This is a genomic window from Leuconostoc rapi (assembly GCF_016908715.1).
GTDB classification, from domain to species: Bacteria; Bacillota; Bacilli; order Lactobacillales; family Lactobacillaceae; genus Leuconostoc; species Leuconostoc rapi.
The window spans coordinates 1-41,690 of the sequence record NZ_JAFBEK010000012.1; the positions used below are offsets into that span (position 1 = coordinate 1).

The following is a 41,690-nucleotide window of genomic DNA, read 5'->3' on the forward strand; positions in this document are numbered from 1 at the left end:
ATCAATGCGAGACCAATGAAAACACTCAACTGGCAATCACCACGAAAGGTTTTTCAGCAGTTTGCAGTGTTCGGTTAATTCTTGCAATCTACCATAAATAAATCATAATTTCTCCTTTGAAAACAAAAAACTTCAAAAATAGTTAGCTCCCCGACTAACAATTCTTGAAGTTTTCACTCAACCGATTGATATTTAACTTTATTCATTTTAACATCATTACTCTGTTTCAATCAAATTTTCGTGTTGGTCTGTTATGATATGGATATATAATTATAACTGGAGTGTATAAATGTCATGCTAAACGTGATTAAACGAACACTAATTGATAAAACGTTCCTCGTGACGCTCATTTTAGCCATCATTGCCTTATTAGTGGGTCATGTCAAAACAACAGATGTCAACTTTCAAACGGTTTATTCCCTGGCTGCCTTACTAATCACGGTATCAATTTACCAAGAATTAGGTATTTTAAAACATATTGCCCACTATATTGTTTCCAAATGCAGTTCTTCTCGTACAGTTTTCCTAGTACTCATGCTATGCGCCTTTATCGGGTCGATGCTATTAACCAATGACGTCGCAATTTTAACACTCGTTCCTATATTTTTTAACATCAAAAAATATATGCATTTACCAAGTATGACTACCATTAGTTTATTGACAATCTTTGCTAATCTCGGTAGCTCTGTCACGCCTTTTGGTAATCCACAAAATATTTATATGGTTACCTTTTACAAGCTCAGTGTTTCTCAATTTCTAAGTATGTCTCTCCTGATTGGCGCTATCGCTCTTAGTATATTATTCTTCAGCACGTTATTTATACGTTCTGAAAAAATAAATATTAGTTTTGACAATGATCAAACAATTGATCCAAAAAAATTGGTGATATTAATAATTCTAAGCATCATTGTCATACTAGGTGTTTTATCTATCATTCCCATAAATATTGCATTGCTAATCAGCATACTAGCATGTCTGTTTTTAAGCAAGGAATCATTTCTACATATTGATTACGCTGTTATACTGACATTCGTTAATTTTTTTATAGTCGTTGGTGCAATTAGCAGAGTTGCTTTTGTTCAAAATTTAATGACGATCAGCACTCAAAATCCAATCGCAACATTTATATCAGCAAGTATTACAAGCCAATTGATCAGCAATGTTCCGGCAGCGGTATTATTATCTCAATTTACTAATCATGTTTATGCCCTATTTTTAGGTGTCTCAGTCGGTGGTCTTGGCACATTAATCGCTTCATTAGCTAATCTACTTGCCTTAAGACAATATTCAGCATATTCTCGAAATCATACTAATTTTAAATTCTTTATCACTTTCACACTTCTAAATGTTTTATTTCTGATTATTTTTGTAGTCATTGGCGTATTATTAATATATGCGGCATAGATAATGTGAATTAACTGTAAATTCAAAAATAAAATACTGATAAAATGCCTACGTGCCAAGCGTTTCACGTTAAAAAGTCCAGAAAGAAGTTGACATATGACGACTATTGGTTATGTATATGCACTCGAAAACAAATCATTTCCTGGCTATATCAAAATCGGGCAAACAGCTCATTTAAGCCAAAGATTAAAGCAATTTAACGATACCGGCATTCCGGATAGCAAGCCCACTCTGTTGCTATTTGCACTCAAAATAACTAATTTCAAAAGAGCCGAAAGATTATTGCATATTGCGCTCGCAGATAAACGGGATAGCCTTTCAAAAGAATACTTTAAAGCGAGTTATAATCAGGTTAAAAGTGCTTTTGACTTACTCTTATTTAATGATCCCAATGCTGAGTTTGTTAAACCAAATGCCTACAATGCTAAAGTTACCGGAATCGATCAACCAAATGTCATAAGAAAAATAGGGCAACGTCCAAATCGTAATTTTCATTACCTATCGATTCCAATTGGTGCCAAGTTACAGTTTAAAGACGATCCTAAAATAGAAGTTACTGTACTCGACGGTAAAAATCAGGTTCTTTGCCGCTGTGGAAACCTACATACACTCTCACGCGCTGCTATTTGCTGTTACGATTATCGTCACAATCTCTCAGGAGAGCAGTCTGGGCGAGATAGAAATGGCTTTGCTTGGTTCTCTTACCATCACATCTTATTAAAAGATGTCAAGCCCGTAGTCAACGCTGAACTGTAAGCTATTGTGCGTTTACAATATAAATTTTTTACAACAAAAAGGCGCTACATCAAGGTTTTTGAAACCTGATGCAACGCCATGACATGCTGAGTGGAGAAGAAGGGATTCGAACCCTCGCACGCTTTAACACGTCTACACCCTTAGCAAGGGCGCCTCTTCAGCCGCTTGAGTACTTCTCCATAACAGATACTACTATACCAGATATACTGGATTGTAGCAAGCATCTTTATTAATTCATATCATTTTTTAGTACTTCTGCAAATGCGTCATGATAAATATCAAACTTTTTCTCACCAACACCAGAAATAGCTAAAAACTCTTCGGCCGTTTTAGGTCGTAAAATTGCCATATTCATTAAGGTTTTATCCGAGAAAATCAAAAACGGCGCAATGCCCGCTTCACGTGCCAACTCTAAACGCTTAGCTTTCAATGTAGCAAACAATCGATTGTCACTATCAGACAATTTAAGTCCCTTAGCTGCTGATGTGACTTTTTGTTGTGCAATCACGCGTCGATTTAGTCGCTTTTCCACAACGAGCTGACCTTTTAAAACACGTGCGCCCATTTCGGTGACTTTTAAGACAGGAAACTCACCACCCTCAATTCTTAGATAGCCATCAGCCGTTAAGTAGTCAATAAAACTGCTTAGGTCTTTAATCGTTCTGTCTTTCATCAAGCCATATGTGGGTAACTTCATCAAATAGTCATACTTCTTCACAGCGGCATCTTGTGAGCCTTTTAAAACTTTAGCAACCATCGCTTTTCCAAAGCTTTGGTTCATGCGTACAACATTGGCCAACACACGCTGAGAATCGATTGTGACATCAACCATTTCGCGTGAATCTAAACAATTAGAACACTGACCACAATCATGATCAATCATTTCCCCAAAATAACCTAATAAATATCTTGGTAAACACGTTTGTGTGTTAGCAAATGCATTCATTTCACGAATTTTGTTATATTCATTTTGCTTATGCGCTTCTGTCCCTTCTGATTTTTGGACAAAAAATTCTTGTAAATGAATATCTTGTGGTGCATATAATAATATCGCCTCAGATGGTAACCCGTCACGCCCAGCACGACCAATTTCTTGATAATAGGCTTCAATATTTCCCGGTACTGAGTAGTGAATAACAAAGCGTACGTTTGGCTTGTTAATACCCATGCCAAACGCATTGGTTGCAACAATCACTTGTACTTCATCAAACAAAAAAGCCTCTTGCATCGCTTGACGTTCACGCTCTGGTAAACCAGCATGGTAGTGCCCCGCCTTGATGCCTTTTTTATTTAAAAAATCGTACAATTCATCTACTTGCTTGCGCGTAGCAGCATAAATAATGCCACTGTGTTCTTTATTTTCACGTAAATAATCTTGTACATATTGCCTTTTATCAACGTTACGTGCAATTTTTAACGCCAAATTATCACGAGCAAAGCCTGTTAAAATCGTATTTTCATCCGGTACTTCTAACAATTGTTGTAGATTCTGACGAACACGATCTGTAGCGGTTGCTGTCAAACCCAAAACCGCTGGATGACCAGGAATTTCAGCCAATAACGGTAAAATATTAAGGTAACTTGGTCGAAAATCATGGCCCCATTGTGACATGACATGCGCCTCATCAATGGCTATTAATTCGATTGGTAGTTGCTGAATAAAACTAAAAAAACTTGGAATTTCTAGCCTTTCAGGTGATACATAAAGCATTTTATAAACACCTTGACGTAAGTCAGACATGCGTTGTGCTTGGACTTGACCACTCAACGTTGAATTTAAAAAGGTTGCTGCAATTCCCATCGCATCTAAGCCATCAACTTGATCCTTCATCAACGATATTAATGGCGAAATCACCAACGTGATGCCTTGAAACATCAATGCTGGTAATTGATATGTAATCGATTTCCCACCACCAGTGGGCATAATGGCTAATGCATGTTTATGCGCCAATACTTTTTCAATAATATCTAATTGTCCTGTACGAAAATCATCGTACCCAAATACTTCTTTTAAAATTTCACGCGGTTTTTGCATAATTCTATTATAAGCTATTGACCAATTGTTGTGTACTGAAAACAAATTGTAGCGTCAATTTTTAATTTTTTTCATCCCAAAATAAATCATTTAATGTCCAAGTTAATAGCGGGATTGTACTTTGCCATTAGTAGACTTTTTCCCACGACAAACGACATCATACATATAACTAAAAATATTATTCCAGCTGGTCTTAAAATGTGTAGTTGACTTCTCATTCTAGTTTGATACAATAAAAAGAGAAGTCAACTACACATTAAGAAGGTGATTGTTTTGGAAGTTGTTAATCATGTTCAATATTATCGTAAGCAAGCTGGACTAACACAAGAAAATCTAGCTCAGCTAGTAAACGTTTCTCGAAAAACGATTAATTCTCTGGAGCGCGGTAATTATACGCCATCATTGTTATTGGCTTTACAAATATCAAAGGTACTTCATCTAGAAATTAATGATATTTTCAGCATTGAGGAATAAAAAGGAATGTTAAGTCATGAAAAAAATAATTTTTGAACAAGTATCTAATATGATTCTTGCAATACTATTAGCTTGTGCAGCCGCATCAACGATTGCAGGTTCTAACATCAATACAGATTCATCTGATTATCTTGTCGATATTCATTTTGATAAATTATGGTTAGTTTTCATATTGGCTGCTTTTATTTTTACTGTTTTACGCTACGGGTACAGCAAATATCTCGGCAAACATGATGGCTATGACGCCAAAAACGCAGAATTTAGCTACCAAGACGAACGTGAAAAACTTATTTCACAACATGCGACCAAGATAACTTATCAATTCATGACTAATATTCTAGCTGCATCTATAATTGTTCTTGTGTTCTGCAACGCACTGACAAATTCTATTTTCGTACTTCGTCTCATACCAGTCATTTTAATCGCCATATGCCTAATTTTGATGTTTTTTGTTTACTTAGTTGCTTGGATTGTTTATGATCATAAGCTTTAAATATTGGAAATATTATTGCATTGAAAAGCGCTGTTCCTTAAAAAGAGACAACGCTTTTTTGCTATAACAGAGCATATCTATTTAAGTATCATCCTTTTAACAGCCCCACCCGCACCAACTAAACCAACAATCGTACTTAAAAAAACAACCAACAAAAATACAACAATTTGAACATGATCAAAACTAATCAATGACTTAGCATGCAGTCCGATCACGATTTGATTGTACGGATAAAAGTCACCTACCGTGCTATTAATAATTGAGATAATCAAACCAAAAATGATGATACCAAAGTTAACTAATAAACTAGCCGTGAAATTTTTAACTTTCAATGCAATCCAAAGCTGAATCGCAATCACACCCAAACTACCAAACCACCCTAGAATGGCCCAACTCACAAATTGACTCATGCTAACAGATCCTGGTAAATGTAATAAATAACCCATGATCACAAATATTAGGAAACCAACAACCTGATTAATTAAGCTTATAAAAGCAACATACAACCATTTTGCCATGACAAGATGTGTTACTTTCATTGGCGATACGATCATTCTAAATAAATTATTGTTATCTAATTCATTTTTAATATTATTTGCGACAATAATACCCAAAAACATAGGAATAAATATTTGAGAAGCAAATAAGTTACTCTCTCCCCACAATGCTAACCACTGCGTATGACTCTGAATAAAAACTTGTTTATTAGCAGTATATAAAAATGTTCCCAAAAGCAAACCTAGAAATGAACCAACCAGCAGAATCGCCATGCTCATAGATCTTTTATTCTTTAAATGTTCGGTATACATCAAACTCATTACATTTTGCACAATATCATACCTCCAATGTCTTATTTGTATACCATTCTGTGAAAAGAACTACGACTAAACCAACAAAAAACACGATAAACAAATTGATTAATATAGATGGATTGACTACAATTGTTTTTGCTTGCAGCATCAAAGGATTTAATAATGACACATACAACATAGGTATAAAACGCATCGTAGTTTGCGGCAACATACCAGAGGTCATCATTGCAATAAAACTGCCTGCTAGTCCTAATAATATACCCACCACTTGACGCTCAACGATAAATGATACCGACATTTGAAACGCTAGTGTACCGACTAAACCCGTTAACAAACAAACCATGGTTATGATAAAAAGGTGCCCTGTAAAAACAATATGCATATTTTGACTAACGTATTTTACTGTCATCACCTGTATTAGCCAGTACATCAGAACGATTAAGCTACCAAAGCATAATTTCGCTGTATATAGTTGTCGATGATTTTGGTTATTAACACGCAAAACACTTGGCATGTCATTATCAAAATCAATTGCCACAATACGCGATGCTAATATACTGATAAATAATGGCGCAAAGAAACCATTGACCGTCATTAACATTAATAACAAATAATTTTGATCCAAAATAAATGTTTTATGAGGTAAAGATTGTGTTCGAATCATGCTAACATAAAACCAAAACACCTCAACAATCATAATCAAAATCAGTCCAAGCCAAAATGGACGCCGTCTATTTTTAGCCACTTCAATAAAAATATTTTTTATCATTGCGCACCTTCCGTCATCGTTAGAAACATATCTTCTAATGAATTTTTGACAACATGCAACTCGTGGACACCAATATCATGCGTTACCAACAATTGATTTATTTGAATAATCGTCGCACGGTCAATATTGTTTAGTTCAAAACCATCTTCATTTTGTTTATTAATCAAGTATTGATGTTGTTCTAACAAACGAACCGCTGCGCTATTATTGTCCGTCTTAATCACTAATCGACTGGTTTTCTCCAGTTCTGCTAAACTACCTTCATATTTTATCTGCCCATTATTGATAATCGCAACCCGATTAGCTATTTTCTCAATTTCAGACAAAATATGACTAGAAATTAAAACTGTTGTCCCATATTTTTCAGGGAGTAATGCGATTAATTCTCGAATCTCTCTTACCCCTTTAGGGTCTAAACCATTTGTAGGTTCATCTAAAATAATTAATTTCGGGAATTTCAACAAGGCTAATGCTATACCTAGGCGCTGTTTCATACCCAGAGAATAATTTTTAACCAATTTCTTTTTGGGGACATTCTGCAAATCAACAATTGTTAAAACCTTTTCAATGTTATCCTGAGGGACATCTGCTAAACATTGTAAGATCTTCAAATTTTCAATCGCAGTCAAATTAGGATAAAACGATGGGGCTTCAATCAAAGAACCAATATCGGATAAATAGGCGTTTGTTTCTGCTATATTATATTGATCGAATAACTTGATGGTGCCACTATCAAGTTTAATTAACTTTAAAATAGCTTTCATCGTTGTAGACTTCCCAGCGCCATTTTTACCTAATAAACCATAAATATCGCCTTCGTGCACAGTCAAAGACACGTCTTTCAGTATACGATTACCTTGAAAACTTTTGGATAAATTGTTCACCTCTAATATATTATTAGTCATTGGTTTCTCCTATAATAGTTTTTGTAGCTAAATCAACACCACCTATTCTGATAGCATAAACTGTATTTGAGCTATTGTAAAAATGATCGAACAAGCGATATTGACGTCTGAACATCATATTTTCCGTGCTCAAATGCTGTATAGTTGTAATTAATAACAAAATACAAGGATTAAGGCCATATGTTGATATTTTTATTCGAATCAGTCCTTTTATTAGGAACGGCGATTAACTGTGGGTATACGATAACCCAACACCCAGAATCATTTACTTTAAAAAATTTAATTAGTTACTTCACCGTAAGCGCAATCACGATATTTTGTTTCAATCAAAATAACCCGCTCTTTTGGCTGTTAACGCCATTGTTCATAGTCTCGTTAACCCTGCTAATTATTTTGGATGCACGCCCTGCTATTTTAAATTTACTATTAGGTTTTATCGTAACCTCTGGTTTATACTTAATATTTGTCGTTTTTCTCACTAGTTTAAATGAACACCTGCTCAATAATCTGATAACATATATCATTTTTTTTACTGCTCTCAATGTCTGCGCGATAACATTAAGATGGCTACTGTCTAAGAGCACTGTCCAACATGATCAGGAACAATTTTGGCACCAAAATATGAATAAAGCGCTCATATTCATTATTGGCAGCTTAACGATTTTCTGTATTTTCAGTGGTGATCTCAAGAAGTTAATCACCGCTTGGCCACTGACAATCTTACAATCAGTCATCATACTCATTCTTGCCATCGTAATGATGAGTGTTGCTTTTCTTTTTTTGCAACACGAACGTCAAATCCAGTTATTAAAGGAAACAAGCGTTAAACAGCAAGCCCACGATCTACAATCATACTTGAACACACTGAAAGCTAGTCGACATGAATACAATGCTCATCTCAATACGATTCATCAATTGTTGAAGAGTAGTCAGATACGGCAATTAAATGACTACATGGACGACTTAATCAAGGACAACGATTACCTTTCAAATGTCGCTGGACTCAAGTTTCCAGAAATTAGCGCGTTGTTATATCGATATGAATTACTAGCTAAAAAAAAGCAAATAGCTTTCACCATCTACTTTGATAATAATTTATCTAAACTACCAATGTCACTATATGATTTAAATAAATTACTAGGTAACTTAATTACTAACGCATTTGAGGCCAGTGAAGCATATTCAGCCAAAAAGCCACAAGTAGAACTATCTTTTTCGCAATCTCAGCAACATGTTAATATTTTAATTAAAAATTCTGGAAAAATAAAACATGCGATCAAAACAAATATGGTAAAACCAGGTATTAGTTCGAAATCTAAAAACGCAGATCAACATGGGTTCGGTCTGTATATTATCACACAAATTGTTGATAAATATTTTGGCGAGTTAGTCATTACAGAAACAAGTAATAACTATGTTGAGATTGCTATTTCGATACCATTATCATAATTAAGGAGAGAACAATGCCACATAAAATAAATACAATCATTTTAGATGACGAACCCTCAGCAATTGAAAATTTAGAATCAATGTTAGCATTTTATGACTACATCAATGTCGTACAAACGTCGTCTTCATTCAACGATCTTTGGCATTACTTGCAATCACATGCTGATCAAGTAGATTTGTTATTTTTAGACATTCTACTCCATAATGAAAATGGTTTAGACATTGCAAAAATGATTAATGAAATCTACCCCAACATTAAAATTATATTCTCCACCTCTGAAGCCTCTTATGCGCTTGATGCCTATGAAACTTCGCCTATTGACTATATTACCAAACCAATCAACGCTGTCAGATTACAAAAAGCACTAACAAAAATACGACAGACAAATAGACATCATATTCTGAAAAATAACGATGTTAAAATTGGTATTAAAAATAAAAATATGATAGAAATGGTTAATATTGATAGTATCAAATTAATCAAGAAAGAATTACGTCACGTTAAATTACTTTTAACTGATGATTCAAAACTAACAACGACAGAGACAATCAATGCCTTGTTTCTTAAATTAAAACCTTATGGTTTTGTTATGGTGACACGTTCGATCATTATTCCTATCCATGATATTACTGCTATTGATTACAATCCATCAACACAACGTTACAGCATCCAACTGCGTTCACAATTACAATTACCACCTATTTCGCAAGCAAAAATCAAAGATATAAAGTCTGATTTAGCTGCTTTTGATTGGATTATTTAATACCGCTTACTTCGTGTAACATTGACTTGGGTCAAACAATTCTTTTGAAATAGCTTTAAAAACACCCAAAAAGCCAACTCTTTATTTCAAAAGAATTGGCTTTTTATTTGTTACTATAATTTAATGGGTTTTCACTCATGAGATTCATTTGAATCTTTTGTTGTCTTCTTAAAATGCAATTTTTCAGTCACATGAGATGACACTTTGGATGTGGCATCGATCGCATTGTGAATTTGTTCTTGTGTTTTATGTTTTCTATTTAACTTATTTATCTCAAGATCTTTAGCTAGTTTTTGACTCTGAGCCACTGTCTCTTCATCAATATAATAAACTTTTACGAATGTTTTAGGGTCAACAGAAGTATTACCTCTGGGTTGTATTTTAACAACACTGTTGGGTACACGATTAGCATATTTTATGTCTGCTACTACTTTAACCAATGAATGATTAAAACCATATTGTTTCATAGTAGCTGTCGCTTCATCTACATTAAGTAATTTAACATCTGGAATTTTAACATAATTTTTTCTTTTTTCCAACTGATCACTAACAACTTTTGTGCCTTGTTCTAACAAATCCGGGGCTAAAGCTCCGACAGTCATTTTCCCTATTGTACCAAATAGCTTTGCTTTACCCATTTTTGTATTCTCCTAAAATTATAATGACAATAGTTGCGTTGATTACATTATACATTATTATTCAAACTTACAATGGATCAGCATGAAATACCATATAGAACATTTTATCAAAACAGCAAATTTATTTACTGTCTTTTTGGAACATTTAATTTTAAATCATAATACTCATCACTGTACCTGAACTGTTCTGCATCATACTTTCATTTTGAATAGTTCACCAATAAATTAAAATCTGGCAATACTCGTTCAAATAACGAGGTTGTCGCGTAAAAAACATACTTTCCTTGCTTTTCACTTGCCACCAATCCTGCCTCTTTCAAAAGTCTGAGCTGCTTAGAAACATTAGATTGGGTATACGATAGTAGTTGCGCAAGTCCTTGGGTCGTGTTTTTTTCCTCATGCAGGTGAGACACAAGTTCGATTCTTGCAGGGTCACTTAACGCAAAAAAAGCTTTGCTCAGTTGGTCAATATCTAATCTTTTATGCCGATTACTGAGACAATCATAGGTAATAAAAATACCCTTAGAAAACGTTTCCGCAAATAAATGTGGATAGATAAAATAACTTGGTACAAACAGTAAAGCATCGGCGTTTTTTAACTGAATAGTAGCATCAAAAGGCTTTAAAATTATCAGTTTATTGTCCTTAAATTGCATACGTTCAATTTGAAGTTGATTCAAAAAACCTTTAAATCCTACATGATGCATGATTTGACTAGCACTTTCAATTTCTTCTAAAAGTATGTGTTCAATATTTTTTTCATACCAATAATCATCAAAAATTAGCGTTCTATATTGACTTATAAAATTGAAAAAACGTTTATACACAATTTCTGAATCCTTTAAAATATCTGAAATAATATTTTCATTATGACTCAGCTTAAAATCTCCCCATTCTAAGCCTTTAGCTAATTCTGGAATGAAACTATTCTCTCTATTCTTAGTCAACACAGTCAAAAGGTTAACCATTTCATCATCTGTCACTGCATTGAGTTTATCCCTTAATAGTACAATTTCGTTATCTAAGTTAGTGACAAATGTTTCACTGCTCGGTAAAAACAAAGTTGGCGTTCCTAATTCATAGATTAAACGAAAATAGTGTAAATCATTATATAATTCTGATGTCATTTTATGTTGCGTCTCCACAATCCATTTCATATGAAGACCGTGATGCCTAGGATTAAGTAGAATGTGAAGAGAACGAAAAAGTTCGTTGAGCGGAGAAAAAACAAACTGAACTCTTTGCGTCAGCGTTTCTTCTGTCTGGGTAGAAAAATTTTCAAAATTTATTTCAATGGCCATGTAAACACCTTCTTTGATTGAATGATATGGAAATCGTTACTTATATTGTAGCATTACTTTGTGAAAAAGCGCATGATGAAATCAGTAAAAATAAATTTTGGAGGCTGATTTTATGATTCTAGGTATCAAAAATTGCTATAAACAGGTGCAAATTGTATGAAGATAAATAATAAATCAAAAATTGAGAATCTCATCATTATGGTTGCTTGTATTGGTATGTTTCTTTCAACTCTTGATACCGGCATCATGAATATTGCGCTACCATTTCTCACACATCACTTTGAGACGACAAATTCTATCGCAACCATCAGCATTTCAGGCTACACAATGACGCTTGCAGCTGTCATCATGTTTTTTGGTGTACTGAGTGATAAAATTGGGAAACTTAAAGTGTCTCTGTACGGTTTTATTATTTTTGGATTAAGTTCCTTGTTGGCAGGATTTTCAGTAAATATTGACATGTTGATCATTTTTAGGATTTTTCAAGGAATCGGAGCAGCAGGACTACAAGCTACCTCTATTGCTCTGATTACAACTTTTGTAAATAAAGAACGGCTACATACAGCGATTGGTATATTAGGTATCGCAATAGGACTTGGCCCAGTCCTAGGACCAACAATAGGTGGACTTTTTTTGTCTCTTGGCGATTGGCGCTGGATATTTTGGATGAATGTTCCGATTGTTTTGATTTCTTTGTTAACAAATATTTTTTTAGTTAAAAATGTAGAAGAGAATCTAATAGCACAACACAAAATTGATCGTATTGGTGTGATGTTAAGTGCAATAGTTATTATTTGTTTACTTTCTGGTTTATCCTTTGTGCAAAGCAATGGCACTTTAGCTGGATTACTCATACTCACGGCTATTTTTCTCACGTGGATTCTATTTAAAATAGAAAACCATCAAACAAATCCATTATTTAGCCTGAAATTATACAAAAAGAGTCAACACTTAGGGCTGTTTCTACTCGAAACAATGTCTTTCGGCTTTGCATCAGCACTAATTTTTCTTTTTCCACCTTTTCTACTCGAAAAACATTTGGGAGTAAGTGCAGGTTTAGCTGGCCTTTTTGTACTTGGAACACCTGTTGGACTCGTTATTTTCTCGAGAATTAGTAGTAAGTTGAACAAAGAAAATAAAAGTAGAAAATTTGTTAGTATTGGTTTTATTATGATGACACTTTCATTTATTTTATTGTTTGCATGTCATACTCTGCTGACACCAGTCCTAGTAACAATCTTCCTTTTCATTTACGGTATTGGTGGTGGCCTTTTTCAACCCGCAAATATTGGACTCATTTCCAGTTCTGTGCCAACCACAATTCAAGGAGAAATAGGGTCACTTCAAAGAATGGTACAAAACATTGGTATTTCTACTGGTGTTACCATTGGTGGTGTAATCTTATCATTACATAATTCTTTATTGCAAAATATAAATATCGGATGGCTTTTAGGTGCAATAGTTCTTGTCGTAATAATTATAATTGATTGTTTTTCTAGCGATCATAATTGATCTACACTCCGAAATACGAGACGAAATAGAAACACTTTGCCCTTTATTTTCGCGCGGTTTAATTAAAATAAAAATTGATTCAGCCTTAATAGCTGAGTCAATTTTTGTTTATAATTTACTGTTCTTTTTGCTTCAACCCAACACCCGTCATAGCTGACAACACTGACATGACTGGTGACAATAGGGCAAATAATGTAAATGGTGCAAATTCAATCACTGGCACGCCTAATGTTTGTGCAGCAAAGCCACCTGCCACACCCCATGGTACCAAATAATTCATGACTGTTCCTGAATCTTCAATTGTTCGACCGAGCGCTAGTGCTGATAACTTAACTTTTTTAAAGCTTTCTTTAAACAATTGCCCTGGTAAAATTGTTGCTAAATATTGTTCGCCAACTAGGAAGTTAGCGCCAATTCCGGTCAATAATGTTGCCAATATAATTGAACGTTGTGTCTGTAAATGGCCAACAATGGGTGCCATGACACGATTTAAAATACCCAATCCGCTCAACAACCCACCCAAAGCAAGTGCCAGCATAATCATCATAATCGTTTCCATCATGGCAGACATCCCCCCACGATTAAGTAACGACATCAACGTTGCATTAGTACTTGTTGTATGAAAACCGTTCACTAATAAGTCAGCCCAAGCCTTCAAGTTATGCTGTGTTAAAAACATGACACTTGATACTAGAACGTTGATCATCAGAGCAGGAATAGCAGGCAATTTAAACCATGCCGTTGCAACCAACAACACAAGTGGTACAATTGCCCACCATGTCGGTTGTAGCAAAGGTAGCAACGCCGTAATCTTACGCGTAGCATCTGCGTTAGTTTGATGACCTAAACTCATGACAATCGTCACAATAAATGTTAAACTCCAAGCTGGCACAGTCGTCCACATCAGATTTTTGATATGTGCAAATAAATCAGTTTCGGAAATAGCGCTGGCTAAATTCGTTGAATCTGATAATGGCGAATTCTTATCACCAAAAATTGCCCCTGACAAAACAATACCGGCAACTAAAGCTGGATTAATGCCCATTAATGTTCCAACGCCCATTAGTGCGACCCCAACTGTCGATAAGGTCGTAAATGCACTACCGATAAATGTGCCAATAATTGATGTTGTAATGAAAGCCGTTGGCAAGAAAAAAGCCGGTGTTAAGACTTTAAAGCCAACCCAAATCATTGTTGGAATCACACCAATGGCTAACCATAAGGCAATGAGTGCACCAATTAATAAGAATAAAAATAATGGCGTCAATCCTGATTCAACACCTTTAATAAGCGCTGTTTGGCTATCTTTCCAAGAAATGCCCCTAAAGCGCGCAACGACCATAATCATACCAATGACAAGCAAGATCGGCGCAATGGGTGCCAGCCCAAAACCAATGACACCGATTGCCAAAATTATAACTGTCGCGACAACTAGTGCCACTGAAGTTCCTGTGTTTAACTTATTATCCATACCACTTCTCCTGTCAATTTCTATATTGTGACAATAAAAAAGTCCCCGCTGTCACATTGACAGAAGGGACGAATTGACATTTAAAAATCCGTGGTACCACCCAGCTTACGCGCTAAAAAGCGCATCACTTTAGCATTTGATAACATGGTGCTGCCATGCTTAAATCGATAGCTGTATTTCGAATATCAACACCTGTGCAGTTTTCACCAACCACTGCTTCTCTTAACGCCGAATGCCTATTCTACTAAATAATTGCTAATTTCAAGTAACATTAGTTTACTATGAGACTGAATTCTTGTCAACACGATTTATCATTGTTAATGACAAAACACCAGTAATGAGTATCATGACAATAAACACTGAAAAAAATAATGTTTTCATCCAACCATGGTCCATCATAATACCAGAATAAATAGGCCCGATCACGCGTCCTGAACTGATCATCATTGAGACAAAGCCTTGCGCCTGTCCCGCAACTGCCTTGGGGGTGATTTGGGCAACCCATGCCGGTACTTGTGGACTTTGCAACATTTCACCAATCGTTAATAGTTCAAAAACAAGCACAATTTGCCAAAATTCATTAACAAAAATCAAAAAGAAAAAACTCAACGCAAAAATAACGCTGCCTAAAATAACAGACACATGATACGGATGTTTATTGGCCCAATTCGAAACAAATTTTTGCAACACTATAATGGTTATCCCATTAATCATCCATAAATCAGCATAATTGCGCGTTGGCATCCCCAAGGTCTTCATATGCGGTGCCATGACTGTCTCCCAAAGCATATAAGATAAATATGTGATAAATAACAACGCCCCGATAGCTATTAGAATGGGTGTTAATCGGAATTGTTGTTGTGGCCTGCGCGACACATCAGCACTCTGAATGCGTTGGTTATCCGGTGGCAACGTGTTGTCAACAGTATCAATCGGTACATTAAACTTTGTCACAATAATCGTCAGTAATCCTAAATAGATGACAGTCGAAACGATCATCAATAAACTGAAACCATAATCAAATAAATAACCAACAGCCAGTGTCCCTAACACCACCCCAATATTTAAGAAAATGTACATATTATTAAATATGACACGTGTCTTTTGCCCAGGCAGTGTGGTCGCAAAGGAATTAACCAGTGTCTGCTCAACACCCATACCAAAATTTGCTAACCATACCAAGCCAGCAAAAACTGGCCAATCGTTCCAAAATACCAAGCTAGTAACCGCTGTTAAAATAATAATACCTGTTAATACCATTGCTTGGTAAGGTTGCCAATGATCAAACAATTTGCCACCAATATAGGAGCCAAACATACTTAACGCTGCACCAATCATCAAGACAATACCAGCTGTTGTAAAACTTTGGTGTAAAACCCCAGTCATATACAGTGTCATAACAGGCCAAATCATGGAGTTCCCAGTACTAGACAATAGCGTACCTAAAAGTAACCATTTTTCGCTCAATGGCTGTGGTTTATTTATTAAATCACTGTGCATAACTCCTCCAACATACACGACTATTATCGCATGGTTTATACTAAAAAATACAGTCATCCATGTGATGACATCAAAAAAAGAGTTTATCGTTTAATCATTTTTTTAGATTGCCCCACAACGGCTTTTAACAAACGATAAACGGGTCTTCCGAAGACCGCAGAATTCAAAACATACTGATGACGCACCTTCGTTGTTTTTAATCCACCAGCTTTTAATAATTCAGCGACTTCAGACGGTTTTAGTGCCTCATCGATTTGGTAACGCCAATTGTTTGTTTTAAGATCTATATGAATGACATAGTAATTTTTAGATGATGCTTTGATTGGTGCATGGGCAATAAGTGACTGACCAGCATACTGCCCAACATCTAATTGTCGTAATATTTTTTGTTGTTTGGGGGTGAAATTATTTATTAACATGTTTTTTCCTTATTAAACGATTAATATGTTTGTGAAAACGCATACTTTCAACTTAATTTTGCGTTATAATAATAGTGAATTCAATTTTAATATTAAGGGGAACATTATGGTTTCAGAAATCAAAACGTTGGTAACATTTTTCGGCGGTACTGGTGATTTAGCAAAACGTAAGCTTTACCCATCAGTTTTCAACCTTTACAAAAAGGGATACCTACAAGAACACTTTGCCATTGTCGGCACAGCACGTCAAGAGCTCACTGATGACGAGTTTAAGCAATTGGTTCGCGACTCAATCGCTGACTTCACAGAGGACCAAGAACAAGCTGAAACATTCATCTCACATTTTTCATATCGTGCACATGATGTCACAGATGCCGCTTCATATGGTATTTTGAAAGAAGCCATCGAAGAAGCTGCCACAAAGTTTGACATTGACGGCAACCGTATCTTCTATATGTCAGTTGCACCACGCTTCTTTGGTACAATTGCAAAGTATCTCAAGTCTGAAAACTTACTGGCTGATACTGGTTACAACCGTTTAATGATTGAAAAGCCCTTTGGTACATCATACACGACCGCTGAAGAATTGCAAAATGATTTAGAAAACGCATTTAAAGATGATCAATTATTCCGTATTGATCACTATCTTGGCAAAGAAATGGTTCAAAACATCGCCGCTTTGCGTTTCGGGAACCCAATCTTTGACGCCGCTTGGAACAAAGATTACATTAAAAACGTACAAGTGACATTGTCAGAAGTATTAGGCGTTGAAGAGCGTGCCGGTTATTACGATACAGCTGGCGCATTGCTTGATATGATTCAAAACCATACGATGCAAATTGTTGGTTGGTTAGCCATGGAAAAGCCAGAATCATTTAACGATAAAGACATCCGTGCTGCTAAAAACGCTGCTTTCAATGCATTAAAAATTTATGATGAAGCAGAAGTCAACAAGTACTTCGTTCGCGCACAATACGGTGCCGGCGACTCAGCTGACTTCAAGCCATACCTTGAAGAATTGGATGTCCCTGCTGATTCAAAGAATAATACCTTTATTGCTGGTGAATTACAGTTTGATTTGCCACGTTGGGAAGGTGTCCCATTCTATGTCCGTTCAGGTAAGCGTTTAGCTGCTAAGCAAACACGTGTCGATATTGTTTTCAAAGCTGGTACATTTGACTTTGGTACAACACAAGAAGCGCAAGAGTCTGTTTTGTCAATTTTGATCGATCCTAAGGGCGGTATAGAATTCAAGATTAACTCAAAGTCTGTTGAAGATGCTTTCAATACACGCACAATTGATCTTGGTTGGACCATTTCTGATGAAGATAAGCAAAACACACCAGAACCATACGAACGTATGATTCATGACACAATGAATGGCGATGGCTCAAACTTCGCCGACTGGAACGGTGTTGCAATTGCTTGGAAGTTTGTGGATGCGATTTCAGCAGTTTATACTGCTGACAAGGCACCACTTGAAACTTACAAGTCAGGTTCAATGGGGCCTGAAGCATCTGACAAGTTATTAGCCGGTAACGGTGACGCTTGGGTGTTTAAAGGTTAAAATTAATATGTAACTAAAAGCGCTTAGAGAATTTAAATTCTCTAAGCGCTTTTTATGCAACGAACGTGTGATAAAAATTGTTTACCTGGGAGGATATCTAATATATCAAACACTCCGTTGCACGATCATTCTTTTATTGCTAATTATTTACGTGGATTACCTGATGTAACAGGCTTACTTTGTGACACACCTAACTGTGCGTATAAGTCATTTTGTTGCTGTTCAAAATCAGTAGTCCATCCAGTAACACGGCCATTAACCAATTGTACTCTAATATTAGTAAATGTCGGAATCGTATACGCTTGCTCATCAACAACCAACTTTTGGAATTGTTTGATGTTCTTAACCAAGGATGCTTCCGATGATGCATTTTGTGTATCAGATAAGTTCTTAGTTAAATCAGTTGAAACAACGTGACCAAAATTATATGGCGCCGACTTGCTCCATAGCTGATCAAATGTTGGAATAGTGCCTTCTGACCAGCCACCATCAGTGATGTCCCAGTTATTATTGTTCCCATCTAGCACAATTGATTGCCAAGTAGAAGGATCTACCAATTTGTCTTGGTACAATTTAACTTCAATTCCTGACTTTTTCCATGCCTCAATGTAAGCTTTAGCTTCAGCTTCAGAAGTTGTATTACCCGAACGTGCTAAGTAAACCAAACTTAATCGTTTGCCATCTTTAGCATAATAGCCAGCTGAATCTTTTTTATATCCAGATTTTTCAAGTAGACTACCAGCTTTTTTGATATCCCCAGATGCTTTTTTCTGATAACCAACAACGCTTTTATCATAAAACATTTTTTTAGATTGATTTTTTGAAACAAGAGTATCAACAGTTACGCGCAGACCATTACCATATTTTTTAACAACATCACCAACGTTTTGTGCATACCCGACAGCTTTGCGGACATTGACATCTTGCAGTGGTGTCTGACGGTCCTGTATATTTTCACTAGTCTTTGAATTAAGATGTCCTAAATTAAAGTAGAGTTCCCAGTAGCCACTCTTATAATATCCTGTTGCTGCATAGCCTTTAGCATTATCGTATTTTGATAAGACAGGCCTATTGCTCCCGTCCTTCCAAAGAGTAGATGGTGCCTCTGTTACAATATCAAATTTCTGCTTTGATAAATCGTTTTCGAGTTTTGTTTGATCTTGATTAACATAATAAGTTATTGTACTAAGTTTAGGAGTCTTACCCCAATAATCTGAATTTTTCACGTACCTAACTGTTGAATCTGACGATACTGACGCGACTTTGAAGGGTCCAAAAGATAATGGCGTCTTTGTTACCTTTTCAGAAGTGGCTAAATCTTTTGATTTCACATTTTTTAAATCATGGTATGGCAGTGCATAGGCCGGAACACCATCCCCCCAATCAACGGCAGCTGGTAATTTCTTATATGATACCGTTAACTTCTTGCCGTCCTGACCATCATTCAACTTTATACCAGAAATATCTTTTACCTTACCCTCTTGATACTCGCTTAACCCTTTGATTTCTGTATAAGATTGTGTAAAGTTACCAGACGCGACTTTATTTGTTGCAAGTGTCTGCAGTGAAAACAAAACGTCTTGTGCTGTAACATTTTTACCATCCGACCATTTTAAATCATTACGAAGTGTAATTGTTACCGTTTTCGCAGTTTTATCAACCGTCATTTTAGCCGGACCATTGTTGGTTGCTTTACCGTTTTCATCCGTGAAAAAAAGTGTATTTTTTCCTGCAGGATCAAGTTGTTCTTGTGCAGCTGACCACTGTGCGAATTCCGTATAACCAGCAAAAGAGACCGGATCAGATGCATTTCCAGGATAGCTAACACTCAAACTGCCGTTTTTAGTGGCTGATTTTGAGTTTTTATAGTCTCCTTTAAAAGCACCAACATCAACTGCTTTACTCGTTGATGTATTATTTGATGTCGTAGCTAACAACGCCCAGGCAGCACCCGCAACGACTACTAAGCCGCCTACGCCATAACCTATTTTCTTTCCCGTACTCACCATATAAAAATTCTCCTCAATTATAATAAAACCAATAATACAATAAATCTAATTATCAAAAACAAACTATCATAAATATATCATTATATTTTCATTTGTCAACATATAATTTTAATCTATATTTAATTTTTAAATTTATGACACAGATTGTCTCTGATCTATCGCCCGACGAGCAACCTGTCCCAGAACAACAATCCCAAAAGTCAAAATAATCAAAACGATAGTTACTGGCACCCATAACCACCATTGTGTATAAACTGACGATGCAGAGCTACCACTTAGCACTGTTAGCATTGTGCCCAATGAACTTGTCCCATGCTTCAAACCAAATCCTAAATAGGTCAAACTTGTTTCAATACCGATTGATCCTGCCAAAGTTAATGCAAAATCAGAGATGACGGTAGATGAGATATTGGGAAAAATACCTGTAAATATAATTTTATACCAAGGTGTCCCAGAAATTTTAGCTGCTTGAACATAATCTCTATTAACTTCAGATAAAGTTAGCGTACGAATTAAACGTACATTTGGTGGCCAACTCAACACTGATAAAATGAGAATCAAACTCCAAATTGAAAGACCCTTTGCCGTTGAAAAAATAATGGCTAAAATCATGAGTAGCGGCATAACCAACCAAAAATCAATTAATCGCATCGCAATCCAATCAATATAACCACCAAAATAGCCGATAATCATACCAAAAGTGACTGAAATAATTGTAATCAATATTGCAACACCAAAACCGATAACAAGTGAGTTACCCGCCGAAGCAATTAATGTCAATACAAAATCGGCCCCCGAATTTGTTGTGCCAAGAATATGACCACTAGTTAATGGTGGTAAATTAGCACTGAGAATGTTACTCATCGTGCCAATATCATTTGGTACAAAAATTTGCCCGATAACGATGAACAAAAAGAGTACAATTAATAGCACTGATGCCAGTAAAGCCAGATTATCTTTTTCTAATTCACGCCAAAAATTTTTTATAAATTTTGATCCGAAGCGTTGTTTTTTAACTGTCATGTTCATGATCCCCCTACTTCACTCGAACGCGAGGATCAACCCACGCTGAAATAATATCTGACAATAGACCACCTAGTAATGCCAGTACGCCCTGAAATAACATTAACGCAGTAATCACGGTATAATCACGGCCACTTAACGCTTGTACAAACAGTGCACCCAATCCAGGATAACCAAAAACAGTTTCAGCAAAAATTGCACCACCTAAAATACCAGTAATTGAGTAACCAATACCTGAGGCAATTGGTAAAAATGCATTTCGCAAAATATGCTTCCTAAACACATCTTTTATTTGAACGCCTTTAGCACGTGCTGTTCGAACATAGTCTTGTGCTTGTTGGTCTAATAAGTTTGAACGTAAATACTGAAAAATGCTATTTGTACTAAACAACGCAATTGTCAATGCTGGCAAAAACGCGTATTTTAAGTTACTAAAAAAGTTCGTGGAAAAATTTTGAGTATCGTCAATACCTGTACCTGAACTAGGAAATATTGGAATAATATAAACAAACAAAACCATCATAACAAAATAAAACACAAATGAGGGAACAGCTGATGTCATCGTATTCCATACGATTAAAACACGATCAATCACTTTATTTTCGTGACGTGCAGCTAATAATGCCTGTGTAATAGACAAAAAGTAAGTCAACACGGCAGCAATAATTCCCATAGAAAGTGTTGGCCATATACGCTGACTGATAATACGTGTCACCGTCCATCCTTTATTGACCACATATGATGTTCCTAAATCACCGTGTAACACATTTCCAACCCATTTAAAATACTGTTGGTACCATGGTAAGTCCAACCCAGCTGCATGCCGCATTCTTTCAATTGTGGCAGGATCGGAGTTAGGATTTAAACTACCATAAAACGGATCTCCGGGCATTAATTGCGCTAACATAAAAATCAGGATAGAAACTAAAATTAATTGTGGAATCATAATGAGTACACGCCTTAAGACTGTTCGCCACATAATTACGCACCTTCTTTCTTTAGTGCCACAAAATGAGTTTTTGTAATTGATTCTAAATCATATGCGCGATCTATAAGACCATCATGTTCATAATAAGCATCTTTATTTTGTATAAATTCAGCCTCAATTTGTTTACGATATGTTCGTTTTTCTTCACGCTTACTAACATCCAAACTTGGTATCGCCGACAATAACCGCTTGGTATAAATATGCCGAGCATCCTTAAAAATATCATTGGTTGTACCCATTTCGACAAAGCGGCCATTATGCATAATGGCTATGTTATTAGTCATGTACTTAACCACGCCTAGATCATGTGAAATAAATAAAAAACTAATACCATACTCACGTTGAATTTTCTTCATAAAATTTAATACTTGCGCCTGAACTGATAAATCTAAAGCTGATACAGGCTCATCAGCAACAATTAAACGCGGATTTGTTGCTAATGCACGAGCAACACCAATACGTTGCCGTTGTCCGCCTGAAAATTGAAACGGGTATTGTGCTACTGTCTGGGCTGGTAATCCAACAATCTTTAATAACGCCAAAACACGATCAGTAATTTTTGTTTGATCAAATGATCTTGCTCCATCATACCCTGCACCAATAACATTTGGCACGCCAAAACTTTTAAGGGGTTCGGCAATAATTTCGCCAATAGTTTTTCTTGGATTCAAACTAGATTGACTGTCTTGAAATACCATCTGGACATCTTTATTATAATTAATAGCATTTTTTTGTTTAGTCGTTGTTACTTCATGACCTTCGAACAAAATCTTTCCACTAGTTGGCTCTTCCAGTCCAACTAGTGACTTCCCAATTGTCGTCTTACCGGACCCAGATTCGCCTACAAGACCATATGTTTGCCCCGCTTCAATTGTAAAAGATATATTATCCACTGCTTTGATATTATCTGTTACACGATTGAAAAATCCTGTTCTCACTGGATAATAGACTTTTAAATTCTCTATTCGTACTAATTCACTCATTACTCTACCTCTTCTTAACGATCTTCCAAAAATTCAAAGTTTTTCCAAGCATCACCACGCACATAATGTTGATCGCTAATTTTTTGCAACTTTTCATCGATTTGTGCTTCAACTTCAGCTATATCTAACCAGGGCACACGCTTCAAAAATAAATCTTTACTATGATCCATGTCTTTTAAAGCTGGAACAGTACCTGGTATAGCATATAATTCGTCTCCAGAATTCACTTCCGATGGGTCTGCACGCAGTAATGAACGGGTGTATGGGTGTTTTGGTTGGTTGAAAAGATCATCTACGCGAGCTTGTTCCACAATTTGTCCAGCATACATAACGGCAACTGTATCTGCCATTTCAGCAACGACACCCAAATCATGTGTAATCAATAAAATGCCTGCGTTCTTTTTTACTTGAATTTCTTTTATTAGATCTAATATTTGAGCTTGAATTGTCGCATCTAAGGCAGTCGTCGGTTCATCAGCAATAATTAAATCGGGTTCGTTAGCTAATGCAATGGCAATCATAACGCGTTGTCTCATACCACCTGAAAGTTCGTGTGGATATTGCTGAGAAACACGTTGAACGTCAACAATGCCAACATCTGAGATTAATTTTTGTACACGCTGACTCACCTGTTTGGACTGTTTATCATGAATTGTAATAGCCTCAGCTATTTGATCCCCAATTTTCATCAGAGGGTTCAGACTAGATAACGGATCTTGGAAAATCATACCTACAGACACACCACGATATGTATCAAATTGTCTCTCAGTCAAACCAATTAATTCATCCCCGTTCAACTTAATTGAACCAGTTACTCGCGTTTGATCTGCATTATGTAGCCCCATTACACTCATCGCAAATGTTGATTTACCTGAACCAGACTCGCCAACTAAAGCTACTACTTCACCGCGTTTGATTGATATATCTAACTTGTAAATCGCTGTCTGATATTGTCCATCTATTTTAAACTCAACGGATACGTCTTTGGCCTCTAATAATTTTCCATCCATTTTTTAACCTTCTTTTCTTATATTATAAAATTATATCATTTGTTTTTAATAATTCAAATTTTATTCAAACAAAAAATCGACTTCATTAAAATATGAAATCAATTCTTTTTTTACGACTATTATTAATTTTTAAAAACGCTATTCTATTAACCAACACCTGCAGCGTAATAAAGAAGTTTGTCAGAGTAAGTGACATGATTAGCATCAAAAGTTGCTTGGTTCACAGCCCGCATATTATCCGTAACTACCCCATCTGCACCAAAATACATCATGCGTAAAATAGATTTTTTATCATTTGGTGTCCAAGTAAATACTTTTTTACCATCATGATGTGACGCCTGTATAAAATGTTTATTAACAGTACTAAATTCAACCGTATAGAAATCCGCTTTTGATTGTGGTGGTCCAATAATATTAAACGGTAAAATATAGCCTGCTTCGACATTGGGCGCCATTGTTTTAGCGTCCTCAATTAACTCAAAGTTTAACGATTGAATAATGTGATGATTTTCTATTAGATTATCTCGATACTTACGCATAAAATGTTGAACTAATTGTGTATTATTTTTATCCGTTGTCTTAAATTCAATTAAAAGTTTTTGGTGTATCGCATTGGCAGCTTTCAAATAATCATCAAGGGATACAATTGGTGCCACTTGACCATTTTCATGAACATTTAACTGAGTTAATGCCTTTAGATTCATATTTGCTGGTGTCTGATTAACTCCTGTCAGCTGTTTTAAATTGAAATCGTGAAACACTACAAATTGATTATCTTTAGTCAATTGTACATCCATTTCTATATAATCAGGATGGTATTGTGCTGTTTTTTCTAAAGCTGCAATACTGTTTTGTACCCCGTTTTTCTCGGAAACACCCCGATGTGACGCGCTTATTGGTTTAGAAATATCAATAGACTTGAGATATGTTAAATTATAATGCGCGACAATCCCTACGCTTAAGATGCCGAAAATAAGATAAGCACTTAACTGTCCAAAAAATTTTTGATGCTTATTATTAACTAAAACATACGCCTTCTTTTCTTGAACTGGTAGTGCGTTACTATGAGACATGTCATCAACAATAACAAGAAACATTCCCACTGTGGTCAATGCCAAGTTAGTCAAAATAATGATTTGCAGTATCGTCATAATGATTGCCGCACTAACTAACGTATACATTCCGCTATATTGCTCAACTAATTTTTGAATCTCAATTAAAATAGCGAAACTAAGTGATGTAAATAGCGCTGTCCCAAAAGCAATGATTGCCAATTTTTTTAATATATCAAAAAATCTGTTACGTGTTAAATTCAAGCTACTTTTAATTGCCTCACCAGTCGGTAAATTATTAAATATCATGTTGGGCAATACAAATATAAATCGTACACCAATATATGTCAGCAACAGATAAACGACAATGAATGCACCAACTATAATTAGACGATGAGCAAAGATATAATCCATAATAAATGCTGGAATTTTTATTTTTGACAGTAAATCCGACCCATAACTAACCCCACCTAATGGCAATATTAACATTAAATACAACGTGAAAAACAGGCCCATACTGATACTAATTTTTCTAATTTGGGTAAATTTTCTAAATATTAATTGATGTAATGCAACTGGTTGTTTAATATGAATAAAATAAACACTTATGAGTAAAAAAGCAAATTCAAAAAAGGACAAGAGCATTGATGATAGGACAACCCCAAGCAACGCCATAAAAAGTATTGGTTGTTGCCACATCATCTTGCCTAACGTATTTATCGATAAATAATTTATGTGACTGTTTTTTAAAATGAGTTGACTGGCTTTACCCAATGTTGGTAACAGTATGAAAATAAATAAAGCATGTGCCGCAAGGACACTTTTAAAATACCTTTTACTACGCCATAAAAATTTAACAGACTCTAGCATCTTTAATCGTATATACCGCATCAAAACTCTCCTGAATTTGATTATAACGACTACCAAGGCGTTAATCTATCTCTTATTTAACTCATGATAAATGTGACTACGCCAAAGCAATCAAATTTACTGGTAACTCGGCCAATTGTTCTAAGTTATGTGACGTCATAATGACTAATTTTTGACGTTCCTGTACCAAAGAAGCAATCATGTTCAAAATAATTTTTGTATTATCAACATCAACGCCACTGGTGGGTTCATCAAAAATATACAGCTTTCTGTCCAACAAACACTGCCCGTAGGTTAATACCATCTGCCGCTCACCACCAGATAATTTACCCATTTCAACATGCCATATTTTATCCAGTATTTGTGCTTTAATTATTTGAAACGTTGGATTTTGTGTTTCAACCGCGGGATCACCAAGTTGCCGATACATTGTAATTGTTTGAGCAACGCTTAGTGTTGTAAAAAAATGAATATGCTGTAATTGATAGGCAATTTCAGCTTGTTTGGGAACATTGATTTTATCGCCTTTAGCTGCTTTTGGACCGACATCCGCAATAAAATCTAAGAGTGTTGTTTTACCAGCACCGTTAGCACCTGTAATCACATTAATTGCCTGATTAGAAAATTCAACATCAAAATTCTGAGCGAGTACACGATCAACATAACGTAATGAATAATTTTTTATTTGCATGTATTAATCCCCCAACTACGCCCGATCAATAATCGAATGAACTGACAATTTTGACGTGCCAAACCACCCGAAAAAACCATAAATTATTGTGACAAGCACCCATATCAAAATCATACTATGATCAAACGTATGGTTAAAAAATAATGACAACGTCTGAAACGACGTTTCAACCGTATAAGTTATTGGATTAAGTAAGGATAGCGTATGACTAATCGATCCGCTTTCTGGTAAATTAATCAAGGCAAACAACCCAAACAATAAAATAGATACCAGAATGTTAATTGATTCGATTTTAACTTTTAACAAAAACAACAGACTACTAATCAATGCCACAGGTACAGCGACAATTGTTGCCGACAGCATGCCAGCTAGAACCAAACTAATATGCCAATTATGAAAAATAGTCATCACCACTACATTAAAGATAATCAATTCACCATTTAAAACCGCCAGCTGTACTAAAAAATTAGCGATGAGTATTTTCCATTTAGATCCAACAATGAAAAATAACTGCTTATAAAAACCATTTTCTCGTTGTGCAATCATGGCAACAATGACATTGTTTAAGATTGTTACCATAATAATGTATGCCCAAAAATAACTAATGATTAAATTGGTTGATTGGCTGAAAGTGACAGCAGGACGAGTCCAGTACTTGCCGTTTTGATATAAAAAATAAAGCGTTGGTAATAGTAAATTAAACACAAAAACAAACTTATTACTCAGCATATTAATTAAATATACTTTACATAGTGCCTTTATATCATTCATATTTCACAATGTACCCCCAATTAATTAATATATTTATGATAAATAAGTTATTTCTATCATCATAACACAATTATTAATTAATATTATCTATCTTTGCGGTAGAAAGTCAATGACTGCTGTCGTCCCAACGTCAATTTTCGAAGTCACTATAATATTGCATGCCAATTTATCCAACACTAATTTGGTTAAGTACAGTCCCAAACCACTGGATTTTTTGTCTAAACGCCCATTATATCCTGTAAAACCATGTGAAAATAAACGCGGTAAATCTGAAGCTAATATGCCAATCCCACTATCTGTCATGCGTAACTGCTGATCCGTTATTTCAATTCTCACACCACCTGATTCGGTGTATTTCACCGCATTATTAATAAGCTGTTCGACAGCTACCGCTAACCACTTAGCATCCGTTTTGATCTTTGCGTTACCGACAATTGTAACGTTTAAATTTTTATGAATAAATTGTGCGGCATACTTTTTAATCACCTGATTAACTAACTCACGAATATTAACGACCTCAAAACGGAAATCAGTGGTTATATTTTGGACGCGAAGGTACTCAAGCAGAATAGTTAAATAATTTTCTAATTCAAATGTTTGCTTTTTTAGTTCAGGTAACCGCGTTTGCGCAATCAAATCTAAACTAGCTAACGGCACTTTCATTTGGTGTGTCCATACACGCATAATATCCATAAATGCTTGATCTCGCTGCATTTGTTTGGCCAGTTTTGTACGAATTTGCTCGTTTTCTATCTCTAAATCAGCGATATATCTTTGCTCGTGCCGAAATTTTTGATAATCAATCGTTGCATAAACGAGAAGCATTAGCAAGAACAGTAAACTCGCATTAAGTAGTGATATCATTGGTAACTGCCATAAGAAAAAAGTACACAAAAATAGACTCATCCCCACAATAACCGTCAAACATAACCCCAATTGCCGTTTTAAATAGTTACCCCAATACATAGCCAACCCCTCGTACTGTGTGAATTTTATCAAAATTAATGACCGCTACTTTTTTCCTCAACCGTGCCATATTAACATGCAGTGTATTCGCATCAATGAACTCATCATTTTCCCACAGCTTTGCCAACAAGACATCTTTAGGCACAACTGTTGCCCCAGATTCAAATAACGTTTGTAGTATTTTAGTTTCAGTAGCCGTTAAATCAACTTTAGCATTTGTGCTCATCAACTCACTATCGACTAAACGGTATCCTGCAAACATCAATTCTGATGCACTAAAATGATAACTACGACGTAACAATGCGTGCACTTTAGCATTCAAAACAGTTAAATTAAAAGGTTTAGCGACAAAGTCATCAGCGCCCATACTCAGCGCCATCACTTGGTTCATTTCATCATTAGCACTTGAAATGAAAATAATAGGCACTTTACTAATTTGACGTAATGCAGCTGTCCAATAGAAACCATTAAAGTAAGGTAACGTGATGTCCATCAATACTAAATCAGCATGTGACTCGGTTATTTCTTGTGCGACAGCACGAAAATTCAGCGTTGTCGCAACGCTGAATTCTCTGGATAATATATCTTTTAAACTGTCGACAATACTTGTGTCGTCTTCAACAATAAATATTTTTTGCATAACTTCATTATACGTGACGTTGTACAATCTTAACATAACTATGCGACGTGACTTTATAAATCAGATAGTACATCACAACAATTAATAGAATAACACCACCACTAACCGATAACATTAACGTCTCATTATTAATGCCAAAGACATTAATAATTTTAGAAATCATGATATAAGCACCCGCAAAGTGAATAACAGCGACTACAATTGGCATGAAAAATAATAAACGTATCTGACTATTGATTGTTTGGGATACCTCTTTTTCAGATAAACCAACTTCTTGTAAAATTCGGAATGCCTCTTTATCCTGTTCCCCCTCAGCAATTTGTTTATAATAAATAATTAACGCTGCCCCAATGATAAAAGTTAGTCCCAGAGTAAAGCCAATGAAGAGAAAACCACCCGAGTATGCTTGCCCTTCTTTTAGTAGTGCAAATCGATCAGATACGAGCAGTGATACTGGTGCTGTGTTATCGTTCATTGATTTAAAGGCTTTAACAACATTTTGATTATCGTTCTTACTCAAATCAATCACTAGTTTACGCTGTGCAATTGAGTAACCATCTGCGTCAAACGTCATCCGTTGATACAATCGTTTAGTTTGTGTATCATTTGCCGTGACAATCATTGTACTGTTTCCTACAAGACTTTGTGTTGCGTAATTTTTGACGTGCGCTGTTTGACCCTTAATACGCAATAACTGTCCAAACCAGTTAATCGTCTTTGGATTAAATTCGCCAGCATAATTATGAATGAATATGTCATTTGGCGCTAATTTTGGTAATTTATTGCCAAGCTTAATTAACGTATCACGCGAAACAAGCTGGACATTCGTAACACCTGATTGACTATCGCTGGACATGATATGTTTAACCGTCACATGTTTACCATGAGTCAATTTCACCGACGTTGTACCATAATCCACATATTGAATTCCTTTTTTCAAATCAACTTGCGTTTGTTTTTCAGTTAATGACAAAAGACGGTCAAACTGTTCTTCAGTGACATTGCCAATACTAGTCTCACCTGTATTCATGGCAATCAGTTCTGTTGTAAATGGCATATTCGCCATCATATTTTGCTTTAATCCAGCCTGTAACATGACGGTCGTCACTAAAGTCACGATGGCCATTGTGACCAATATTGTAATATTGCCCAGTCCAATCACATTCTGTTTCATGCGATACAACAATGAATTAATTGTAATAAATTTTTCCGGTTGATAATAGCGACGACCGCGTTTTTGTTGCTTTAAATACCAGATAGTAAAGGCAACATAAAACAAGTAGGTTCCTACGATGACTAGTAAGACTGCCCCAGCGAATGTGACAACAATAAACGTCCCTACCTTAATGGTTATCGCCAAATAATATCCGACACCTAATAGCAAGATACCAATTAATGCTAAGAAACTGCGTGATTTTGGTTCACGCTCACCGTGACTTTCCGCACGCAATAATGTCAAACTAGAATTATGCCGAAGCGCCCATGTACTAATAAACGCCAATATCACAAAAGAGGTTAAAGCAATCAGCGTTGGCATAACAAATGACCAACTCAAAAACGTTAAATTAAAATAGTTACCACCGATTAACGCGATAAACACCAAAAATAAAAATTTCGATAAAATAACACCAACAATGGTGCCAAGTACTACTGTGACAAACCATATCAATAGTAGTTCAAGCAATGCAACCAGGGTAATTTGATTTTTTCCAAGTCCTAAAATATCATATAGTCCAAATTCTCGTGATCGTTTCTTTAATAAAAAACGATAAGCATAAATTTCAATACCGATTGAAAAAGGAATCAGTATAATTTGACCAATAATTAGAACGACAGCTACGGACTTAATGTCTAATTTATCTAATTCTGGCGAAAAGGTAATCGAGGCCAAAATAAAGTTCAGAACAAACATCATAACCGTTGCCAATAAAAATGGCGCGAAAATTTTAAATGATTGACGAATATTACGCTGCGCAAGTTTCAGATAGAACATATCAATTGCCTCCTAACACACTACTCATGGCTAAGTTGATTTCTTTGTTAAACTCTGATGTACTACGCTCAGCACGATACAATTGATGATAGATCATGCCATCTTTAATAAATAACACACGTTTAGCGTGACTAGCAACAACACTTGAATGTGTCACCATTAAAATGGTTTGCCCTTCATCGTTGATCTGTTCAAATAAAGTTAACAAACGATCTGAATTTTTTGAATCTAATGCCGCGGTTGGCTCATCGCCTAAAATCAAGTCAGGTTGTGTCATCAAAGCTCGAGCAATGGCTACACGTTGCTTTTGCCCACCTGATAATTCGAAAGGCTGTTTATTTAATAATTCCGAAATGTGGAGTAATGGTGCTAACGTATGCAGACGTTCCTGCATGATTTGAACTGGCTTTCTGTTTAACACCAGTGGCAAGTAAATGTTATCTCGAACATTCAATGTGTCTAGCAAGTTAAAGTCCTGAAAAACAAATCCCAAGTGTTCGCGACGAAATTTTGCCAAGTCATTGGCCTTAATACGCGTAATATTAGTGCCATTTAATGACACAATCCCATTTGTCGGACGTTCTAAGGTTGCTAAAATATTAAGTAGGGTTGTTTTACCACTGCCCGATTCGCCCATGATTGCAATGTATTCACCTGTCTCAATACTAAAATCGATATCACGTAATGCGGTTGTTGTTTCCTTTGAAAATCGTGTTTTAAAAACTTTTGCTAAGTGATTAACTTCTAATAACATATTTTTTCTCCAATACGTACTCTATACGATATAACTATTATCTAATAATTAACTCGCCCTTGAACTAACAAATACGCACTTAACCTGACAAAAATGTCAGATTGCCACTTTTAACGATAAGGTTGACAAACACAATCATTATTTGTTATAGTTTACTGGTTAATTAACTAGTAAACTATCGAGGCCAATCATGTCAGAATCCGACAACATTATTCAAGAACTCAATACCTTTGTCCAAACGTACGCGGCAAGCTCTGAGTTCATTCGTACAACGACAGCACAACAAATCAATGCCACACAAGCACATTTGCTCATGCTATTGCAATCTCAAAACGCTACTAATACCACGCTTGCTGACAAAATGAAACTGAGCAAGCCAGCAATTACCAAGGCGATCAAAAATCTCACCGCCCATGGTTACGTATCAGCTTCACAAGATCCTGTGGACAAGCGTAGTATTAAGTACAAAGTTACCCCTGCGGGTGTCGAATTAGCGATGCAGCACGAACATTCACATCAAAGTCTACATCAAGATATTGATGCCACAATTGCTAATTTTACACCTCAACAACAAGAAACAATTATGACATTTCTTGTCCAAATTAACCATTTAAAGGATGATCACTCATGAAAAAACTAATCGCTATTATGGCCATTGTTATTATTGCTATCGTTGGTTTTGCTACCGTTAAAGGTGCTTCACCAAAATCAAATACTGATAAATTAACAATTGTGGCATCAACGGATTTCTATGCAGAAATTGCACAAACAGTTGTTGGTAATCATGGTACTGCCACAGCTATCATCAAAAACGCTAATGTTTCACCAGAAGACTACGAGCCAACAACAACAGTTGCAAAAAAAGTCAGCGGTGCCGATATTGCGCTTGCTAATGGTTTAGGTTATGATTCTTGGCTAAATAAACTCGCTAAAACATCTAAGAACACGCAGCTCATTCGCATCGGTGAAAATGTTCTGAAGAAAAAATCCGGTATTAATCCGCATCTCTGGAACAACCCAGAAACAATGACTAAAACTGCACAGTATTTAGCTGATACGTTATCTAAAAAAGATCCAACACATAAAAAAGATTACCAAGCCAATGCAAAAAAATATATTGCTAGCCTCAAACCAGTGACAGCCTTAATAAATGATCTCAAAAAAGAATCTCATAACCAATCAGTCGCACAAACAGAACCTGTATTTGAATACATGTTAACTGCTTTAGGCTATAAGGTTATGGATACTGACTTTTCAGAAGCTATTGAAGAGGGTAATGATCCCTCTCCTGCAACATTAACAAACCTTAAGTCAGCGATTACAGATCATAAAATTGCTTTCTTGGTTAATAATAAGCAAACAACTAGCACAACAGTTTCTAATCTTGTATCATTGGCTAAAGAAAATGATGTGCCCGTAATTAACGTCACTGAAACAATTCCAAATGGTGATAATTATGTCACTTGGAAGTTATCCGAATTAAAGCAAATACAAAAAATCAAACCATAATCGCATGACACCATCAGTTGTTTTGAATATGTTATACTACTCTTGAAACGTATCAGTCACTTCTGATACCCATTAAGATTACCGATAAACTTATCGATAACTAAATAACATCACAATTGGAGGTAGTAATCTTTATGTCCCTTACAGATACTTATACACTAAGCAATGGCGTTAAAATTCCTGTTCTCGGCTTTGGTACTTGGCAGTCAGCCGATGGCGATGTGGCTTATCAAGCCGTCAAATGGGCACTTGATGCCGGTTATCGACACATTGATACAGCAGCAATTTATGGTAATGAATCATCAGTTGGTCGTGCTATCAAAGATTCTGGTGTACCACGAGAAGAATTATTTGTCACATCTAAGCTTTGGAATGATGCGCATAGCCATGATGCAGCACTTGAAGCACTTGATACATCCCTGAATAAATTAGGGCTTGATTATCTCGACCTCTATTTGATTCATTGGCCTAACCCAGCAGACCTTCAAGCTAAGAGCACGGATGCTTGGAAATCTGCTAACGCTGATACTTGGCGTGCTTTCGAAGATGCCTATACGGATGGCAAGCTTAAAGCCATTGGTGTGTCTAACTTTCAAATCCATCATCTCGAAGCGTTAGCTGAGACGCAAAAAATTGCGCCAATGGTCAATCAAAATTTCCTTAATCCTTCTGATCAACAAGCTGATCTTGTTACGTATAATGATGTCCACAATATTTTAAATGAGGCTTATTCACCGCTTGGCACTGGCAAACTCATTGATTTACCACAAGTAAGTGATTTAGCAGAAAAGTACAACAAATCAATCCCTCAAATTTTAATTCGTTGGTCATTGGAAAAAGGCTTTTTACCTTTACCAAAATCAACCCATGAATTATACATTCAAGCTAATGCTGATGTATTCGATTTTTCTCTAACAGCTGAAGATATCATTGCCTTGGATAAATTACAAGCAGTCGGGGAACGACATCTTGACGCGGACAAAGCATCATTCTAATCACAAAAAAGCGAGTGTTTCACGTGAAACGCTCGCTTTTTATATGGGCTTAAACAGATCGTTTCTTAAAAATCAGATAAGCAACTGCATACATCACTAGGATATAGACAATATAAGCAATGAAAACTGTGCCTTGAGACATGTGCACGATACTTTTAATACCACTAGGTGCTAATTGGCCATACATCGATATACCAATAAAAATATTAAAAGGATTCCACTTTAATATTGGTGCCATTTGAATCAACATCATCGAAATACTGCTTAAAATTGGTGTCCCAACAATCATCACAACACCTAATCCAATCGCCGCACCTGAACTCTTAACCAAATTCGTGATAAGCAACACCAGTGCTGCGACAAATATCATTTGTAACAGTGTACCTAACACTGTAATACCAATCGTTTGCCAACCATTTCCGGCATAACTAACCCGTTCAGAAAAATCAAAATTTGGCGCAAAAATTAACTGCCCAATCATGGTACCAATAAATACTGACAAAAATAGGGCAATATAAATGCTAAAATTCAATAGTAACTTACTCGTAAAAATCATACCACGACTGAAACGACGTGATAGCAATGGTCTAATCGTACCAAATCCAAACTCTTGAGAAACACTCAGTGCCGTAATAATAATACCTGCCATATAGACATAAAATGTTCCATGTCCTAAATCGACAATTGTTCCTGCACCACGTTGTGATTTAAAGAGTCCCATAATTATTAAAGGAAACAACACACCTAACCCTAGCCAAATATGTATCCGATTTTGTTTGAATACTTTGTAATACTCTTGTTTCATTAAAGTTAACATCTTTTACGCCCCCTTATCATCAGTCGCTAGCATATCAAGTAATGATTTTTCCAAATTGCCTGTGACTGTATTAACTGTTTTGATTTGCACATCAATTGTATTAATAGCGGTTATGACTTCTTGTAAATTCTCTGCTCCAGAGATTTGTACGTGATCGTCTTCAGTGGTAACTGCCCAACCATGCGCCTGAGCCAATTTAACAGTTGCTTCATTGTCAGATGTTTCAAATACCCAACGGATTTTATCGTGGCTGAAAAATTCTGTAATCGTTGCTGTTTCAATAATTTTACCGTGGTTAATAATCACAACATCGTCAACAAGTTTTTGCAGCTCATCTAATAAATGACTAGATATTAAGAAGGCAACACCGTCATTTGCTAAATTTCGGATTAAATTTCGCAAATCATGCACTGATTGTGGGTCTAATCCGTTCATTGGTTCATCTAAAATCACAAGTTTAGGCTGTCTGATCAGTGAAATAGCGATACCTAAACGTTGTTTCATACCAAGTGAGAAATGTTTAGCCTTACGCTTACCAAAGTTATCACCATCAATTTGTGTCCGGTGCATTAAGTCCTTAAAATCAGCCGGTGTTTTTGTGTCCATGGCGTACAATTTTAAATGTTCAAATGCTGTTAAATTAGGATAAATTGATGGGTATTCGATTAAATTACCAACTTTATCAAGTGCTTGGTGGTCACTAAAAGTTACTGGTTGGCCATCAAGTGTAATCGTACCAGCAGAATAACTCATTAAGCCAGTAATTGCACGCATCGCAGTTGATTTTCCAGCCCCATTAGGACCTATCAAACCCACAATATGCCCTGCTGCCACATTAAAGCTCACCTGCGACAACCCTATCTTTTTCCCAAAATGTTTATCAATATTTTTTACTTCTAATAATGTCATTACTTTCTCCCCTTTTTTAATTGATCATTTATCCCATGTTAATTTCAACTTGGGCTTAAACACAAATACAAACGTCACAACTGTTATAATCGCTGGTAAAATCATATTATTCAAAACAACTTCTATTGTCAATGATGATCGATTTCCAACCATTAACGTGATAAACAGCGATACAAAAGCAAAAATAACAACTGGCCACCTGAAATAATGAAGTCGAACAGCATTATCAATTGTATCGGCGCTTATTTTAGTTGATAAGTAGCCAGCAAAGATAAAGACAATCAGTGCCAAGAATAAAATGACAACATTCGCCAAAAATGTTTGTAAAACATCACTATGTTCAAACATTTTAATATGGAAGATATGATCAATTTTTTCTACTGTCAATATCGGTGAAATTACGACAATAAGCATAAAAATAGCTGTCATTATTTTCATCCAAATGGGACCAATCAGTGTATAAACTAGAGCCATCACACTTGCCATGAAAAATAGCTGCACGCCGCTAACAGCGTCATTTGCAATAATATCGCACACACTGTTAGGATGCGTGATTAACGTCAGTATGATATCCATTAACGACGACACCAATATTGGCAAAATGATCAAAAGTATAACTCGCGTGATAAAGAGTTGTTTACGTGAAATATTTTGCGTGTATAACCACGTTTCCAAGTGCTTAATTTGATCATTTAACACTGTTGCGGCAGCAATTAGAATCCAAATCGAGCTCACAAGCGGCCCAAATTGTTCGTTAAAATATTTCACAGTAATATTTTGCCATAGAAAACTCGAAGTCAACGACACAACAGCCAATAATAAGCCTAATAGCAATGCCATAGTGAACTGACTTTTTTTGATAACAAAGTATAGCTTCATGCTTTGCCTCATTCTTCCACCTCCAGTTCTTGTTGCCATGCATATGCTTCTTTAGCAAAACTGGCTCGGAAAATATCCTCACTACCCACCGGTAACTCCTCAACAAATTTAAAATCCGGTCCAGCCAACTTACTACCAATATCTTCAATAAAATTATTAAAAACAATGGTCACAATATGACCTGTTTGTGCAATGATTGTCCCACTGTCCCGTAAAAATGCAGGCAAAGTGTCACCGGCAAATGCTAATTGATATTTCTTAACATTCTTATTATCCTCAACTGAAAAAGTACGATCAATCGTTTGATCTTTCAAAAGTAAAATACGATCAACTAATGTATCTAATTCAATCAGATTCTGTGAGGCAATCACGACTGTTGTGTTATGTTCTGTCACTTGGGTCACAATCATCTGTTTGACTTGATCTCTAATCAAAACATCTAGACCATCAAGTGGCTCGTCTAAAAAAACATATTGTGCACGGCTAGCAAAACTAACAATAATCATAAATAACGCTCGCATACCTTTGGAATAGTTGCGAATTTGCCGACCATTATTTAAACCAAATCGTTTAATTTCTAAATCGTACCACGTTTCATCGAAATTTTTGTAAGCCGTCTTCATAATTGCCTTAATTTTTTTGGGTGAGTGGTAACTCAACCAATTTTCAGGCATATTGATGTAAAACAGTTGGTCATGTAAGCTGGGTATTTTATGATATTCTAAACCATCCAAGCCAACACGACCAAAATCTGCTAAGAGCTCACCACTAATTGTACTAAATAGTGTTGTTTTCCCCGCGCCATTACGACCAACCAAACCTGCAATTTCGCCCTCATGCAATTCGAAATTAACATTATGTAATACTGTTTTGTTTTGGATCTTTTTGGATATATTTTCAACGACTAATGTCATGCCTTCTCCCTCTCTGGATTTTTAGAGATGCCATATGCCTCAGCAATCCAGTCATTTAATTGTTGGGCAGAAATAGCTGCTCTTTTAGCGTCAATCACAACTTCCCCAAGCTGTTCACGCAGTTCTCTGATCAAACGTTCATCCGCCACTTGCTGATCATTGGCACTCACAAAAGTACCTTTCCCAGCAACTGTTTCAATCACATTTTGATGTTCTAAAGCTTTATAGGCTTTAACTACCGTGTTTGGATTTAATCCCTCAATTAAAGCCATCTCCCTTACCGAGGGTAGTTTTTCCCCTATCGTCAGCACACCTGAAGCAACTTGACCTTTAATACGCCACATAAGCTGTTCATATAATGGTTGATTCCGCTGAATTTGTGCCATTCATGTACTTCCTTCTTAAAATTTTTGATGGCTGGGTTCGTCAAGTGACCAACCCAGCCATCAAATTTAGACCGTGTTTCATTATTCCCCAAGACACAGTACATCATTTGCCATCTGTATCACGTGTACTATGATACGCGGTACAGTTCTTTCTGTCAACTAAACATAATTCTTATTAATTTGTTACAATAGACTCATTTTATTTGAATAATATCATAATACTAATTGTATTAAACAATACATGTGTTAAAATAGATGCAATTGCTTGTTAAACGTATAATTATTATTTGGAGATAAAAAGAAATATGAGAATAAACCAAAAAACCCAAACAATTGTCTTTGTTGCATTTTTTGCAGCAATTACCTATGTAGCAACCAGTATTCAAGTGCCTATGCCTGCTTTAATTGGTAAACCATTTGTTCATCTTGGTAACGCGGCAGCCTTACTTTCTGTTTTACTATTAGGCTATAAACGTGGTGCCTTTGCCGGTGGTGTTGGATTAGCCTTATTTGATGTGACGCATAACTATGTCTTAGACGCACCGTATTATTTTTTTGAAATATTTATTGTCGGCGGTATAGCCATCATTGTTTTTAACATGACGCATTATCGCGTGGCACCAAAACCCATCAAATTAGTTACTGTTATCGCTGCTGCGATTGTGACTAAATTTGTGACAACCACACTACATAATTTTGTTATGGGTTTAGTTAAAGGATTAACCTTTCAACCAGCAGTCATTGCTACCTTATCTGCGCTAATGCCAACTGTGATCAACTGCGCAACCACCATGCTCGTGGTGCTTATCACCTATCCAATATTACATCAACAATTACGTACAAAACTGACGGTTTAACAAATAACGTACACAAAAAAACGCCGATTCATTGACAAATGAATCGGCGTTTTCATTATATTTAGGACAAACGAAACCCTGTATCAACTAAACAATACAGGGGGAGAGAATGTATTTGAGAAAGAGAAGAGAAAATTTAGGAGAGAATGAAAAGAGAATTTTGTATTATCTACCAGGGTTTCGTTAAAATGATAAGCTAAGTTACCTTATCAATATAACAATCTTAACCTGATAACATTAAATACATGTTAAACAAGAAATAATAATTGTCCATGTATCAATTCATCTACTTGTAGCAACCAACAAAAAATTATTTAACATCACTTAATTTCTTAGGTACCGTAATTTTACCAGCTAAAATTTGCTTTTTAGCTTCTTGAGTGGCTTGCCATGCATTATCAGGCATCGCATCTCGTGCAATATCAACACCCTTTTCTTTCAAACCATAAGTGACTGTTTTGCCACCAGGGAAATGTTTACTTTGACCCTGTTGTGCAACGATTTCAATCGCGTTATCAACACGTTTAATCGCTGATGCTAATGTGAAGTTCGATGGTTTACCATCTTTTGCAGTATAGTTACCATCAGCCGTTTGATCCATGTCAACGCCAATGACCCACACTTTTTTGTCCACTGTCGTATTTTGATTTTCTGCCTTAGCTTCTGCAAATACACCGTTGCCAGTTGCGCCTGCTGCCTGGAAAATAACATCAACACCACTAGCATACATTGCTGCGGCTATTGTCTTCCCTTTAGCCGCATCAGTAAATGTATTCGCATATTGTGACACAAAGGTTGCCTTAGGGTTAGTTGCTAAAACCCCCGCCTTAAAACCAGCCTCAAACTGCTCAATCACTTCACCTTTAACGCCACCGACAAAACCAATTTTACCAGTTTTTGACGCTGTTGCAGCCGCAACACCTGCTAAATAGGAGGACTGCTCTGAATGAAACATAATTGAAACAGCATTCTTGTAAGGTACGTCTGCTTCCACCATCGCAAAATTGGTCTTGGGGTTGGCTTGAGCAACTTGTTTCATCGCTGGACCGCCCATAAATGAAATACCAACAACCAACTGATAATTCGCCTTAACAGCCTGTTGTAAATTGGCCTTAATCTCGGAATTATCATTTGATACAAAATAAGAAAAGCCCGACTGACCTTGCTTCATCTTGTTTTTTTCACCAAAACGCTTGATACCAGCCCAAGCTGATTGGTTAAATGATTTATCATCCACACCACCTGTGCTCGTAACTAATGCTACCGAGTAAGTATCTTTTTGGTTTGTATCTGAATTTTTTGCAACAGACACACCAATGCCAATCACCAAAACAGCAGCAATAATGCCACCAATGACCATAGAACGTTTCATTTTGTTTTCCTCCGACTATGTATCTCTCTGTATACATAGAAATTAGTTATATTTTATGACCATTGCAACTGATAGTTTGAAACAGTCAGCGGCAAATTAACACTAAAACACACTGTCATTTATAATAACAGTAAACGAAAGACAACACAATCCCCTTAATCTGCCCATATTAACACATTTTTCACAACGCACAATTAAACATTACAAAATAAATGATTAAACATCGCTAAACTATTGATATCAAAACATATTAACAATTTATAAAGAAAATAAAAATATGTTTGACGTTTCACATATAAGCGTTTAAACTTACTATTTGTAATGAAAATTACAGCAAGAAATATTTATTTTAGGGTAACATTTGAAAGGATATATACACATGTTTACATTACAAAAACCACAAGCTAATCTAAAAGAGATTATCATAAAAAGTGTCTGGTTCGGTTTCATTGCTGGTATGATTTCTGGTATGGTCAAGATTGGTTGGGAGAATATTTTTCCACCTCGCACGATCGCCCGTAACTTAATCAATCCCCCACAGCATATGGCTATGCAAATTGGCATTCCTAAGAAATTAGTTGAGTCATTTGTCTACTATTCACAAGATCAAAAAGTATTTTGGTTTACACTCATTTTGCATTTTTCATTCGCAATTGCCTTTTCAATATTGTATGTTTTTGTTTCACAATACTGGTCAAACATTGGTCTTTGGCAGGGTGCTGCTTATGGTATTGTCCTTTGGATTGCTTGGCATGTAATCATCATGCCAGCTTTTGGAACAGTACCTGCACCTTGGAATCAGCCATTCGCTGAGCATTTCTCAGAGTTCTTCGGACACATTGTCTGGGCTTGGGCTATCGCTGCAACCGTTTATTACTTAATTGCTAAAGATAAGCGCGGCCATCTCACAAATATTTAATTCAAAAAGGCATCCACATTGAAGTGAACCCCAATAGTTGGACAAAATAAAATTAATTAACAGACTCAGTGGTGAGTTGCCGATATCGAATCGGCGACAGACCATTGAGTTTTT

At 36.0% G+C, this 41,690-nt stretch carries 40 protein-coding genes and 1 tRNA gene; 13 read left to right on the top strand and 28 right to left on the bottom strand.

What is annotated here, in order from left to right:
• The first annotated feature begins 294 nt into the window (after positions 1-294).
• Together JOD28_RS08855 and JOD28_RS08860 are read left to right on the top strand one after the other, a co-directional pair.
• A complete protein-coding gene (locus JOD28_RS08855) occupies positions 295-1,404 on the top strand; it encodes an SLC13 family permease (RefSeq protein WP_204770455.1) in 1,110 nt (369 codons plus the stop codon).
• A 96-nt stretch (positions 1,405-1,500) separates the two neighbouring features.
• Positions 1,501-2,160: a GIY-YIG nuclease family protein gene (locus tag JOD28_RS08860; RefSeq protein ID WP_204770456.1), complete on the top strand. Its 660-nt coding sequence runs from the start codon at positions 1,501-1,503 to the stop codon at positions 2,158-2,160.
• A 91-nt stretch (positions 2,161-2,251) separates the two neighbouring features.
• On the opposite strand, the gene JOD28_RS08865 is transcribed toward JOD28_RS08860, so the two are convergent.
• Positions 2,252-2,339, bottom strand: a tRNA-Ser gene (locus JOD28_RS08865).
• Positions 2,340-2,389: 50 nt separating this feature from the next.
• Entirely contained in the window at positions 2,390-4,195 is a 1,806-nt protein-coding gene (gene recQ, locus JOD28_RS08870; protein WP_204770457.1) for a DNA helicase RecQ, read from the bottom strand.
• Positions 4,196-4,459: 264 nt separating this feature from the next.
• Here recQ and JOD28_RS08875 point away from each other — a divergent pair, with 264 nt between their 5' ends.
• Both JOD28_RS08875 and JOD28_RS08880 read left to right on the top strand, forming a co-directional pair.
• On the top strand, positions 4,460-4,669 hold the full coding sequence (locus JOD28_RS08875) for a helix-turn-helix transcriptional regulator (RefSeq protein ID WP_373306177.1): 210 nt from the start codon (positions 4,460-4,462) through the stop codon (positions 4,667-4,669).
• 16 nt (positions 4,670-4,685) lie between these two features.
• Positions 4,686-5,162: a DUF2178 domain-containing protein gene (locus tag JOD28_RS08880; protein WP_204770459.1), complete on the top strand. Its 477-nt coding sequence runs from the start codon at positions 4,686-4,688 to the stop codon at positions 5,160-5,162.
• 77 nt (positions 5,163-5,239) lie between these two features.
• Here the strand turns inward: JOD28_RS08880 and JOD28_RS08885 are convergent, their stop codons facing one another.
• The 3 genes from JOD28_RS08885 to JOD28_RS08895 are packed head-to-tail and all read right to left on the bottom strand — an operon-like array spanning position 5,240 to position 7,648.
• A complete protein-coding gene (locus JOD28_RS08885; protein WP_204770460.1) occupies positions 5,240-5,992 on the bottom strand; it encodes an ABC transporter permease in 753 nt (250 codons plus the stop codon).
• 4 nt (positions 5,993-5,996) lie between these two features.
• Entirely contained in the window at positions 5,997-6,743 is a 747-nt protein-coding gene (locus JOD28_RS08890) for an ABC transporter permease (RefSeq protein ID WP_204770461.1), read from the bottom strand.
• The gene (locus JOD28_RS08895) at positions 6,740-7,648 is read right to left on the bottom strand and encodes an ABC transporter ATP-binding protein (RefSeq protein WP_204770462.1); all 909 of its coding nucleotides are present in this window, start codon (positions 7,646-7,648) and stop codon (positions 6,740-6,742) included. Before JOD28_RS08895 ends, JOD28_RS08890 begins: the two co-directional genes overlap by 4 nt.
• Before the next feature lie 621 nt (positions 7,649-8,269).
• On the opposite strand from JOD28_RS08895, the gene JOD28_RS08900 reads away from it, so the two are divergent.
• Positions 8,270-9,097, top strand: coding sequence for a sensor histidine kinase (locus JOD28_RS08900; protein WP_204770463.1), 828 nt, complete (start codon positions 8,270-8,272; stop codon positions 9,095-9,097).
• A 14-nt stretch (positions 9,098-9,111) separates the two neighbouring features.
• Positions 9,112-9,861, top strand: coding sequence for a LytR/AlgR family response regulator transcription factor (locus tag JOD28_RS08905; protein WP_204770464.1), 750 nt, complete (start codon positions 9,112-9,114; stop codon positions 9,859-9,861).
• Between the two features lie 131 nt (positions 9,862-9,992).
• Here the strand turns inward: JOD28_RS08905 and JOD28_RS08910 are convergent, their stop codons facing one another.
• Complete coding sequence (locus JOD28_RS08910; protein ID WP_204770465.1) at positions 9,993-10,499, bottom strand: PASTA domain-containing protein; 507 nt, start codon at positions 10,497-10,499, stop codon at positions 9,993-9,995.
• 200 nt (positions 10,500-10,699) lie between these two features.
• On the bottom strand, positions 10,700-11,800 hold the full coding sequence (locus JOD28_RS08915) for an ArsR/SmtB family transcription factor (protein WP_204770466.1): 1,101 nt from the start codon (positions 11,798-11,800) through the stop codon (positions 10,700-10,702).
• Positions 11,801-11,956: 156 nt separating this feature from the next.
• Here JOD28_RS08915 and JOD28_RS08920 point away from each other — a divergent pair, with 156 nt between their 5' ends.
• A complete protein-coding gene (locus JOD28_RS08920) occupies positions 11,957-13,312 on the top strand; it encodes an MFS transporter (RefSeq protein WP_204770467.1) in 1,356 nt (451 codons plus the stop codon).
• Positions 13,313-13,427: 115 nt separating this feature from the next.
• Here JOD28_RS08920 and JOD28_RS08925 read toward each other — a convergent pair whose 3' ends face one another.
• The 3 genes from JOD28_RS08925 to JOD28_RS08935 form a co-directional block, all read right to left on the bottom strand.
• On the bottom strand, positions 13,428-14,783 hold the full coding sequence (locus JOD28_RS08925) for a Na+/H+ antiporter NhaC family protein (protein WP_204770468.1): 1,356 nt from the start codon (positions 14,781-14,783) through the stop codon (positions 13,428-13,430).
• Positions 14,784-15,062: 279 nt separating this feature from the next.
• Positions 15,063-16,283: an MFS transporter gene (locus JOD28_RS08930; protein WP_204770469.1), complete on the bottom strand. Its 1,221-nt coding sequence runs from the start codon at positions 16,281-16,283 to the stop codon at positions 15,063-15,065.
• Between the two features lie 83 nt (positions 16,284-16,366).
• Positions 16,367-16,702 carry a hypothetical protein gene (locus JOD28_RS08935; protein ID WP_204770470.1) on the bottom strand — a complete coding sequence of 112 codons (336 nt, stop codon included), beginning with the start codon at positions 16,700-16,702 and terminating at the stop codon, positions 16,367-16,369.
• 106 nt (positions 16,703-16,808) lie between these two features.
• Between JOD28_RS08935 and zwf the strand changes: the two genes are divergently transcribed.
• Positions 16,809-18,269, top strand: coding sequence for a glucose-6-phosphate dehydrogenase (zwf, locus tag JOD28_RS08940; RefSeq protein WP_204770471.1), 1,461 nt, complete (start codon positions 16,809-16,811; stop codon positions 18,267-18,269).
• 143 nt (positions 18,270-18,412) lie between these two features.
• Here zwf and JOD28_RS08945 read toward each other — a convergent pair whose 3' ends face one another.
• The 12 genes from JOD28_RS08945 to JOD28_RS09000 form a co-directional block, all read right to left on the bottom strand.
• Positions 18,413-20,278: an ABC transporter substrate-binding protein gene (locus JOD28_RS08945; protein WP_204770472.1), complete on the bottom strand. Its 1,866-nt coding sequence runs from the start codon at positions 20,276-20,278 to the stop codon at positions 18,413-18,415.
• Between the two features lie 132 nt (positions 20,279-20,410).
• Positions 20,411-21,301, bottom strand: a complete 891-nt coding sequence (locus JOD28_RS08950) for an ABC transporter permease (RefSeq protein ID WP_204770473.1) — start codon at positions 21,299-21,301, stop codon at positions 20,411-20,413.
• 13 nt (positions 21,302-21,314) lie between these two features.
• A complete protein-coding gene (locus JOD28_RS08955; protein WP_204770474.1) occupies positions 21,315-22,280 on the bottom strand; it encodes an ABC transporter permease in 966 nt (321 codons plus the stop codon).
• A 2-nt stretch (positions 22,281-22,282) separates the two neighbouring features.
• Positions 22,283-23,272 carry an ATP-binding cassette domain-containing protein gene (locus JOD28_RS08960; RefSeq protein ID WP_204770475.1) on the bottom strand — a complete coding sequence of 330 codons (990 nt, stop codon included), beginning with the start codon at positions 23,270-23,272 and terminating at the stop codon, positions 22,283-22,285.
• Positions 23,273-23,286: 14 nt separating this feature from the next.
• Complete coding sequence (locus JOD28_RS08965; RefSeq protein ID WP_204770476.1) at positions 23,287-24,282, bottom strand: ABC transporter ATP-binding protein; 996 nt, start codon at positions 24,280-24,282, stop codon at positions 23,287-23,289.
• Between the two features lie 146 nt (positions 24,283-24,428).
• Complete coding sequence (locus JOD28_RS08970) at positions 24,429-26,225, bottom strand: glycerophosphoryl diester phosphodiesterase membrane domain-containing protein (protein WP_204770477.1); 1,797 nt, start codon at positions 26,223-26,225, stop codon at positions 24,429-24,431.
• A 76-nt stretch (positions 26,226-26,301) separates the two neighbouring features.
• Entirely contained in the window at positions 26,302-26,895 is a 594-nt protein-coding gene (locus JOD28_RS08975) for an ATP-binding cassette domain-containing protein (protein WP_204770478.1), read from the bottom strand.
• Between the two features lie 15 nt (positions 26,896-26,910).
• Positions 26,911-27,666: a hypothetical protein gene (locus tag JOD28_RS08980; RefSeq protein ID WP_204770479.1), complete on the bottom strand. Its 756-nt coding sequence runs from the start codon at positions 27,664-27,666 to the stop codon at positions 26,911-26,913.
• An 87-nt stretch (positions 27,667-27,753) separates the two neighbouring features.
• Positions 27,754-28,632: a sensor histidine kinase gene (locus JOD28_RS08985; RefSeq protein WP_204770480.1), complete on the bottom strand. Its 879-nt coding sequence runs from the start codon at positions 28,630-28,632 to the stop codon at positions 27,754-27,756.
• A complete protein-coding gene (locus JOD28_RS08990) occupies positions 28,619-29,272 on the bottom strand; it encodes a response regulator transcription factor (protein WP_204770481.1) in 654 nt (217 codons plus the stop codon). The genes JOD28_RS08985 and JOD28_RS08990 overlap by 14 nt, the downstream gene beginning before the upstream one ends.
• A 7-nt stretch (positions 29,273-29,279) precedes the next feature.
• Positions 29,280-31,265 carry an ABC transporter permease gene (locus tag JOD28_RS08995; protein WP_204770482.1) on the bottom strand — a complete coding sequence of 662 codons (1,986 nt, stop codon included), beginning with the start codon at positions 31,263-31,265 and terminating at the stop codon, positions 29,280-29,282.
• A 1-nt stretch (position 31,266) separates the two neighbouring features.
• Positions 31,267-32,019, bottom strand: a complete 753-nt coding sequence (locus tag JOD28_RS09000) for an ABC transporter ATP-binding protein (protein WP_204770483.1) — start codon at positions 32,017-32,019, stop codon at positions 31,267-31,269.
• A 190-nt stretch (positions 32,020-32,209) separates the two neighbouring features.
• Between JOD28_RS09000 and JOD28_RS09005 the strand changes: the two genes are divergently transcribed.
• The 3 genes from JOD28_RS09005 (at position 32,210) to JOD28_RS09015 (ending at position 34,523) form a co-directional block, all read left to right on the top strand.
• Entirely contained in the window at positions 32,210-32,650 is a 441-nt protein-coding gene (locus tag JOD28_RS09005) for a MarR family transcriptional regulator (protein WP_204770484.1), read from the top strand.
• A complete protein-coding gene (locus tag JOD28_RS09010; RefSeq protein ID WP_204770485.1) occupies positions 32,647-33,528 on the top strand; it encodes a metal ABC transporter solute-binding protein in 882 nt (293 codons plus the stop codon). The genes JOD28_RS09005 and JOD28_RS09010 overlap by 4 nt, the downstream gene beginning before the upstream one ends.
• Positions 33,529-33,662: 134 nt before the next feature.
• Complete coding sequence (locus JOD28_RS09015) at positions 33,663-34,523, top strand: aldo/keto reductase (RefSeq protein WP_204770486.1); 861 nt, start codon at positions 33,663-33,665, stop codon at positions 34,521-34,523.
• Positions 34,524-34,572: 49 nt separating this feature from the next.
• Here the strand turns inward: JOD28_RS09015 and JOD28_RS09020 are convergent, their stop codons facing one another.
• The 5 genes from JOD28_RS09020 to JOD28_RS09040 are packed head-to-tail and all read right to left on the bottom strand — an operon-like array spanning position 34,573 to position 38,428.
• Positions 34,573-35,340, bottom strand: coding sequence for an ABC transporter permease (locus JOD28_RS09020; protein ID WP_204770487.1), 768 nt, complete (start codon positions 35,338-35,340; stop codon positions 34,573-34,575).
• A gap of 3 nt (positions 35,341-35,343) precedes the next feature.
• Positions 35,344-36,249, bottom strand: coding sequence for an ABC transporter ATP-binding protein (locus JOD28_RS09025; RefSeq protein ID WP_204770488.1), 906 nt, complete (start codon positions 36,247-36,249; stop codon positions 35,344-35,346).
• Between the two features lie 24 nt (positions 36,250-36,273).
• Entirely contained in the window at positions 36,274-37,140 is an 867-nt protein-coding gene (locus JOD28_RS09030) for a hypothetical protein (RefSeq protein WP_204770489.1), read from the bottom strand.
• Complete coding sequence (locus tag JOD28_RS09035; protein ID WP_204770490.1) at positions 37,137-38,042, bottom strand: ATP-binding cassette domain-containing protein; 906 nt, start codon at positions 38,040-38,042, stop codon at positions 37,137-37,139. The genes JOD28_RS09030 and JOD28_RS09035 overlap by 4 nt, the downstream gene beginning before the upstream one ends.
• Positions 38,039-38,428, bottom strand: a complete 390-nt coding sequence (locus JOD28_RS09040) for a GntR family transcriptional regulator (protein ID WP_204770491.1) — start codon at positions 38,426-38,428, stop codon at positions 38,039-38,041. The genes JOD28_RS09035 and JOD28_RS09040 overlap by 4 nt, the downstream gene beginning before the upstream one ends.
• Positions 38,429-38,733: 305 nt before the next feature.
• Between JOD28_RS09040 and JOD28_RS09045 the strand changes: the two genes are divergently transcribed.
• Positions 38,734-39,285, top strand: coding sequence for an ECF transporter S component (locus JOD28_RS09045; RefSeq protein WP_204770492.1), 552 nt, complete (start codon positions 38,734-38,736; stop codon positions 39,283-39,285).
• 310 nt (positions 39,286-39,595) lie between these two features.
• Here the strand turns inward: JOD28_RS09045 and JOD28_RS09050 are convergent, their stop codons facing one another.
• The gene (locus JOD28_RS09050) at positions 39,596-40,657 is read right to left on the bottom strand and encodes a BMP family lipoprotein (RefSeq protein ID WP_204770493.1); all 1,062 of its coding nucleotides are present in this window, start codon (positions 40,655-40,657) and stop codon (positions 39,596-39,598) included.
• A 379-nt stretch (positions 40,658-41,036) separates the two neighbouring features.
• Between JOD28_RS09050 and JOD28_RS09055 the strand changes: the two genes are divergently transcribed.
• Positions 41,037-41,576, top strand: coding sequence for a YagU family protein (locus JOD28_RS09055; RefSeq protein ID WP_204770494.1), 540 nt, complete (start codon positions 41,037-41,039; stop codon positions 41,574-41,576).
• Positions 41,577-41,690 lie beyond the last annotated feature (114 nt).

Excerpts from the sequence above, each read along its gene's own strand:
- JOD28_RS08855 (WP_204770455.1), top strand. The coding sequence starts at position 295 with ATGCTAAACGTGATTAAACGAACACTAATTGATAAAACGTTCCTCGTG.
- JOD28_RS08860 (WP_204770456.1), top strand. The coding sequence starts at position 1,501 with ATGACGACTATTGGTTATGTATATGCACTCGAAAACAAATCATTTCCT.
- recQ (WP_204770457.1), bottom strand. The coding sequence starts at position 4,195 with ATGCAAAAACCGCGTGAAATTTTAAAAGAAGTATTTGGGTACGATGAT.
- JOD28_RS08880 (WP_204770459.1), top strand. The coding sequence starts at position 4,686 with ATGAAAAAAATAATTTTTGAACAAGTATCTAATATGATTCTTGCAATA.
- JOD28_RS08890 (WP_204770461.1), bottom strand. The coding sequence starts at position 6,743 with ATGATAAAAAATATTTTTATTGAAGTGGCTAAAAATAGACGGCGTCCA.
- JOD28_RS08895 (WP_204770462.1), bottom strand. The coding sequence starts at position 7,648 with ATGACTAATAATATATTAGAGGTGAACAATTTATCCAAAAGTTTTCAA.
- JOD28_RS08900 (WP_204770463.1), top strand. The coding sequence starts at position 8,270 with ATGAATAAAGCGCTCATATTCATTATTGGCAGCTTAACGATTTTCTGT.
- JOD28_RS08905 (WP_204770464.1), top strand. The coding sequence starts at position 9,112 with ATGCCACATAAAATAAATACAATCATTTTAGATGACGAACCCTCAGCA.
- JOD28_RS08910 (WP_204770465.1), bottom strand. The coding sequence starts at position 10,499 with ATGGGTAAAGCAAAGCTATTTGGTACAATAGGGAAAATGACTGTCGGA.
- JOD28_RS08915 (WP_204770466.1), bottom strand. The coding sequence starts at position 11,800 with ATGGCCATTGAAATAAATTTTGAAAATTTTTCTACCCAGACAGAAGAA.
- JOD28_RS08920 (WP_204770467.1), top strand. The coding sequence starts at position 11,957 with ATGAAGATAAATAATAAATCAAAAATTGAGAATCTCATCATTATGGTT.
- JOD28_RS08925 (WP_204770468.1), bottom strand. The coding sequence starts at position 14,783 with ATGGATAATAAGTTAAACACAGGAACTTCAGTGGCACTAGTTGTCGCG.
- JOD28_RS08930 (WP_204770469.1), bottom strand. The coding sequence starts at position 16,283 with ATGCACAGTGATTTAATAAATAAACCACAGCCATTGAGCGAAAAATGG.
- JOD28_RS08935 (WP_204770470.1), bottom strand. The coding sequence starts at position 16,702 with ATGTTAATAAATAATTTCACCCCCAAACAACAAAAAATATTACGACAA.
- zwf (WP_204770471.1), top strand. The coding sequence starts at position 16,809 with ATGGTTTCAGAAATCAAAACGTTGGTAACATTTTTCGGCGGTACTGGT.
- JOD28_RS08945 (WP_204770472.1), bottom strand. The coding sequence starts at position 20,278 with ATGGTGAGTACGGGAAAGAAAATAGGTTATGGCGTAGGCGGCTTAGTA.
- JOD28_RS08950 (WP_204770473.1), bottom strand. The coding sequence starts at position 21,301 with ATGACAGTTAAAAAACAACGCTTCGGATCAAAATTTATAAAAAATTTT.
- JOD28_RS08955 (WP_204770474.1), bottom strand. The coding sequence starts at position 22,280 with ATGTGGCGAACAGTCTTAAGGCGTGTACTCATTATGATTCCACAATTA.
- JOD28_RS08960 (WP_204770475.1), bottom strand. The coding sequence starts at position 23,272 with ATGAGTGAATTAGTACGAATAGAGAATTTAAAAGTCTATTATCCAGTG.
- JOD28_RS08965 (WP_204770476.1), bottom strand. The coding sequence starts at position 24,282 with ATGGATGGAAAATTATTAGAGGCCAAAGACGTATCCGTTGAGTTTAAA.
- JOD28_RS08970 (WP_204770477.1), bottom strand. The coding sequence starts at position 26,225 with ATGCGGTATATACGATTAAAGATGCTAGAGTCTGTTAAATTTTTATGG.
- JOD28_RS08975 (WP_204770478.1), bottom strand. The coding sequence starts at position 26,895 with ATGCAAATAAAAAATTATTCATTACGTTATGTTGATCGTGTACTCGCT.
- JOD28_RS08980 (WP_204770479.1), bottom strand. The coding sequence starts at position 27,666 with ATGAATGATATAAAGGCACTATGTAAAGTATATTTAATTAATATGCTG.
- JOD28_RS08985 (WP_204770480.1), bottom strand. The coding sequence starts at position 28,632 with ATGTATTGGGGTAACTATTTAAAACGGCAATTGGGGTTATGTTTGACG.
- JOD28_RS08990 (WP_204770481.1), bottom strand. The coding sequence starts at position 29,272 with ATGCAAAAAATATTTATTGTTGAAGACGACACAAGTATTGTCGACAGT.
- JOD28_RS08995 (WP_204770482.1), bottom strand. The coding sequence starts at position 31,265 with ATGTTCTATCTGAAACTTGCGCAGCGTAATATTCGTCAATCATTTAAA.
- JOD28_RS09000 (WP_204770483.1), bottom strand. The coding sequence starts at position 32,019 with ATGTTATTAGAAGTTAATCACTTAGCAAAAGTTTTTAAAACACGATTT.
- JOD28_RS09005 (WP_204770484.1), top strand. The coding sequence starts at position 32,210 with ATGTCAGAATCCGACAACATTATTCAAGAACTCAATACCTTTGTCCAA.
- JOD28_RS09010 (WP_204770485.1), top strand. The coding sequence starts at position 32,647 with ATGAAAAAACTAATCGCTATTATGGCCATTGTTATTATTGCTATCGTT.
- JOD28_RS09015 (WP_204770486.1), top strand. The coding sequence starts at position 33,663 with ATGTCCCTTACAGATACTTATACACTAAGCAATGGCGTTAAAATTCCT.
- JOD28_RS09020 (WP_204770487.1), bottom strand. The coding sequence starts at position 35,340 with ATGTTAACTTTAATGAAACAAGAGTATTACAAAGTATTCAAACAAAAT.
- JOD28_RS09025 (WP_204770488.1), bottom strand. The coding sequence starts at position 36,249 with ATGACATTATTAGAAGTAAAAAATATTGATAAACATTTTGGGAAAAAG.
- JOD28_RS09030 (WP_204770489.1), bottom strand. The coding sequence starts at position 37,140 with ATGAGGCAAAGCATGAAGCTATACTTTGTTATCAAAAAAAGTCAGTTC.
- JOD28_RS09035 (WP_204770490.1), bottom strand. The coding sequence starts at position 38,042 with ATGACATTAGTCGTTGAAAATATATCCAAAAAGATCCAAAACAAAACA.
- JOD28_RS09040 (WP_204770491.1), bottom strand. The coding sequence starts at position 38,428 with ATGGCACAAATTCAGCGGAATCAACCATTATATGAACAGCTTATGTGG.
- JOD28_RS09045 (WP_204770492.1), top strand. The coding sequence starts at position 38,734 with ATGAGAATAAACCAAAAAACCCAAACAATTGTCTTTGTTGCATTTTTT.
- JOD28_RS09050 (WP_204770493.1), bottom strand. The coding sequence starts at position 40,657 with ATGAAACGTTCTATGGTCATTGGTGGCATTATTGCTGCTGTTTTGGTG.
- JOD28_RS09055 (WP_204770494.1), top strand. The coding sequence starts at position 41,037 with ATGTTTACATTACAAAAACCACAAGCTAATCTAAAAGAGATTATCATA.